The 53,534-nt window shown below is 72.7% G+C and carries 65 protein-coding genes, 1 tRNA gene and 1 pseudogene (2 of these 67 only partly in view); 37 read left to right on the top strand and 30 right to left on the bottom strand.

Going from position 1 to position 53,534, the window contains the following annotated elements:
* The 3 genes in view from cysD to PIR53_19735 are tightly spaced (at most 32 nt apart) and all read left to right on the top strand, a layout consistent with a single transcriptional unit that may run on beyond the window.
* Positions 1-92, top strand: the 3' end of a protein-coding gene (gene cysD, locus PIR53_19725) for a sulfate adenylyltransferase subunit CysD (protein ID WZH52230.1). 823 nt of this gene lie to the left of the window's left edge; the window shows 92 of its 915 coding nt (coding positions 824-915); its start codon lies beyond the left edge, outside the window; its stop codon occupies positions 90-92.
* Positions 92-1,336: a GTP-binding protein gene (locus PIR53_19730; GenBank protein ID WZH52231.1), complete on the top strand. Its 1,245-nt coding sequence runs from the start codon at positions 92-94 to the stop codon at positions 1,334-1,336. The genes cysD and PIR53_19730 overlap by 1 nt, the downstream gene beginning before the upstream one ends.
* A 32-nt stretch (positions 1,337-1,368) precedes the next feature.
* Positions 1,369-1,956: a hypothetical protein gene (locus PIR53_19735; protein ID WZH52232.1), complete on the top strand. Its 588-nt coding sequence runs from the start codon at positions 1,369-1,371 to the stop codon at positions 1,954-1,956.
* Here the strand turns inward: PIR53_19735 and PIR53_19740 are convergent.
* The 4 genes from PIR53_19740 to gmd are packed head-to-tail and all read right to left on the bottom strand — an operon-like array spanning position 1,902 to position 6,287.
* Positions 1,902-3,164, bottom strand: coding sequence for a glycosyltransferase (locus PIR53_19740; GenBank protein WZH52233.1), 1,263 nt, complete (start codon positions 3,162-3,164; stop codon positions 1,902-1,904). The two genes, PIR53_19735 and PIR53_19740, sit on opposite strands and share 55 nt — an antisense overlap.
* The gene (locus PIR53_19745; protein WZH52234.1) at positions 3,161-4,267 is read right to left on the bottom strand and encodes a glycosyltransferase; all 1,107 of its coding nucleotides are present in this window, start codon (positions 4,265-4,267) and stop codon (positions 3,161-3,163) included. Before PIR53_19745 ends, PIR53_19740 begins: the two co-directional genes overlap by 4 nt.
* A gap of 20 nt (positions 4,268-4,287) precedes the next feature.
* On the bottom strand, positions 4,288-5,262 hold the full coding sequence (locus PIR53_19750; protein WZH52235.1) for a GDP-L-fucose synthase: 975 nt from the start codon (positions 5,260-5,262) through the stop codon (positions 4,288-4,290).
* A complete protein-coding gene (gene gmd / locus PIR53_19755; GenBank protein ID WZH52236.1) occupies positions 5,259-6,287 on the bottom strand; it encodes a GDP-mannose 4,6-dehydratase in 1,029 nt (342 codons plus the stop codon). The genes PIR53_19750 and gmd overlap by 4 nt, the downstream gene beginning before the upstream one ends.
* A 181-nt stretch (positions 6,288-6,468) precedes the next feature.
* On the opposite strand from gmd, the gene PIR53_19760 reads away from it, so the two are divergent.
* Positions 6,469-7,506 (top strand): glycosyltransferase, encoded by a 1,038-nt coding sequence (locus PIR53_19760; protein ID WZH52237.1) that lies wholly within the window; start codon positions 6,469-6,471, stop codon positions 7,504-7,506.
* On the opposite strand, the gene PIR53_19765 is transcribed toward PIR53_19760, so the two are convergent.
* Genes PIR53_19765 through PIR53_19785 form a run of 5 tightly spaced genes read right to left on the bottom strand, consistent with a single transcriptional unit; the run spans position 7,443 to position 13,415 of the window.
* On the bottom strand, positions 7,443-8,537 hold the full coding sequence (locus PIR53_19765) for a hypothetical protein (protein ID WZH52238.1): 1,095 nt from the start codon (positions 8,535-8,537) through the stop codon (positions 7,443-7,445). The genes PIR53_19760 and PIR53_19765 overlap by 64 nt on opposite strands.
* On the bottom strand, positions 8,537-9,964 hold the full coding sequence (locus PIR53_19770) for a Coenzyme F420 hydrogenase/dehydrogenase, beta subunit C-terminal domain (protein WZH52239.1): 1,428 nt from the start codon (positions 9,962-9,964) through the stop codon (positions 8,537-8,539). The genes PIR53_19765 and PIR53_19770 overlap by 1 nt, the downstream gene beginning before the upstream one ends.
* Entirely contained in the window at positions 9,957-11,036 is a 1,080-nt protein-coding gene (locus PIR53_19775) for a hypothetical protein (protein ID WZH52240.1), read from the bottom strand. The genes PIR53_19770 and PIR53_19775 overlap by 8 nt, the downstream gene beginning before the upstream one ends.
* Positions 11,033-12,295 (bottom strand): lipopolysaccharide biosynthesis protein, encoded by a 1,263-nt coding sequence (locus PIR53_19780; protein ID WZH52241.1) that lies wholly within the window; start codon positions 12,293-12,295, stop codon positions 11,033-11,035. The genes PIR53_19775 and PIR53_19780 overlap by 4 nt, the downstream gene beginning before the upstream one ends.
* Entirely contained in the window at positions 12,279-13,415 is a 1,137-nt protein-coding gene (locus tag PIR53_19785; GenBank protein WZH52242.1) for a glycosyltransferase family 4 protein, read from the bottom strand. Before PIR53_19785 ends, PIR53_19780 begins: the two co-directional genes overlap by 17 nt.
* Positions 13,416-13,602: 187 nt before the next feature.
* On the opposite strand from PIR53_19785, the gene PIR53_19790 reads away from it, so the two are divergent.
* Positions 13,603-14,586, top strand: coding sequence for a GDP-mannose 4,6-dehydratase (locus PIR53_19790; protein WZH52243.1), 984 nt, complete (start codon positions 13,603-13,605; stop codon positions 14,584-14,586).
* Positions 14,587-14,639: 53 nt separating this feature from the next.
* Here the strand turns inward: PIR53_19790 and PIR53_19795 are convergent, their stop codons facing one another.
* Entirely contained in the window at positions 14,640-15,026 is a 387-nt protein-coding gene (locus PIR53_19795) for an MscL family protein (protein ID WZH52244.1), read from the bottom strand.
* Positions 15,027-15,077: 51 nt separating this feature from the next.
* Positions 15,078-15,731 (bottom strand): SAF domain-containing protein, encoded by a 654-nt coding sequence (locus PIR53_19800; GenBank protein WZH52245.1) that lies wholly within the window; start codon positions 15,729-15,731, stop codon positions 15,078-15,080.
* 87 nt (positions 15,732-15,818) lie between these two features.
* Here PIR53_19800 and PIR53_19805 point away from each other — a divergent pair, with 87 nt between their 5' ends.
* The 4 genes from PIR53_19805 (at position 15,819) to PIR53_19820 (ending at position 17,512) form a co-directional block, all read left to right on the top strand.
* On the top strand, positions 15,819-16,022 hold the full coding sequence (locus PIR53_19805) for a hypothetical protein (protein WZH52246.1): 204 nt from the start codon (positions 15,819-15,821) through the stop codon (positions 16,020-16,022).
* A 133-nt stretch (positions 16,023-16,155) separates the two neighbouring features.
* Complete coding sequence (locus tag PIR53_19810; GenBank protein ID WZH52247.1) at positions 16,156-17,094, top strand: hypothetical protein; 939 nt, start codon at positions 16,156-16,158, stop codon at positions 17,092-17,094.
* Positions 17,088-17,300, top strand: coding sequence for a hypothetical protein (locus PIR53_19815; protein ID WZH52248.1), 213 nt, complete (start codon positions 17,088-17,090; stop codon positions 17,298-17,300). Before PIR53_19810 ends, PIR53_19815 begins: the two co-directional genes overlap by 7 nt.
* A gap of 29 nt (positions 17,301-17,329) precedes the next feature.
* Complete coding sequence (locus PIR53_19820; protein WZH54487.1) at positions 17,330-17,512, top strand: hypothetical protein; 183 nt, start codon at positions 17,330-17,332, stop codon at positions 17,510-17,512.
* Between the two features lie 14 nt (positions 17,513-17,526).
* Here the strand turns inward: PIR53_19820 and PIR53_19825 are convergent.
* The 4 genes and pseudogenes from PIR53_19825 to PIR53_19840 all read right to left on the bottom strand — a co-directional run bounded on the left by PIR53_19825 (position 17,527) and on the right by PIR53_19840 (position 18,485).
* A pseudogene (locus PIR53_19825) lies at positions 17,527-17,823 on the bottom strand (zinc ribbon domain-containing protein).
* A complete protein-coding gene (locus tag PIR53_19830) occupies positions 17,757-17,903 on the bottom strand; it encodes a hypothetical protein (GenBank protein WZH52249.1) in 147 nt (48 codons plus the stop codon). Before PIR53_19830 ends, PIR53_19825 begins: the two are co-directional and overlap by 67 nt.
* Positions 17,904-17,988: 85 nt before the next feature.
* The gene (locus PIR53_19835) at positions 17,989-18,228 is read right to left on the bottom strand and encodes a superinfection immunity protein (GenBank protein WZH52250.1); all 240 of its coding nucleotides are present in this window, start codon (positions 18,226-18,228) and stop codon (positions 17,989-17,991) included.
* A gap of 32 nt (positions 18,229-18,260) precedes the next feature.
* On the bottom strand, positions 18,261-18,485 hold the full coding sequence (locus PIR53_19840) for a hypothetical protein (protein ID WZH52251.1): 225 nt from the start codon (positions 18,483-18,485) through the stop codon (positions 18,261-18,263).
* Between the two features lie 307 nt (positions 18,486-18,792).
* Here PIR53_19840 and PIR53_19845 point away from each other — a divergent pair, with 307 nt between their 5' ends.
* Entirely contained in the window at positions 18,793-19,347 is a 555-nt protein-coding gene (locus tag PIR53_19845; protein WZH52252.1) for a hypothetical protein, read from the top strand.
* Here the strand turns inward: PIR53_19845 and PIR53_19850 are convergent.
* Positions 19,344-19,961, bottom strand: a complete 618-nt coding sequence (locus PIR53_19850) for a 5-formyltetrahydrofolate cyclo-ligase (protein WZH52253.1) — start codon at positions 19,959-19,961, stop codon at positions 19,344-19,346. The two genes, PIR53_19845 and PIR53_19850, sit on opposite strands and share 4 nt — an antisense overlap.
* Before the next feature lie 23 nt (positions 19,962-19,984).
* Here PIR53_19850 and PIR53_19855 point away from each other — a divergent pair, with 23 nt between their 5' ends.
* The 7 genes from PIR53_19855 to PIR53_19885 all read left to right on the top strand — a co-directional run bounded on the left by PIR53_19855 (position 19,985) and on the right by PIR53_19885 (position 25,511).
* Positions 19,985-21,364 carry a UTP--glucose-1-phosphate uridylyltransferase gene (locus tag PIR53_19855; GenBank protein ID WZH52254.1) on the top strand — a complete coding sequence of 460 codons (1,380 nt, stop codon included), beginning with the start codon at positions 19,985-19,987 and terminating at the stop codon, positions 21,362-21,364.
* 45 nt (positions 21,365-21,409) lie between these two features.
* On the top strand, positions 21,410-22,678 hold the full coding sequence (locus PIR53_19860) for a molybdopterin molybdotransferase MoeA (protein ID WZH52255.1): 1,269 nt from the start codon (positions 21,410-21,412) through the stop codon (positions 22,676-22,678).
* Between the two features lie 7 nt (positions 22,679-22,685).
* The gene (gene moaC / locus PIR53_19865) at positions 22,686-23,171 is read left to right on the top strand and encodes a cyclic pyranopterin monophosphate synthase MoaC (protein WZH52256.1); all 486 of its coding nucleotides are present in this window, start codon (positions 22,686-22,688) and stop codon (positions 23,169-23,171) included.
* Complete coding sequence (locus PIR53_19870; protein ID WZH52257.1) at positions 23,168-23,671, top strand: MogA/MoaB family molybdenum cofactor biosynthesis protein; 504 nt, start codon at positions 23,168-23,170, stop codon at positions 23,669-23,671. Before moaC ends, PIR53_19870 begins: the two co-directional genes overlap by 4 nt.
* Position 23,672: 1 nt before the next feature.
* The gene (locus PIR53_19875) at positions 23,673-24,284 is read left to right on the top strand and encodes a GNAT family protein (protein WZH52258.1); all 612 of its coding nucleotides are present in this window, start codon (positions 23,673-23,675) and stop codon (positions 24,282-24,284) included.
* 180 nt (positions 24,285-24,464) lie between these two features.
* Positions 24,465-25,364, top strand: coding sequence for a hypothetical protein (locus tag PIR53_19880; GenBank protein ID WZH52259.1), 900 nt, complete (start codon positions 24,465-24,467; stop codon positions 25,362-25,364).
* 71 nt (positions 25,365-25,435) lie between these two features.
* A tRNA-Ala gene (locus PIR53_19885) sits at positions 25,436-25,511 on the top strand.
* Positions 25,512-25,552: 41 nt separating this feature from the next.
* On the opposite strand, the gene aac(3) is transcribed toward PIR53_19885, so the two are convergent.
* Together aac(3) and PIR53_19895 are read right to left on the bottom strand one after the other, a co-directional pair.
* Positions 25,553-26,359 carry an aminoglycoside 3-N-acetyltransferase gene (gene aac(3), locus PIR53_19890; GenBank protein ID WZH52260.1) on the bottom strand — a complete coding sequence of 269 codons (807 nt, stop codon included), beginning with the start codon at positions 26,357-26,359 and terminating at the stop codon, positions 25,553-25,555.
* A gap of 29 nt (positions 26,360-26,388) precedes the next feature.
* Positions 26,389-27,216, bottom strand: coding sequence for a LuxR C-terminal-related transcriptional regulator (locus PIR53_19895; protein WZH52261.1), 828 nt, complete (start codon positions 27,214-27,216; stop codon positions 26,389-26,391).
* Positions 27,217-27,418: 202 nt separating this feature from the next.
* On the opposite strand from PIR53_19895, the gene PIR53_19900 reads away from it, so the two are divergent.
* Positions 27,419-28,765: an MFS transporter gene (locus PIR53_19900; protein ID WZH52262.1), complete on the top strand. Its 1,347-nt coding sequence runs from the start codon at positions 27,419-27,421 to the stop codon at positions 28,763-28,765.
* 50 nt (positions 28,766-28,815) lie between these two features.
* On the opposite strand, the gene PIR53_19905 is transcribed toward PIR53_19900, so the two are convergent.
* Together PIR53_19905 and PIR53_19910 are read right to left on the bottom strand one after the other, a co-directional pair.
* Positions 28,816-30,465 (bottom strand): AMP-binding protein, encoded by a 1,650-nt coding sequence (locus PIR53_19905; GenBank protein ID WZH52263.1) that lies wholly within the window; start codon positions 30,463-30,465, stop codon positions 28,816-28,818.
* Between the two features lie 7 nt (positions 30,466-30,472).
* On the bottom strand, positions 30,473-31,432 hold the full coding sequence (locus tag PIR53_19910) for a cyclase family protein (GenBank protein ID WZH52264.1): 960 nt from the start codon (positions 31,430-31,432) through the stop codon (positions 30,473-30,475).
* 147 nt (positions 31,433-31,579) lie between these two features.
* Between PIR53_19910 and PIR53_19915 the strand changes: the two genes are divergently transcribed.
* Positions 31,580-32,482: a helix-turn-helix domain-containing protein gene (locus PIR53_19915; GenBank protein ID WZH52265.1), complete on the top strand. Its 903-nt coding sequence runs from the start codon at positions 31,580-31,582 to the stop codon at positions 32,480-32,482.
* Positions 32,483-32,528: 46 nt separating this feature from the next.
* Positions 32,529-33,548 carry an LLM class flavin-dependent oxidoreductase gene (locus PIR53_19920; protein WZH52266.1) on the top strand — a complete coding sequence of 340 codons (1,020 nt, stop codon included), beginning with the start codon at positions 32,529-32,531 and terminating at the stop codon, positions 33,546-33,548.
* A gap of 228 nt (positions 33,549-33,776) precedes the next feature.
* Here PIR53_19920 and PIR53_19925 read toward each other — a convergent pair whose 3' ends face one another.
* Positions 33,777-34,316 (bottom strand): hypothetical protein, encoded by a 540-nt coding sequence (locus PIR53_19925; protein ID WZH52267.1) that lies wholly within the window; start codon positions 34,314-34,316, stop codon positions 33,777-33,779.
* 85 nt (positions 34,317-34,401) lie between these two features.
* Here PIR53_19925 and PIR53_19930 point away from each other — a divergent pair, with 85 nt between their 5' ends.
* Positions 34,402-34,707: a GNAT family N-acetyltransferase gene (locus PIR53_19930; protein ID WZH52268.1), complete on the top strand. Its 306-nt coding sequence runs from the start codon at positions 34,402-34,404 to the stop codon at positions 34,705-34,707.
* A gap of 16 nt (positions 34,708-34,723) precedes the next feature.
* On the top strand, positions 34,724-35,170 hold the full coding sequence (locus PIR53_19935) for a carboxymuconolactone decarboxylase family protein (protein ID WZH52269.1): 447 nt from the start codon (positions 34,724-34,726) through the stop codon (positions 35,168-35,170).
* Positions 35,171-35,275: 105 nt separating this feature from the next.
* On the opposite strand, the gene PIR53_19940 is transcribed toward PIR53_19935, so the two are convergent.
* Together PIR53_19940 and PIR53_19945 are read right to left on the bottom strand one after the other, a co-directional pair.
* A complete protein-coding gene (locus PIR53_19940) occupies positions 35,276-35,923 on the bottom strand; it encodes a class F sortase (protein ID WZH52270.1) in 648 nt (215 codons plus the stop codon).
* Positions 35,924-35,944: 21 nt separating this feature from the next.
* Positions 35,945-37,153 (bottom strand): hypothetical protein, encoded by a 1,209-nt coding sequence (locus tag PIR53_19945; GenBank protein ID WZH52271.1) that lies wholly within the window; start codon positions 37,151-37,153, stop codon positions 35,945-35,947.
* Between the two features lie 308 nt (positions 37,154-37,461).
* Between PIR53_19945 and npdG the strand changes: the two genes are divergently transcribed.
* Entirely contained in the window at positions 37,462-38,154 is a 693-nt protein-coding gene (gene npdG, locus PIR53_19950) for an NADPH-dependent F420 reductase (protein WZH52272.1), read from the top strand.
* Between the two features lie 227 nt (positions 38,155-38,381).
* Here npdG and rpsN read toward each other — a convergent pair whose 3' ends face one another.
* The 3 genes from rpsN to rpmB are packed head-to-tail and all read right to left on the bottom strand — an operon-like array spanning position 38,382 to position 39,093.
* Positions 38,382-38,687 carry a 30S ribosomal protein S14 gene (gene rpsN, locus PIR53_19955; GenBank protein ID WZH52273.1) on the bottom strand — a complete coding sequence of 102 codons (306 nt, stop codon included), beginning with the start codon at positions 38,685-38,687 and terminating at the stop codon, positions 38,382-38,384.
* Positions 38,687-38,857, bottom strand: a complete 171-nt coding sequence (gene rpmG, locus PIR53_19960; protein WZH52274.1) for a 50S ribosomal protein L33 — start codon at positions 38,855-38,857, stop codon at positions 38,687-38,689. The genes rpsN and rpmG overlap by 1 nt, the downstream gene beginning before the upstream one ends.
* Entirely contained in the window at positions 38,857-39,093 is a 237-nt protein-coding gene (rpmB, locus tag PIR53_19965) for a 50S ribosomal protein L28 (GenBank protein WZH52275.1), read from the bottom strand. The genes rpmG and rpmB overlap by 1 nt, the downstream gene beginning before the upstream one ends.
* Positions 39,094-39,159: 66 nt before the next feature.
* On the opposite strand from rpmB, the gene PIR53_19970 reads away from it, so the two are divergent.
* The 6 genes from PIR53_19970 to PIR53_19995 all read left to right on the top strand — a co-directional run bounded on the left by PIR53_19970 (position 39,160) and on the right by PIR53_19995 (position 42,454).
* Entirely contained in the window at positions 39,160-39,438 is a 279-nt protein-coding gene (locus tag PIR53_19970) for a type B 50S ribosomal protein L31 (protein WZH52276.1), read from the top strand.
* Positions 39,435-40,532: a GTP-binding protein gene (locus PIR53_19975; protein ID WZH52277.1), complete on the top strand. Its 1,098-nt coding sequence runs from the start codon at positions 39,435-39,437 to the stop codon at positions 40,530-40,532. Before PIR53_19970 ends, PIR53_19975 begins: the two co-directional genes overlap by 4 nt.
* 39 nt (positions 40,533-40,571) lie before the next feature.
* Complete coding sequence (gene rpmF / locus PIR53_19980) at positions 40,572-40,763, top strand: 50S ribosomal protein L32 (GenBank protein WZH52278.1); 192 nt, start codon at positions 40,572-40,574, stop codon at positions 40,761-40,763.
* Between the two features lie 16 nt (positions 40,764-40,779).
* Positions 40,780-40,902 carry a type B 50S ribosomal protein L36 gene (gene ykgO, locus PIR53_19985; GenBank protein WZH52279.1) on the top strand — a complete coding sequence of 41 codons (123 nt, stop codon included), beginning with the start codon at positions 40,780-40,782 and terminating at the stop codon, positions 40,900-40,902.
* 96 nt (positions 40,903-40,998) lie between these two features.
* Positions 40,999-41,787 carry an enoyl-CoA hydratase-related protein gene (locus PIR53_19990; GenBank protein WZH52280.1) on the top strand — a complete coding sequence of 263 codons (789 nt, stop codon included), beginning with the start codon at positions 40,999-41,001 and terminating at the stop codon, positions 41,785-41,787.
* Positions 41,788-41,881: 94 nt separating this feature from the next.
* Positions 41,882-42,454, top strand: coding sequence for a hypothetical protein (locus PIR53_19995; protein WZH52281.1), 573 nt, complete (start codon positions 41,882-41,884; stop codon positions 42,452-42,454).
* A gap of 102 nt (positions 42,455-42,556) precedes the next feature.
* On the opposite strand, the gene PIR53_20000 is transcribed toward PIR53_19995, so the two are convergent.
* Together PIR53_20000 and PIR53_20005 are read right to left on the bottom strand one after the other, a co-directional pair.
* Positions 42,557-42,835: an HU family DNA-binding protein gene (locus PIR53_20000; GenBank protein WZH52282.1), complete on the bottom strand. Its 279-nt coding sequence runs from the start codon at positions 42,833-42,835 to the stop codon at positions 42,557-42,559.
* 63 nt (positions 42,836-42,898) lie between these two features.
* On the bottom strand, positions 42,899-44,185 hold the full coding sequence (locus PIR53_20005) for an MFS transporter (protein ID WZH52283.1): 1,287 nt from the start codon (positions 44,183-44,185) through the stop codon (positions 42,899-42,901).
* Positions 44,186-44,368: 183 nt separating this feature from the next.
* Between PIR53_20005 and PIR53_20010 the strand changes: the two genes are divergently transcribed.
* Entirely contained in the window at positions 44,369-44,968 is a 600-nt protein-coding gene (locus tag PIR53_20010; GenBank protein ID WZH52284.1) for a helix-turn-helix domain containing protein, read from the top strand.
* A gap of 99 nt (positions 44,969-45,067) precedes the next feature.
* Positions 45,068-45,604: a DNA starvation/stationary phase protection protein gene (locus PIR53_20015; GenBank protein ID WZH52285.1), complete on the top strand. Its 537-nt coding sequence runs from the start codon at positions 45,068-45,070 to the stop codon at positions 45,602-45,604.
* A 95-nt stretch (positions 45,605-45,699) separates the two neighbouring features.
* On the opposite strand, the gene PIR53_20020 is transcribed toward PIR53_20015, so the two are convergent.
* Positions 45,700-46,110, bottom strand: coding sequence for a TIGR03618 family F420-dependent PPOX class oxidoreductase (locus tag PIR53_20020; protein ID WZH52286.1), 411 nt, complete (start codon positions 46,108-46,110; stop codon positions 45,700-45,702).
* 117 nt (positions 46,111-46,227) lie between these two features.
* Here PIR53_20020 and PIR53_20025 point away from each other — a divergent pair, with 117 nt between their 5' ends.
* The gene (locus PIR53_20025) at positions 46,228-47,271 is read left to right on the top strand and encodes an SDR family NAD(P)-dependent oxidoreductase (GenBank protein ID WZH52287.1); all 1,044 of its coding nucleotides are present in this window, start codon (positions 46,228-46,230) and stop codon (positions 47,269-47,271) included.
* Here the strand turns inward: PIR53_20025 and PIR53_20030 are convergent.
* The gene (locus tag PIR53_20030; GenBank protein ID WZH52288.1) at positions 47,268-48,995 is read right to left on the bottom strand and encodes a phospholipid carrier-dependent glycosyltransferase; all 1,728 of its coding nucleotides are present in this window, start codon (positions 48,993-48,995) and stop codon (positions 47,268-47,270) included. The two genes, PIR53_20025 and PIR53_20030, sit on opposite strands and share 4 nt — an antisense overlap.
* Before the next feature lie 24 nt (positions 48,996-49,019).
* Between PIR53_20030 and rsmI the strand changes: the two genes are divergently transcribed.
* The 5 genes from rsmI to rsmA all read left to right on the top strand — a co-directional run.
* Entirely contained in the window at positions 49,020-49,865 is an 846-nt protein-coding gene (gene rsmI, locus PIR53_20035) for a 16S rRNA (cytidine(1402)-2'-O)-methyltransferase (GenBank protein ID WZH52289.1), read from the top strand.
* A gap of 118 nt (positions 49,866-49,983) precedes the next feature.
* Positions 49,984-50,838, top strand: a complete 855-nt coding sequence (locus tag PIR53_20040; protein WZH52290.1) for an alpha/beta fold hydrolase — start codon at positions 49,984-49,986, stop codon at positions 50,836-50,838.
* Positions 50,835-51,752 (top strand): TatD family hydrolase, encoded by a 918-nt coding sequence (locus PIR53_20045; protein ID WZH52291.1) that lies wholly within the window; start codon positions 50,835-50,837, stop codon positions 51,750-51,752. Before PIR53_20040 ends, PIR53_20045 begins: the two co-directional genes overlap by 4 nt.
* A gap of 308 nt (positions 51,753-52,060) precedes the next feature.
* Positions 52,061-53,254: a transglycosylase family protein gene (locus tag PIR53_20050; GenBank protein WZH52292.1), complete on the top strand. Its 1,194-nt coding sequence runs from the start codon at positions 52,061-52,063 to the stop codon at positions 53,252-53,254.
* A 125-nt stretch (positions 53,255-53,379) separates the two neighbouring features.
* Positions 53,380-53,534: the 5' portion of a 16S rRNA (adenine(1518)-N(6)/adenine(1519)-N(6))-dimethyltransferase RsmA gene (rsmA, locus tag PIR53_20055; protein ID WZH52293.1), read on the top strand. 775 nt of this gene lie beyond the right edge of the window; only the first 155 of its 930 coding nucleotides appear in the window; the start codon lies at positions 53,380-53,382; the stop codon falls past the right edge of the window.

The following is a 53,534-nucleotide window of genomic DNA, read 5'->3' on the forward strand; positions in this document are numbered from 1 at the left end:
TCGCCCGCCTCACCGAGCGTGGCGCGACCCGTGGCGACGACCGGTTCTCCGAGGCTGCCATGGAGGACCGCAAGAAAGAGGGCTACTTCTGATGGACCTGCTCCGCTTCGCCACCGCCGGCTCCGTCGACGACGGCAAGTCGACCCTCATCGGTCGCCTGCTGCTCGACTCCAAGGCCATCTTCGAGGACCAGCTCGCCGCCGTGGAGGCCACCAGCGCCTCCAAGGGCTACGACTACACCGACCTCGCGCTGCTCACCGACGGGCTTCGATCGGAGCGGGAGCAGGGCATCACGATCGACGTGGCCTACCGCTACTTCGCGACCCCGAGCCGCAAGTTCATCATCGCGGACACCCCGGGCCACGTGCAGTACACGCGGAACATGGTCACCGGTGCCTCCACCGCCGACCTCGGCTTGGTGCTGGTCGACGCACGTCACGGGCTCACGGAGCAGTCGCGCCGCCACGCGGTGCTGCTTTCACTGCTGCGCGTGCCCCACCTCGTGCTGGCCGTCAACAAGATGGACCTCGTCGACTACTCCGCGGAGCGGTTCGAGGAGATCAAGCGCGAGTTCAGCGCCTTCGCGACGAAGCTGACCATCCCCGACCTCACGATCATCCCGATCTCGGCCCTTAAGGGCGACAACGTGGTCACGCGGTCGGCCAACATGCCTTGGTACGACGGGTCCTCGCTCCTGCACCACCTCGAGAACGTCCACGTGGCCTCCGACCGCGACCTGCGCGACGCCCGGTTCCCGGTGCAGTACGTCGTGCGTCCCAAGTCGGACGAGCACCACGACTACCGCGGTTACGCGGGCCAGGTCGCCGGTGGCGTCTTCAAGCCCGGCGACGACGTCGTGGTGCTGCCGTCCGGCATGCCGGCGACGATCGCGGGGATCGACCTCTTCGACCGCGAGGTCGCCGAGGCCTACCCGCCCATGTCGGTGACGATCCGGCTGAACGAGGACGTCGACGTCTCCCGCGGCGACCTCATCGCACGGCCGAACAACCAGCCCGCGGTGACCCAGGACGTCGACGCGATGGTGGCGTGGATGAGCACGACGCCCCTGCGTCCGCGTCAGAAGCTGCTCGTCAAGCACACGACGCGCACGGTCAAGGCCCTCGTGAAGGAGCTGGACTACCGCCTCGACGTCAACACGCTCCACCGCGACCTCGAGTCGGGGGAGCTCGGCGTCAACGAGATTGGCCGCGTACGTCTCCGCACGCAGCAGCCGCTCCTGCTCGACCCCTACTCGCGCAACCGCACCACCGGTGCCTTCATCCTCATCGACGAGGCGACGGGTGTGACGGTCGGCGCGGGCATGGTGAACGACTGACCGGACGACGCCCGGCGTGGGAGGCTGTGGCCGTGCCTGAGGACCTGCCGCCGGTCATCGATCTCTCCCGAGCGCCCGGAGCCCGCGCTGCCTGGGGGCGCCCCGCGTGGATGGTGCTGCTCTGGGGGCTGGCGGAGCAGGTCTTCGTCACCAACGCCTTCCAGATCAGCTCGCGTCTGCGGGTGGCGGTGCTGCGCAAGTTCGGTGCCACCATCGGCGAGGGCGTGATCCTGCGTCCGGGCCTCCGCGTGCGCTTCCCGTGGAAGCTGACGATCGGCGATCGCTCGTGGATCGGGGAGGACGTCTGGCTCCACAACCAGGACGAGCTGACGATCGGCCACGACGCGGTCGTCAGCCAGGGCACCTTCATCACGACGGGTTCCCACGCCCATCGACGCGACATGGCGCTCATCACGAGGCCCGTCGTCATCGAGGCCGGGGCCTGGGTGACCGCGCGGTGCGTGGTCACGGGTGGCGTCACGATCGGGCGATCTGCGCTCGTCGGCCCCGGGACCACCGTGCAGTCGGACGTGCCGCCCAACACCATCGTGGGCAGCGGGGCCCCTCAGGTGCTGGGGGAGCGCTTCCCGGCCAAGAGGTCGGCCGCCCAGGAGCGGTAGGCCGCCACAGCCGCTGACTGGCTCAGTGTCTCCAAGGCGAAGATCGGGCCGCGCGCGCCCTTCTTCCGACCTTCGTCGCCCGCGAGGACCCGGACCCCGTCGAGCAACGCCTGGGGGTCTCCGGGCGTCACCACGAGGCCGGCACCGCTGGCCCTGACGTCGTGGGCCGCGGCGCTCTCCGCCTCCGTCGCGGCGACGACGGGTACACCGGTCGCAAAGTACGACGTCAGTTTCGAGGGCGCACACATCTCCTTTAGGCCCGGCCGCTCGTTGAGGCAGAGCACATCAGCCGCCGCCAGCACGTTCGTGAAGTCGTCGTTGCTGACCGGTGCCATGAACTCGACACGGTCCGCCCCCGCCGCCAGCTCGCCCAGCCGCTGCCGCTCGCTGCCGTCTCCCATGAGGATGACGCGCACGTCGTCCGACCGCGAGCTCGCGGCTCGTCCGGCGGCCACCACGTTCTCGAGGCCCTGCTTCGCTCCCATGTTGCCGGCGTGCAGCAGGACGGTCTGGCCGTGCCGCCACCCGAGCCGACGGCGCATCTCCTCCCGCCCGATCGTGGGCGCCGACACGTGAGTCCAGTTGCGGACCACGGTGACGTCGTCGACGGGAATGCCTGACAGCGCACTGACCGCGACGGCCATGCGGTCGTGGATGGTGGCGACCCCGTCCGCCTGTTGGAGGGTCCACGCTTCGAGCTGACGCACCCGGGCGGCCATGCGCCCTCCGAGACCGCCGATGGACTCCACGGCGAGGCTGTAGATGTCCTGCACCTGGATGCCGCACGGTACGCCCCAGCGCTTCGCCATCCGCACGGCGGCCGACGCCGAGAGCAGCGCCGGCGTCACGGCGATGACGAGGTCCGGACGCCGGACGCGCGCGCCGTACGCCCGCGCAGCGAAGCTCAGCTCCGAGACGATCCGCGAGGTACCCGCCGGCTCGGCCGGCACGTAGTGCCGCAGGCGGCTCACGTGCACGTCCGCGTCGCGGACGTCCGCGCGCCACCCTCCGAAGCCGTCATGAACCCGCCACTGCGGGTAGTGCGGGTGTGCCGTGAGCACCTGCACGTCGTGGTCCTCCGCGAGGGCACGGGCGATACCGGCGGTGTACGGCGCGATCCCGGTCGTCTCCGGCGCATAGTTGAGGCCGACGAGGAGTATCCGTTGGCGAGTGCGCGGAGCGGCGGAGCGATTTCTGCGGAGGTTCACGGGAGCAGCACTTCCTGGTAGATCCGCTCGAGCCGGTCGACCACGGATGCGGTGGAGAAGTGCGCGGCGATGTCGGCGCGCGATCGGCGGGAGGCCTCGGTCCACGTGGCCTCGTCACTCGTGACCCGGGTGACGGCGTTCGCCAGCTGTTCCGGCGTACCGTCCGTCACGGCAGCGGTTCCCCGCGCCCGCAGCTCGTCGCTGAGCCCGCAGTCGTCGGTGAGGATGCTGGGGACACCGGCAGCCATGGCTTCGAGGAGCGCCATCGGGAAGACCTCCCGCACGCTGGGGAGCACGTACGCCTGTGCAGACGCGAGGATCGCCGCCACGTCCCGCGGGTCGACGGCACCGTGGCAGGCAATCCGCTCCTCCAGGCCCGACGACGAGATGAGGTCGCGCACCCTGGTGGCCTCACCCTCGTCGGGCCCGTAGAGATCGAACCGTGCCGGCGACCCGGCGGCGATCATGCGGGCGGCCATCTCCACGAAGGCCAGAGGCCGCTTGCGCTCGTGCAGCCGGGCGAGGAACACGATCCGGGGACGGGGCGACCAGGTCGCTGCCGTCGAGGTGACCGGGACCCCGTTGCGGATGCGGGCCACCGTTCCGCCGACGGGTCCCAGATCCTGCAGTGCCGCTTCTTCGTCGGCGGTCAGGCAGAGGTGCGCGGAGGCACGTCGGTAGGCCGGTCGGACGAACGCCGCGTCGAGGAGCCGGGCGCTGGCGCGGGCGTCTGGTCGGACCATCCCGTGGACCTGCAGGACCGTGGGCGTGGAGCGAGGCACGGCCGCCGCGCTGGGCATCTGCACGAAGTCCCGTGCGTAGTGCAGGTGCACGACATCGGCGTCACGGCCGAGGCGCCGCACGTCGGCCCACGCCCCTGGTGCCATGAGCCCGGCGAAGCCCAGGCCCGGCAGCCGAGCTGCGCGGTGTGGCCGCACCCGCACGCCGGGCACGTCTGGGTCGGCCTGTCCGTCCCAGGCCGTCACCAGCTGCACCTCGTGCCCGCGTGCGGCCAGCTCGGCGCACTGTGCACGAGCGACCGCAACGGGCCCGCCGTACGCGCCGTCGGCGCTGACGTACGTGAGGACCTGGAGGATGCGCATCGGTCAGCGGCCTGCTGCCGTCACCCGCGGAGCTCGCCCTGGTGGGCGCGGTACCACTTGACGGTCGACTCGAGGCCCTCGCGGAGACCGACGCGAGCGGTCCAGCCGGCGTCGTTGATGAGGGAGACGTCCATCAGCTTCTGAGGCGTGCCGTCCGGCTTGCTCGTGTCCCAGCGCACCTCGCCCTCGTAGCCCACCACCTCGGCGATGGTCTCGGCGATCTCCCTGATGGTCACGTCGCTGCCGGTGCCGACGTTCACCTGGGAGGGTCCGTCGTAGTTCTCCAGCAGGAAGAGGCAGGCCTCCGCCATGTCGTCCACGTGGAGGAACTCACGACGCGGTGAGCCCGTGCCCCAGTTCTCGACGACGTCCGCGCCGCTGCGGGCGGCCTCGTCGTAGCGGCGGATGAGCGCCGGGAGGACGTGCGAGCCGGTGGGGGAGAAGTTGTCGCCAGGGCCGTAGAGGTTCGTCGGCATCGCCGAGATCCACGGCTTCCCGTACTGGCGCCGGGCAGCCTGCACGGCCAGGATGCCGGCGATCTTGGCGATCGCGTAGGCGTCGTTGGTGGGCTCCAGGGGCCCGGTCAGGAGGTACTCCTCCTTGAGGGGCTGGGGCGCCAGCTTGGGGTAGATGCACGACGAACCGAGGAAGAGGAGCCGGTCGACGCCGTGCTCCAGGGCCGCGTCCATCACGTTGGTCTGGATCTGCAGGTTCACCGAGAGGAACTCGACGGGGTAGGTGCTGTTGGCGAGGATGCCCCCCACCTTCGCCGCGGCGAGCGCGACGTAGATCGGCTTCTCGGTTGCGAAGAAGTCGAAGACCGCCCCGCGGTCGGTCAGGTCGAGCTCGGACGAGGTGCGCCCGACCAGGTTGGTGAAGCCGTTGCCGTCCAGCGTGCGCCAGAGGGCGCCGCCCACGAGCCCCCGGTGGCCGGCGACGTAGAACGGCGCGTCCCGGTCGAGGGGGCGCGGCGCGAACTCGACGCCGTCGCTCACGCGGTGCCCCACGACGGCAGCTTGACGTCGTCGATCCAGCTGCTGCCCGCGTGCTTCAGGGCCTCCATGTCGGCGTCCACCATCAGCTTGGCCAGTTCGCGTCCGTCGACGGTGGGCGTCCAGCCGAGCTTCTCCTTGGCCTTCGAGGGGTCGCCGATCAGCGCGTCCACCTCGGTCGGGCGCAGGTAGCGCTCGTCGAACTTCACGTGCTTCTCCCAGTCCAAGCCGGCCCGCTCGAAGCTGATCTCCAGGAACTCGCGCACCGTGATGCCGAGCCCGGTGGCGAGTACGAAGTCTTCGGGCTCATCGGCCTGCAGCATCCGCCACATCCCCTCGACGTACTCCGCTGCGTAACCCCAGTCACGCACCGAGTCGAGGTTGCCCATGTAGACGTAGTCCTGCTTGCCGGCTGCGATGGCGGCGACGGCGCGCGTGATCTTCCGGGTCACGAAGGTCTCGCCGCGACGGGGGGACTCGTGGTTGAAGAGGATCCCGTTGACCGCGAACATGTCGTAGGCCTCGCGGTAGTTCTTGGTGATCCAGTAGCTGTAGAGCTTCGCGGCGGCGTACGGCGAACGCGGGTAGAACGGCGTGTTCTCGTCCTGTGGAGGCGGCGTCGCGCCGTACAGCTCCGAGGAGGACGCCTGGTAGAACTTCGTGTCCACGCCCGAGAGACGCACGGCCTCGAGCAAACGGATCGAGCCCGTGCCCGTCGTGTCGGCCGTGTGCTCGGGCTCGTCGAAGGAAACGCGGACGTGCGACTGGGCCGCGAGGTTGTAGACCTCGTCCGGGTTGATCTCCGACATGAGCGTCACGAGGCGAGCGCCGTCGCTGAGGTCGCCGTAGTGGAGGAAGAGCTTGGCCTCGGGGTCGTGGGGGTCGACGTAGAGGTGGTCGATGCGCGACGTGTTGAAGGTCGAGGCGCGGCGGATGAGGCCGTGGACTTCGTACCCCTTGGCGAGCAGGAGCTCCGCGAGGTAGGAGCCGTCCTGTCCGGTGATGCCGGTGATGAGGGCGCGCTTCATTCGATCTCCTGATGCCTAACGCGGACTTGGCGTGACCCTCTCACAAAGTGCGCGCCTCAGAACGGGTGTTCCGTGAACCCCGGCGGTGAGGGCCGTCTCACCTGTCGCGCGGGCCTGGGGGATGGATACGCTCCCGCCGTCCCGGCAACGCGGGACGCCCGCCCAGGCAGAAGGGGGCCCCGTGCCCGAGGTGTCCGTCATCGTTCCCGTCAAGAACGCCGTGGCGCACCTCGCCAGCCTGCGCGAGCAGTGTGAGGGTCTGACCGGTGCGAGCGACTTGGAGGTCGTCGTGGTGGACGACGGCTCGGACGACGGTAGCTCCGAGGTCCTTCGTTCCTGGGCCGACGACAGCGCGCTCGACCTCCGCGTCATCCAGGGGAGCGGTCGCGGCGTCGCCGCCGCTCGCAACCTGGCGGTGGACGAGGCGCGCGGTGAGTACGTCTGGTTCACCGATGCCGACGACCAGTGGTCCCCGGACATCGTGTCGATCCTCCTGGCTGCGGCGCGGCGCACGGACGCGGACCTGGTGGTCGCCAACGCGCGCAAGGTCGGCGTGGATGGCGAGTACCTGGGAGAGATCTCCGACGCCCCCGAGACCGCGACCGCCACGGGCGCCGACGCCATGGATCGGCTCCTCGTCGGCACCCTCCAGGGGCACTTGTGGAACAAGTTGGTGCGCCACAGTGTGCTGGGCGCCGCTCCCTTTCCCCCCACCCGCGCTCACTCCGACCTCGGCGGGTTGCTCGGCGTGCTGTCCCGCTGCACCACCGTCGCCTTCGAGGCGCGGGAGGTCTACACCTACGTCATCCGCCCCGGCTCGATCCTGAACAGCCGGGGCTACCGCTGGCGCGACCTGCCCGACTGCCTGGACCTCGCGCGTCAGGCGGGGCGCGGGCGGGTGGCCGAGGCATCCCTCGAGGTGTTCGCGACGAACCAGGTCGCGCTGCCCCTGTTCCACGAGAGCGTGCGCCGCCAGGCCGTGCTGGACGGCTCCGACGTGCGGGCGATGCGCGCGTACGCTCGCTCGCTCATCACCGGCCGGTCGACTCTCCGCGCGCTCCGCGGGGGGCATCGCGGCGCGGCCGCCCGCGCTGTCGGGGTGAAGGTGGCGTCGGCGCCGTACGCGGCGCTCTACCGCCGTTACCGCGTACGGCGCTACGCCGCGCTCGACGCCGCGGCCAGCGAGCGCAGCACCCGACGTCGCGAGTCGTCCACGTAGGCGTTCAACCGGGCTTCTGCTGCGTCCACGAGACCCACGATCTCCGGACCGCGATCGGCGGCGGACTCGAGGAAGGACACGATGTCCGCCGTGGGCACGCCCGCGACGTCGAACGAGATGTCGTGGATGCCCGCCGTCGCGAAGTGGGTGCGGCACTTCGACTTGGGGCTGGGCACGACCTCGGTCGGGATGGCCCCGCACTTGGCAGCGATGAGGAGCACGTGGAGCCGGTCGCTGATGACGATCTTGCACTCCGTGTAGAGGTCGCGCAGCCGACGCTCGTGCTCGAGGTCGGAGGCGTCCGTCCACTCCATGTGGTCGACGGTCGCGCCGAGGCTGCGGAACCGGTCGGCCAGTTCGGCCGATCGCTGGCGGTCCTCGTCCACCTGGGTGGAGAGTGTGATGAGCAGGCCCGAGGTTCGCGAGAACTCGGCGACGGCCTCGAACCAGGCGTCGGGCGGGAGTGCCCGGGCCCCCCGCAGCGAGATCGCGAGGCGGTGCGGCTCGTCCGCCTGCTCGCGCCGCGGCTCACCGAAGGCCGTGTCGGGCGTCAGGTCGCCGCACCGCATGGTGCGGTGCGAGTCGGCGTCGCGCCACATGACGGTCTGCGAGAGCAGGCAGCCCATGCGGTGCAACCACGCCGTAGGACGGTCGACGTGGGCCACCGCTCGTGGTGGGCGCACGACCGCTGCTCCCCGCACGCGCAGCACGATGCCGATGAACAAGAAGATCAGCTCCGACTTCAGGTGCTCCCGGCCGAGCGGCACCTCACCCGGGTCGAAGACGAGCACGCGGCGACCGCGACCGAAGAGCAGCTTCTTCAGCCATGCGCGGCGCTCGCCCGCGCCGTACGTGACGTCCGCCGGCGGCAGCTCCAGCTGCTCGACCCAGCCCGGCGTGGTGCGGCCGACGTACACATGACGGGTGGTGCCGGTCTCGAACCAGCGCAGCACACGTCGCCGGATGACAGCGTCGCCCAGGTTGCCGCTAACGCCGGTCGAGACGATGAAGAGCTCAGGCGGGTTGCCCATCAGGACGAGGCCTTTCGGTTGGAACGCGCGGTGCGGAGCTTGGACAGGAGGCGCCACGTCTCACGCCGGAGCTTGTTGCGGAGACGGGTGCGGAAGGGCATCGAGGTGCGCGACTGGTAACGCTCGATGAGGGGTCGCATGCGGTCGAGGTAGACGCCGAGGTCTCCAGCGCGCCTGGCGCTCTCAAAGGCCACGTGGCTCTCGCGAGTGATCTCGCGACGATCACGGATGAGGGCGACCCGGTCGTCGGGGAGGTGCGTGGTGTCGGGCTGCACCCGCTTGCGTGGCGTCCAGCGACCCGCTGCCTGGTCGTCGGCGAGGCGGACCGCCAGCCCGTCACGCCGGTGGCGGAAGTTGCCGCCCTGCGTCTCGGCGACCTTGTCCACCGTCAGGTCGTCGAGCTCGATCGCGCCCGTCGAACGGGCCTCCGTGAGGATCGAGTCCAGGTAGCGGTCGCGCGTCAGGACCACGTTCGTGCCGCGCCAGTCGATCTCGTACTTCGACAGCCACGCGTCGCCGAACACGACATCGGCCGACTCGGCGAAGATGTCGTCGCAGAAGTCGCAGGCACCGAGCTGGAACACCGCGTGGCCCCAGCTCCCGCCGACGAGGGAAAGGGTCTTGCGCTCCGCGCGGTTTCCGTCGGAGTCGACCGCGGCGAACCCGTACTCGCGGGACGTGCGCTCGGGATCCTTGACGCGGAAGTCCACCTTCTCCAGCGCGTTCGGTGCGATGCCCAGCTGCCAGGCGAACGACTCCGCGTAGGCGATCGACTTGAGGTGTCCGCACACGATTCCCACGACGAAGCGCAGCTGCTCCTGCAGCACCGCGTCCTGCGCCATCAGGTGCCGCACGGCCGTGACCACGCAGGGGATCCCGACGAACGCATAGCGGCGCCCGTCGCCGCGCACCTCGCGGAGGACCTCGTTCATGCTCACCGGGTAGTACTGGCTCTTGCGGCGAGCCATGAGCTGGTCGACGTCGTTCGAGACCACGTAGGCAAAGATCGGGTCCCCGCTTCCGCCCGTCGCGCCGGTCTCGCCGACGTGGATGATCCCGTCGACGTCGCCGCGCTCGAGGAGGCTCCGCAGGAGGTACGACGTGAGGCCACCGGAGCTGCTGTCAGGAACGAGGGCAGCATCGGGATTCCGTCCGGCGTAGCCGGCGAGGTAGCGCCCTGTGCGCGGGTCCTCGGGCAGGTCCGGGTAGTGGCGGGCGCCGATCGCGGTCTCGTCGACCGTCTCGTCCGCGAAGGGGCACACGCTCGACGCGATGGCGCTGTCGGCAAGGGAGACGTCGGCGTCGGCTTGGTAGGTCCGGGTCGGGCCCAGCTGCACGGACACCGAGCCGCCCGTGGCGACCTCGCAGGCGCCGCAGCCGACGCAGCAGCCGGAGTCGACGACCTGCCGGAAGGTTGGCTCAGTCACGAGTTCCACCGATCTCTGGTTCTGGACTGACTGCGGTCCGCACTCGCGTCGACAACTCAAGGAGATCCCCACGCGCTCGGCCGGCCGCGGTGAGCGCTTCCTTGCGTCGGACGTCGTCGAACACCTCGGACAGGAGGGTAGGGCCAGTGCGACTCACCTGGGGAAGAGGGAGGAGCCGATCGAGGCACTTGACGACCTTGTCCTTGCCGGGGTCGCCGACGACCGCGACAGGTGCTGCTCCGCACTGGAGACCGAAGATGGCGGCGTGGAGGCGGTCGGTGACGACCCACGCGGCACGTGACAGGGCGGCGCGGACGCGCTCGAGCTGCACGTCGTGGTCGTTGCTTCCCCAGAGGATCGCGTCGGCGCCGGTCTGCTCGGCGAGTCGCGCATGCAGCTCGTCGTCCCGCATCACCTGGGTCACGAAGACGGGTGTAAACCCGGCTGCCCTGATCTGCTCGGCCAACGTCGCGGCAAGCTCGCCCGAGACCGCCTTGTCGCCCCGGAGCGAGATCACGACGTCCTCGCGAGGCCCGTCGTCCGGGGGGCGTCGGTCCACGGCCAGGGCGAGGTCGGGCATCAGCTCGAGGGCGGGTTCGCCGAACGCCAACGCGCTGCTGGCGTCGCGTACGACGAAGATGCGGGTCCGTCGCGCGACGAGACGCTCCGGCAGAGGAGCGGTGCGTCCGCCCGTGTGAACGGCCCGCCCGAGCGCGAGAACTGCTCCGCCGCGGGCGCGCACCAGGAGCACCAGTGCGAGCAGCAGCCAGGACTTGGCCACGGATGCCCCCCGGGGCACGACGTACGGTCCCGGCGAGAGCACGAAGTTGACCGGACGCCGCGCCGCGTTGCGGAGCAGCGCAGTCGCGAACGTGAGCCGACGTCGGTGGGTCAGTACACCGGCGGGCAGTTCGAGGCACCGGAGGTAGCCGCCCGGCATCCCGCCGGTGTAGACGTGCAGGTCCGTTCCAGGCGCATCCAGCATGGCTACCGCGACCGCTCGCAGCTCTGCGTCGCCGAGGTTGTCCGCCTGTGCGGCGACGCTGGCGAAGGTGGCCGTTCGGCTTGTCATGGAAGGGTCCTCAGGGTGCGACGGGCGCGGAGCCCGAGGGCTGCCACTTGGATCACGTACGACATCGAGAGCATGAGGGCTGCCCCGGCGGCGCCCAGGAACGGGGCAGCCGCCGCCACCCCGGCGATGCAGAACACGGTGCTGGCCGTCGAGGACGAGGCCACGCCGCGGGCGTCCCCGACGCCCTGGAGGACGCTGCCGACGAGGGAGGCGGCGGCCGCGAAGGGGAGGCCGAGCACAACGATGACCATCACCGGGATGGCCTCGTCGTAGGCGGCTCCAAGCAGGGGGACGACGACGAAGGGCACGGTGGCGGCGATGACGAGGTAGAGCACGCTCGCGGCCAACGAGGCCAGTCCGGCGATGCGGAGGGAACGCCGTGCCCCGGCGCGGGTCGCCTGCGATCGCGCCGCGTGGGGGATCAGGATGCTCGCGAGCGACGTGGGCAGGATCCGGAGCGGGGTCGTGATGCGGCTGCCGCTTGCGTAGAGGCCGGACTGGTGAGCACCGGCGAGCCCGGCGACCAGGGCCGCGTCGACGTTGCGCGCCTGCGTGGCGACGGAGTTCACCCAGTAGGGACGGGCCGCGCGGAGCACCTCAAGGGTGCTGACGGTCGCCTCGCCCAGGGCACGGTCGCGCGTCGCCCATCGAGCAGCGGCGTTGGCCACGAAGGCGGCGATGGCGGAGGCCATCGAGAAAGCGAGGACCGGTGAGTCGGTGAATGGTGCCCACGCGGCGAAGATCGCGATGGACAGGGCTCGCCGCCCGACGATGTTCTGCACGTTGACCTTCGCGTCACCGTCCGCGAAGGCGAGGGACAACCGCACGTCGGCGTTGCGCTCGAGAGCGGCCCAGAGCGCGAGCGGCAGCATCTGGAAGTACACGGGGTCCAGCAGCCAACCGGCGACGAGCAGGCCGGCCGCTAGCAGGCCGAGGATGCCGGCCGCCGTCTGCGTCGTCAGCCGGAGTGCCGACGAGACGAGCGGCGAGCCCGGTTCGCGCGCCCGTTCGCGGGTGACGAGCGTGGAGAGGCCGAGGTCGACGCCGACCTGTGCGAGGGTCACCAGTCCGAGGAACGCCCCGACGTGCCCGAAGTCGGACGGCCCGAGCTGGCGCGCCAGGAGCACGAAGAGCGCCGCTTGCAGCACCGCCGAGAGGGCCCGGCCGCCCGCCACCCAGATGAACTGGGTGCGGAGCCGTGGGGGCCGTCGACGCGCCCCGTCCGGCATCACGCCCTTGCCGTCATCGGTCGAGAGCACGGTCGATACCTCGGGCGAAACGCTGTGCCGCCGCCTCGACGGAGATGTCTCGCACCGCGGCGCGCGCTGCCTCTCGAACGGTCTCCTGGCGGCGTCCGTCGCCCAGGTAGTCGGAGACCAACGACGCGTAGGCCTGCGGCTCGGCGTCCGACCAGAGCGAGGTGCTCTCGTCGAGGTACTCCACCTCCGGGGCATGGAAGTCGTGACGGGTGGTGGCGATCGGCACGCCCATCGCCAGGGCGTCCGCGGCCACCAGCCCTACGCGGCCCGGCATGAGGACGACATCGACGAGGTGGGAGATCGCTCCGAGGTCGTCGGGCGAGAGACGCGGCAGGAGCCGACACCACCGGCTGCGCTGCTCGACCTGCGCCGCGACGTACGAACGCTCGGGTCCGTCCCCGGCCACCCACAACCGGAACCCAGGATCCCCGGCGTGGATCAGGTCCGCCGACTCGAAGAGGAAGGGGAGACGCTTCGATACGTCGTAGGCGCCGACGAAGAGCCCGACCCTCTCGCCGTCCGCTGGCCAGGTGACGACCGACCGACGAGCACTCTCCGGGGACGACGACCCTCGGGCGTCGACGACGGCCTTGGTGTCGGTGCTGTTGCGGACGACAGACAGCTTGTCGGGGTCGACTCCGCTCTGCTCGAGGTGGGCAGCGCCGGCCGCGGTGTAGACGAAGACATGCCGCGAGCGCTTGATCAGCCATCCCTCGAGAGCCGCATCAACCGGGTTGTTGGCGGCAGTGAAGTTGCGCCCGTGTCCCCAGAGCGCGAGCCGGACCCGACGGTCCGCAGCGAGTGCATAGGTCTCCACGTTGCCGCTGGCGAGGCCCGCGACGACCAAGGCCGCCTTACGCGCATCTCGCACCACCGGGCGGTAGGTCACGTTCCGTCCGCGCACGGACAACCGCCGTTGCTTGATCGGCACGGACCAGGGGCCGCTGGTGGCGTTCCCCCGCGCCGCGACGCGGCCCCGGGGCTGGTCGTGCCAGACCTCGAGGGTGAGTCCGCGCTGGCGCATCTCATCGGCCAACGCGTCGAAGAGCGGTGCGCGGTACGTCGGGACGAACGGCTGGACGATGGCGACGGTGCTGGACGCTCGTCCATCGGGGGCCATGGGCCGAAGCGTAGGCGACGTCCAACCTGGCGGTTGTCGCTTCCGGGCATCTCTCGGTCGTGGCCTGCGTCTCGTCCAGGAGGGTGCCCCGGAAGTGGGTCCACTGTCGGCACTCGTGGCCTGTCGGAAGGGCGGGCAGGCGACGGAGGTGCGCGGATCGTGACACCGATGCTGTCACAATCGGCGCATGAGCAAGGGGCGGGCACTCGTGACGGGCGCGGGCGGTCAGGACGGCCACTACCTCGTGCGGTGGCTGCTGGCCAGGGGATACGAGGTCCACGGCTTGGTGCGCGGCGTGGGGGGTGCTGCGACGCGCAGCGACGCCGACGCCGCCCTTCCCGGCCTGCACCACGTGCCCGGTGACCTCACCGACCTCCCCAGCCTCGTGCGCGCACTGCGCGCCGCTCAGCCCGACGAGGTCTACAACCTCGCGTCCATGTCGCACGTCTCCAACTCCTGGGCGACGGCCCAGCTGACGACGGACGTCAACGCCAAGGGCGTCGTCAACATCCTCGAGGCGATCCGTCTCTACGAGGGCGACGACGTCGGCAAGGTCCGCTTCTTCCAGGCGTCGAGCTCGGAGATGTTCGGCAAGGTCCAGGAGGTGCCGCAGCGCGAGACGACGCTGCCGTGGCCGCGCTCGCCGTACGGCGTCGCGAAGACCTTCGGGCACCACGTGACGGTCAACTACCGGGAGTCGTACGGCATGCACGCGTCGTCGGGCATCCTCTTCAACCACGAGTCCCCGCGGCGTCCCCTGGATTTCGTCACCCGGAAGATCTCTCGGGCGGTTGCACGCATCAGCCTCGGCCTCCAGGACGAGCTCGTGCTCGGCAACCTCGACATCGAGCGTGACTGGGGCTTCGCCGGCGACTACGTCGAGGCGATGTGGCTGATGCTCCAGCAGGACGAGCCCGACGACTACGTGATCGCCACGGGGGAGACGCACTCGCTCCGGGAGCTCCTGGACACGGCCTTCCGGGTCGTCGGCATCGACGACTGGAGCCGTTATGTGCGACAGGACCCGGCGTTCATGCGTCCCGCCGATGCCGGGCTCACCGTCGGTGACGCGAGCAAGGCCCGCGAGGTGCTGGGCTGGAAGCCACGCGTGACGTTCGCTGAACTCGTCGCGATGATGGTCGAGCACGACCTGGCCGAGAACCGGCCCTGAGACCACGAACGCCCACCCCCGTGGCGGGGGTGGGCGTTCGGCGTGGGCGGCGCTCAGAGCTGCTTGTGCTGCCCCACCTCTCCCTGGTTCGCGAGCAGGTCGCGGATCTCGGTGAGCAGCGCGATGTCCTCCGGCGTGCCGGGCTCCTCCTTGGGGTCCGGGAAGAAGCGCTCCTTGGCCCGCGTGTACGGCATCACGATCGCGAAGTAGACCACCGCCGCGAGGATGACGAAGGCAATGAGGGCCGTCAGCCAGGGGCCGACGGAGACACCGCCCGGGTTGTAGGTCGAGAAGTCCGGCTGCCCGCCCACCTTGCCGACGATGTCCATGATGAGCGCGACCGTGGCCGTCACCACCGTCGCGAAAGCGCCGCCCATGATGAACGCGACGGCGAGCTCGATGAGGTTGCCGCGCAGCAGGAAGTTCTTGAATCCGGTCATCGCCAGCTCCTTGTCCCGAGGCCCCGGTGCCGGGGCGGTCGGCCCACGACCCTAGTTCGTGAACGCGATGGTGAGGAAGTGCTGGACGGCGGCCCCGGCGAGCGTCACAGCCGTCTCGCGCGGCGCCGCCACCACGACCAATCGACCCCCGAGGCCGGCGGCGCCGACGTCACCGTCACCGGGTGGGAGCGCGACCACGCGGACGTCGCGGGCCGCGGTGCGCGTCGTACCGCTCTCCGCGTCCGTCGCCAGCACGTCCACGACGTCGCCGACACCGAGGAGCGAAGCGACGCCGGCGTCGGGCAGGCGGATCGGCACCGTGACCTCGCCCTCCGCCGGCGCGAGCGCACTGGCGCCCACGATGCGGCGGGTGGTGAGGGGCTCGCGTGCGTCGACGGGGGCGGCGACGACCGTTCCCACGAGCTCGTCGACGCCGAGCCGGCCCGGGGGAGCGGCCTCCGGCGGCACGGCGACCGTCACGAGGTCGGACGCCTCCAGGACCGTTCCGGCCGGCAGGGCCGACGCGGCAACGACCACCGACGTGCTCGGCGGGGGAGCGGGCCGCAGCGCCGCCACGGTCGCGGCGACGGCGACGAGGGCGCACGCCGCGGCCAGCCACCGACGGCGACGGACGAGCGCATGACGCGCGGCGCGCACCCGTTGGGCGGCCGAGGGCCGCGACGCGGCAGAGGGATCCGAGACCATGCGACGACGCTAGGCGGAGAGCGCGATGTGCGCGGTGCCTCATCCACAGGTCGTGGCCGGCCGCGGCGGGTTCCCTAGGATCGGGGGATGACCTGGGTACGCCGCTGCTGCGCTGTCGCGCTGCTCGTCGGCGCCACGGCCTGGGTGGCCTTCGCCGTCACGGCGGCGCACTCGGCCGAGACCAAGATCCTGCTGGAGGTGGGCGGCGGTCACGGTGTCGTCGCCAGCGACCTGCCCCGCGCCCTCGTCTGGCTGCTCGTCGCGGGGCTCAGCGTGCGCGCGCTGCGCTGATCAGCTCGTGCCGAGTTGGCGCCAGCAAAAGTGAAAAAGATTGGCACTCGTGCATGACCATCTAAATATGTTCTCCTGGATGCGGTGCCGCTCGTCATCGGGTGTCGAGTGGGCCACTCGAGATGGGGGAGCGATGAAGACTGCAGGTGGTCGTCGTCGGAGGGCGCTCGTTGCGAGCGCCCTCGTGGTGGGAGTCGCATCGACGCTGGCGGTGCCGACCCTGGCGGCAGCCGAGGAAGGATCGGTCGAACCGCCCGTGGGTGCTGCGGCCCGTGGTGTGCCGCAAGCCGTGGTCGAGCTGGGCGTGCTGGAGGAGGCCGTGCCGCTCGACAGCTCGCCGGTCGGGTCGCTCGACATCGCGGGCGGCGAGGTCTCGCTCGACCTCGGCGAGGGTGCCCCGGTGTCGGTGCAGCTGCCCACCGCTGGTCGGCTCGATGCGGCAACGCAGGTGCGAGGCGACGCGGGGGAGGGGTTCGGTGTCGCAGTCGTGCCCACCGCGGAGGGAGTGCAGCTCGTCGTGGCGATCGACGCGGCGTCGAGTCCTGAATCCTTCGACTTCGAGCTCGACCTGCCCGAAGGCTTCGCCCCCGAGGTGACGTCGGACGGGGCGGTCGCGCTCCGTGACGCCGACGGTGCCGAGGTGGGATACGTCGAGCAGCCGTGGGCCTTCGACGCCACCGGTGCGCCGGTGGAGACCCGGTTCGTCGTCCAGGGCGACACGCTGACGCAGGTCGTGGAGCACGCGGAGGCCGACGTCACGTACCCGATCACCGCTGTTCCCACGATCAAGGGCTGCAACTGGCAGACGGCGACGTGTGTGACCTTCTCCAAGAGCGAGACCCGGAGGATCGCCGACCAGTCCACCAATGCGGCGGGTGTCGGTGCCCTCTGCGGACTTCTGCCGCACGCCCTCATCCGGGTGGGATGCGGTGTCGCGTTCGTGCCCATCTGGAACTCCGTGAAGGGCACCTTTAAGAAGGCGAAGCGGGAAGGCAAGTGCGTCGAGGTGAAGCTCAACCGCATCCCGCCGGCCTACAACACGCCGATCGGGTGGAAGGTGGTCGGATGTTGACCCGAGCCCTGGCGGAAGACGTGCTGACCGTCGTGGCGGCGGCCGTCGTCACGGCAGTGATCGCCGCGCTCTTCTTCAACACGGCCGACTACTGGCGCTTCGCCGCCGCGAGCGTCGCTGCCTTTGCGGCCGGGGTGCTGCTGCGGCGCCTGTACCTCGTCGCCCAGAGCCGCCGGTCGTCGTCCGGCGGGGGCGGAGCCAGTTGAGGCGCGTCGCGCCCGCGTCCGTCCCTCAGGTGGACGCGGGCGTCGACGTGCTGCTGGAGGTGCTGCTCGACGAGCTCGACGTCTCGGACTTCGTGGACGTGCTCGACGACGAGCTGTCGCTGCTGGAGCTGCCCGAGCTGCCCGACGAGCTCGAGCTCGACGACGTACCGGCGCTCGAGGACGTGTCGGTGCCACGGCTGTCGTTGCGGTAGAAGCCCGAGCCCTTGAACACCACGCCGACCGCGTTGAAGAGCTTGCGCAGCTTGCCGTGGCACACGGGGCACTCGGTGAGCGCGTCGTCCGAGAACTTCTGGACCTGCTCGAAGGCGTGACCGCACTCGGTGCAGGCGTACTGGTAGGTGGGCACGTGAGACCTCCGGAGAACGTGACGTCGAGCGAGAGATTGGCACTCTCGAGCCTCGACTGCCAAGTCTAGGCGCTCGCCGGAGGCGGCGGTCACCAGTCCAGGAGGTCGGCGTCCGCTAGCTCGCTGAACGCCGTGCAGCCGCACGCCTCGGTGCATCCGTGGGGTGCGCGCGCCTCGTGGAGGAAGGCGAGGTGGTCGCAGGAGCAGCGCTGCTCGTGCGGCAGGTTGACGGCCATGCGGGTGACTATGGCCACTCCGCGCGCGTTTCTAACCTGCTGGAGGGAAGTCCGCGCGGATCTTGCGCAACCTCTCAGGACTTGTTCAGGACCTGCGGAAACCCACGACGCGGTGGGGCATGCAGGCCAGCACAAGAGCGGCGATCCAGCCCAGCGCGGTCCAGCCCAGCAGCAGGTTGATCCAGAAGACGCCCCAGGCGTTCTGCTTGCCGCGGAGCGCGGCGATCATCCACGGCAGCATGTAGCCGAGGGTCAGCACCGCCACGACGATGCTGACGATCGAGCTGGCCGGGCGGCCCTTCTTGTCGGTGACGACGGCGTCCATGCCGTTCATCCTCCCCGACGGGTGGTGGCGGCTCAGACGGTGATGGTGCCCGTGACCGCGCCGGTGCGGCTGTCGACGACCTCGAGCACGAGGCCGTCGCCCGAGAGCGGCAGGTTGACGACGGTCGTCCCCGGTACGACGTCGCAGTTGAGGAAGGCGCCGTCCCCGGAGGGCATCGACGCCAGGACCAGGGCCTCGAAGGCCCGGTTGGACGAGATGGTGAGCGTGCTGCCCTCGGCAGCGAGGTCGACGTGCATGGTGAGCTCCCGTGAATCCGACGACGGACCCCAGATCCGTCGTTCCCTCTCCCTGAGAGGAGTCTGAGCCCTACTCGGGGGTACGCGTGCATCGTGCACGTAAACACTGCGTGACGCCGTCGTTGGGCGGTGCCAAAAACGAATACCGCGGCAGGGTATCAATTATCCGGCGGCGCGGACGCGAGGTCCTCGCCCCCCAGTTCCGGCCACCTGTCCGGTCCGGCGGGCTCGGTGACGGTGTTCGGCCAAGACGAGGGCTCCGGATCGGTAGAGTCCTTGCGACCCCGTCGTCGACTCGAGGAGCCCCATGCGCGACGCCCAGCGCCCGAGCACGACCCGACGCGCCGTGCTGCGGACTGCCGCATGGACCGCTCCGGCCATCGCCGCCGTCGCGGCGGCGCCGGCCCACGCGGCGAGCACGCCGGGGTCGCTCCTCGCCATCTTCGGTGCGACCGGCATCACGGACGCGCCCATTCCGGGCTACGTCTTCATCGGGGCCTCGGGCATGTCGGTCACGTCGTCCACGGCGCTGGCTGCCGGCGACCTCACGCTCGTCGCCCGTCTCGTCCCGCAGAGCGCCAGCTTGTCGGCCAGTCGCTTCGTCCCCGGATGGCAGCTCGTCTCGAACGACGGGCTGACCGCGACCTACCAGTACCCGAGCGCGGTGACGGCCGGCGCCGTCGTGCCGTTCCCCGACGGCGCCTTCCTCGCCGTCCAGGAGGGCGTGGCGGTCGCCGTCCACCTCGTCTTCAGCGCCACCGGAGCAGGCAGCTCGCAGGAGCTCGTCATCGAGACGGGGAGCACGCAACCCGCGGCTCGTCAGGCGCCGGCCTCCTCGTCGTCCGCGCTGCCCTGGGACTAGGCCGACCAGACCCCGTCGACGGTCAGCGCGCCGTCGACCGCCCGGTCGTGGGCCTCGGCCGGCACGGGCAGCCCGACCTCCTCCGGGTGCAGCACGACGAGCAGCGGCGCGTGCGGCGCCGCGTCGCCGAGGGCCCGGTCGTAGGCGCCCCCGCCCCGCCCCAGCCGCATCCCGTCCGGCCCCATCGCGAGACCCGGCAGCAGCACGAGGTCGGCGCGCCCGAGCCCGTGGGGCGCCGCGGCGGGCTCGAGCAGCCCGCGCTCGGCGGCGACGAGGGCGTCGCGCGCGACGTACCGACCCCACGTCATCGACCAGTCCGGTCGCAAGGCGGGGAGCAGGACCTCGACCCCGCGCGCGACCAGGGCGTCGAGGAGGGGGAGGGTGCGCGGCTCGCTGCCCACCCCGACGTACGCCGCGACGCACCCCCCGGCGGCGACCACGGCCGCCAGCGGCTCGGTGCGGAGGGCGGCCTCGGCCAGGGCGGTCCCGTAGGCCTCGCGGGCGGTGTCGTCCCGGCGTTCCCGCAGGTCGAGGACGGTGCGTCGGAGGGCGCGCTTGGCCTCGCGTGCCCCACCCGTCGGGACGGGTTGTGCAGGAGGATGTGTGGACGGCACCGATCAAGCCTACGATCGCGCTCATGGGTAGCCCTGGCCTGAAGAAGGCGGCCGCGAAGATGCGGGACGCCGGCGTCGACGACACCGCGGTGGAGGTGTTCGCGCACTACTACCGGCTGCTCGAGCACGGCGAGACCGGCATGATCGCGGAGGACACGATCGAGCCGCTCGACATGCCGGCGCTGACCGACGTCGAGGTCGACGAGCAGGTCGGAGCGGAGGCGCTCGCCGCCACGGTCGTCATCAAGCTCAACGGCGGCCTCGGCACGTCGATGGGCATGGACCGCGCGAAGTCGCTGCTCTGCGTGCGCAAGGGCCTGTCCTTCCTCGACATCATCGCGCGGCAGACGCTGCGGCTGCGGGAGAAGTACGACGCGCGCATCCCGCTCGTGCTCATGAACTCGTTCCGCACGTCGGCGGACACGCTGGCGGCCCTGGAGCGGTACGACGCGCTCCCCGTCGACGGCCTGCCGCTGGAGTTCCTGCAGAACAAGGAGCCCAAGCTCCGGGTCAGCGACCTCGAGCCCGTCGAGTTCCCCAACGACCCCGACCTCGAGTGGTGCCCGCCCGGCCACGGCGACATCTACACGGCGCTGCTGGGCACGGGCCTGCTCGACGCGATGATCGCGCAGGGCTACCGCTACGCGTTCGTCTCCAACTCCGACAACCTCGGCGCCGTCGCCGACCCGAAGGTGGCCGGCTGGTTCGCCTCCTCGGGCGCGCCGTTCGCGATCGAGGCCGTGCGCCGCACGGCGTCGGACCGCAAGGGCGGCCACTTCGCCCGCCGCAGCTCCGACGGCCGCATCATCCTGCGTGAGACCGCGCAGACCCGCGACGAGGACAAGGACGCGCTGGCCGACCTCGACCGGCACCGCTACATGTCGACCAACAACCTCTGGTTCGACCTCCACGCGATGAAGAAGACGCTGACCGAGCGCCAGGGCGTGCTCGGACTCCCGCTCATCAAGAACGTGAAGAACGTCGACCCGGCCGACTCCTCCACCGAGAAGGTCGTGCAGATCGAGACCGCGATGGGTGCCGCCATCGAGGTGTTCGAGGGAGCGCAGACGATCGAGGTCGGTCGCGAGCGGTTCATCCCGGTGAAGACGACCAACGACCTGCTCGTGCTGCGCAGCGACATCTACGCGATCGGCGACGACTTCGTGCTCGACCAGGTGGCGACCGACGTGCCCTTCATCGACCTCGACGGCGACGTCTACAAGCTGGTCGGCGACTTCGACCGCCGCTTCCCCGAGGGTGCCCCGTCGCTCAAGGAGGCCACCGCGCTCCGCGTCCGCGGCGACTGGACCTTCGGCAAGGGCGTCACCGTCAAGGGCGAGGTCGAGCTCGACGAGGCTCCTTCGGCGCAGCGCCTCGACCCGGGTACCGTGCTCGGAGGCTGACCTCGTCCGAGGGCAGCCCGCCCGACCGCCGAACCGAGGAGCCTGATGCCTGACGCGACCTCCCTGATCGGCGTACCGGAGTTCTTCGAGCGCGTGATGGACGTCGTCCACCCGCTCGCGCCGATGTCGCACTCGCTGCAGGAGGCCTCCGGGCTGGCGTGTGCGGAGGACGTGGCAGCGCCGGTGGCGCTGCCGTCCTTCGACAACGCCGCCATGGACGGCTATGCCGTGGTCGCCTCCGACGTCGTCACCGCGAGCGAGGACCACCCCGTCCACCTGCCCGTCGTGGGCGAGATCGGCGCCGGCCAGGCGCGGATCATGGCGCTCAGCCCCGGCACCGCCGCGAAGATCATGACCGGCGCCCCCGTGCCCGCCGGGTGCGACACCGTCGTGCCCTACGAGTGGACCGACCGCGGCGTCGCCCAGGTGCGGATCGAGCGCGCCCCCGCCGTCGGCCAGCACATCCGCAACCGCGGTGAGGACGTGGCGGCCGGCGAGGTCGTCGTCTCCGCCGGCACCGTGCTCGGCCCGCGCCAGATCGGCCTGCTCGCCGCCGTCGGCCGCTCCCACGTGCTCGCCCGCCCCCGCCCGCGCGTCGTGGTCGTCTCCACCGGCTCCGAGCTGCGCGACCCCGGCGACGAGGTCGGCCACGACTCGATCTACGACGGCAACTCCTACATGCTCGCCGCCGCGGCTCGGGCCGCCGGCGCGGTCTCCTACCGCGTCGGCATCGTGCCCGACGACCCGGGCGCGTTCCTCGAGGCCGTGCACGACCAGCTCGTGCGGGCCGACCTCGTCATCACCTCCGGAGGGGTCAGCGCGGGCGACTACGACGTCGTGAAGGCGGCGCTCGGCTCGGCCAGCTCCGGCGCGGACGTCTGGTTCGGCGGCGTCGCCATGCAGCCCGGCAAGCCGCAGGGCGTCGGCGTCATCGGCGACGACCGGACGCCGATCGTCACGCTGCCGGGCAATCCCGTCTCGGCGTACGTCTCCTTCGAGGTGTTCGTGCTCCCCGCGATCCGCAAGCTCATGGGGCTGGCGCCCTACGCGCGGCCGCTGCGCCGCGCCGCGCTCACCCACCCGGTCTCCTCGATCGCCGGTCGGCGGCAGTTCCTGCGCGGGGAGTACTCCGTGCCCACCGGCGTCGGCGGCAACGTCGCGCGCAGCGCGAGCGTCACGCCCGTCGGCGGCCCCGGCTCCCACCTGCTGGGCGACCTCGCGGCCTCCAACGCCCTCATCGTCATCCCGGAGAGCGTCACGCACGTCGAGGCGGGCCAACCCGTGCACGTGCTCGCCCTCGACGAGCAGTTCTGAGGCCGTGGTGACGACACCCCCCGAGGGCTCCCGCCTCACCCACGTCGACGAGCGCGGCGCCGCCCGCATGGTCGACGTCTCCGCGAAGACCGTCACGACGCGCACCGCGACGGCCACCGGCCGCGTGCTCGTGTCGCCGACCGTCGTCGCTCTCCTGCGGGGGGAGGGCGTGCCCAAGGGGGACGCGCTCGCCGTGGCCCGCATCGCCGGGATCATGGGCGCCAAGCAGACCCCCGCCCTCGTGCCGCTGTGCCACCCGCTCTCGCTCTCCGGCGTCACCGTCGACCTCGAGGTCGCCGACGACGCCGTGGAGATCAGCGCCACCGTGCGCACCGCCGACCGCACCGGCGTCGAGATGGAGGCCCTCACCGCCGTCTCCGTCGCCGCGCTCACCGTCGTCGACATGGTCAAGGCGGTCGACAAGCTCGCCGTCATCAGCGACGTGCGCGTCGAGGCGAAGTCCGGGGGCAAGTCGGGGGACTGGACGCGATGAGCGCGGTCCCGGGACTCCCCGCCGCGGTGGTCGTCGCCTCCAACCGCGCCGCCGCCGGCGTGTACGACGACACCACCGGCCCGCTGCTCGTCGAGGCCCTGCGGGCCTGGGGCTTCGCGACGGCCGATCCTGTCGTCGTACCGGACGGGGCGCCCGTGGGGGAGGCCATCGACAGCGCCGTACGGGCGGGGGCGCGGGTCGTGCTCACCACCGGCGGCACCGGCCTGACGCCCACCGACCGCACGCCCGAGGTCACCCGCCCCCTGCTCGACCGCGAGGTGCCCGGCATCGCCGAGGCCATCCGGGCCGCCGGCGTGGCCAAGGGCGTGCCCACCGCGGTGCTGTCCCGGGGGCTCGCCGGCGTCGCGGGCCGCTGCCTCGTCGTCAACCTCCCCGGCTCCCGGGGCGGGGTGAAGGACGCCCTCGGCGTGCTCGCCGACGTCGTGCCCCACGCCGTCGACCAGATCGGCGGCGGCGACCACCCGCGCACGGACGCCTGACGTGCCCTGGAGCCACGCGGCCGCCTGGCCCGCGCGCATCGTCGATCCCGACCCCGCGACCGGCCTCGTGCTGCGCTCCATGACGATGCGCGACGCCCAGGCCTGGCGCGACGCGCGCCAGCGCAACCGCGACTGGCTGGCCCGCTGGGACGCGACCGCGCCCCCCGGTGCCGAGACCGACACGCCCCTCACCCTGCGGCGCGGGCTCCGGCAGCTGCTGCGGCTCGCCGACCGCGGCGAGGCGATGCCGCTCGTGCTCGAGGTGGACGGGGCGTTCGGCGGCCAGGTGACCGTCAACAGCGTGCTGCGCGGCTCGGCGCAGTCCGCGTCGATCGGCTACTGGATCGACCAGCGCTTCGCCGGCCGGGGGCTCATGCCGCGCGCCGTCGCGCTCGCCGTCGACCACTGCTTCGGCCCCGGGCGCCTGCACCGCGTGGAGATCGCGATCCGGCCCGAGAACTCGAGCTCGCTGCGCGTGGTGGAGAAGCTGGAGCTGCGGGAGTTCGGGTACGCGCCGCGCTACCTCCACATCGACGGCGACTGGCGCGACCACCGGCTCTACGCCGTCACGCCCGAGGAGTGCCCCGGAGGGCTGCGCGCGCGGTTGGGGTGAGGGGGGGTGGTTGGTTCCCCGGCTAGCCGGGGAACCAACCACTTAGACCATCAAATTTGATGGTCAAAGCGGCGTGTTCCCCGGCTAGCCGGGGAACCGACCGGGGGGTCACACCAGTTGTCAAGCGACACACCAGTCCACCTCCCGAGCTCGCGTGCCCCGCGCTCGTAGCCTCGGCTCGTGGATCTGAGCGGTGTCATCTTCGTGGCGGTCGCCCTCGCGTGGGCGGTGTACCTCCTGCCCCAAGCCATCAAGCACCACGACGAGGCCGTCCAGACCCGCTCCGTGGAGCGCTTCTCGGCGACGATGCGGGTGCTCGTGCGCCGTGGCGGCGCCGGCGCCGAGAGCACCGGCTCCTCCGGCCAGGCGGTCGAGGAGGTCGTCGAGCCCGTAGCTGCGCCCACCCCTGCGCAGCTCCGGGCCCGTCGCGCCGCCGCCCGCCGCGCCATGCAGCGGCGCCGTCGCGTGCTCGGCGTGCTCGTCACGCTCCTCGTGATCGGCGTCGTGCTCGCGCTGACCGGCGTGATCGCGCGGGGGTACGTCGCCGCCCCGGTCGTGCTGCTCGGCGCCTGGCTCGTGACCTGCCGGGTCATGGTCAAGGGCGAGCTCGCCGCGTGGCACCAGGCCCGGGGTGTCGTGCCCGTCGTGGTGCCCCGCTCCACCGAGGCGCCCAACGCGGCCAGCAGCGAGGCCGACCTCGTCGCCGGTCTCGAGGGGTACGACGACGGGGGCGCCCACCTGCTCGAGGCGAACGCCGAGACGGGCCTCATCTCCGCGGTCTCCGCCGAGGGAGCCACCGAGCTGTCGCGGGCGCACACGCCGGGCGACCCCGCCGAGACGCGCGACCCGCGGACCCTCTGGGACCCGGTGGCGGTGCCGTTGCCGACGTACGTCAGCAAGGACCACGCCGCCGCCCGCGAGCTGCCCGCCTTCGACTTCGACGACACCGGCGTCTTCTCGTCGGGCCGCGACCAGGCCGACTCCGAGCTGGTCCGCCGCGAGCGCGCGGAGGCCGAGGAGCGGCGTACCGCCGCCCACCAGGCCGAGCTGGACGGCCACCGCCGCGCGGTCGGTCACTGACACCCCACCCGATTCGGACCGCGGCCGCGGTGGTGCTAACGTTTCGCCTCGCGTCACCGCGGTGACGCACTGGGGCTGTGGCGCAGTTGGTAGCGCGTCTCGTTCGCATCGAGAAGGTCAGGGGTTCGAATCCCCTCAGCTCCACCACCACGAAGGCTCCGCCGGTCACGGCGGGGCCTTCGGTGCGTTCAGGGCTCCCGTGCCTCGAGCCACGCGACCGCGAAGGCGCAGATCGCGGCGGCGTCCACGACGAGGGTGCGCGCGGCGCCCACCCGTCCCAGCCGGTGCGGGTGCGCCGCGACGAAGGCCCGCACGACGTCGGCGAAGTAGTCCTCCGCGAGGCCGTCGACCACAGGCTCGCTCGTGTCGAACTCCTCGACCATTCGCCACGTGACCTCGCCGTCGACGAGCAACGGCACCTCGTACCGGATGACGCGCTTGCCCGGGATGTCGGCGAGGGCCTCGGCGTGGTGCAGGAGCGTCATCGTGTCCCAGGGAGCGCCGAGCATGACCACCTTCCCGCCGGCGGCGACGAGGCGGGCGAGGGGCGAGCCGGCGCCGTACCCGTGGTCGAGGGGGTGGTCGCGCGTGAAGTCGTCGGCCTCCGCGCCGATCGCGGCGACGGAGGCGCCGGGACTGCCGCTGCGGCGCGCGCCGGGCCAGGTGCGCAGGAACTCCGGCAGCACGCCGTTGTCGCGGTTGGCCCGCGACGTGGCGGCGTCGAAGGGCGGCACGTGGGGACGCCACGCGTCGGGCACGCGCCCGGTGTCGTCGAGGAGCACGTCGTAGCGGGCGTCCCAGTCGGCGTAGGCCAGCACGGTGCCGCCGGGGGACACGGCGTCGAGGAGGCCGCCGACGACCGCGTCGGGCCCGTTGAGCAGGGGGCCGATGCGGGCGAGGGCCCCGTGCGCCATGACGACGTCGCCGGGGGAGAGGCCGAGGTCGCGGAGCTGGGCGGCGATCGCCGCGCGGGTCACGAAGGCGGGCGCGCGCATGGACGCATTGTCCCCCGGCGGAGGCGCTCTCAGAGCAGCCCGTGGCGGCGCGCGGCGTTCGCGGCCTGCACGCGGTTGGCGACGCCGAGCTTCGCCATCGCACCCTTCATGTAGGACTTCACCGTCTGCTCGGTGAGCCCGAGCCGGTGCGCGACGTCGGCGTTCGACAGGCCCTCCCCGGCGCCGCGCACGACGTCGCGCTCCCGCGGCGTCAGCCGCACGCCGGGCTCCGCCGCGTCGTGGTCGGTCCGGGCGCCCGCCCCGCCGAGGAGGGCGGCGAGGCGCTCCCGGGCACGCGGATCGGTCGTGGTGCCCATGACGTCGACGAGCTCGGCGTACAGCTCCGGGTCCATGGCCGTCGCGGCGACCGGGGCGGCGGCCGGGGCGGCGCGCCGGGCGACCTCCCGCTCGATGTGGATCTCCCGGGCGAGCTCCGCGACGACCGGACGCAGGCGGTCGGCCAGCACGGTGCCGAAGTCCGTGCGGCGCCGCTCGGCCAGGTAGAGCACCGCGCTGACCGACGACCCCGGCAGGGCGATCGGGATGCTGATGACGGAGACGAGCCCCTCCGGGCTGACCTCGCGGTGGTAGCGCCGGGTGATGCCGCGGGCGCTCGCGTAGTCGGAGACGGCCGCCGGCCGCGACGAGGCCAGCGTCTGGCCGCCGAGCCCCTCCCCGGACCGCACGGTCAGGTTCACCAGGGACGACGTCTGCAGACCGCGGGACGCAGAGATGACGAAGCTGCGGCGGTCGGGGTTGACGAGGCCCGCGAAGCCGACGGGCAGGCCGGTCCGGCGCAGCGCCTCGCCCAGCCCGCGGTTGAGGACGGCGGTGACGTCGGGGGTCGGACGCTGCACGGGGGGCCTCCTCGCCGGGGGTCGGGGCCCCAGGATGGCGCAGCGTGACCTGGGTCACCACCCTCCGAAGGGGGTGGTGCGGGCCGTCGAGCGCGGGGAAGCGGCGTACCCCCGTTGGGGGGTGGTGGGCGATCGGTGTGACGGCCGACACCCCGGCCGCCGGACGACACCAGGTCGCCGCCCAACCGACCACGGAGGTCGCATGAGCACCACCTCGACGACGCCACCGGGGCACGCCGCCCGCCGCGAGGCCCGCCCCGCCGAGATGCGCAAGGTGGCCGTCGCCAGCTGCGTCGGCACCACGATCGAGTACTACGACTTCTTCATCTACGGCACGGCCGCAGCGCTGGTCTTCCCGACCGTCTTCTTCCCGGCGCTGGGCTCCACGGCCGGGACGGTCGCGTCGTTCGCCACCTTCGCCGTCGCCTTCGTGGCGCGCCCGCTCGGCGCCGTGCTCTTCGGTCACTTCGGGGACCGGCTCGGTCGCAAGCGCACCCTCGTCACCACGCTCCTGCTCATGGGTGCCGCGACGGTCGCCATCGGCCTGCTGCCGACGGCGGCGGCCATCGGGGTGCTCGCGCCCATCGCCCTCGTCGTCCTCCGCTTCCTCCAGGGTCTCGCGGTCGGCGGGGAGTGGGCGGGGGCGAACCTGCTGACGGCGGAGTACGCGCCCGTCGGGAAGCGCGGCTTCTACGCCGTCTTCCCGCAGCTCGGTCCGGCCTTCGCCTTCGCGCTGTCGAGCGCGACCTTCCTGCTCAGCGACGCCGTGCTCGGCACCACCGACGGGGCCTTCCTCAGCTATGGCTGGCGCATCCCGTTCATCGCCAGTGCGCTCATGGTCGTCGTGGGGCTCTACATCCGGATCAGCATCGAGGAGACGCCCGCCTTCCGGGCCGAGTCCGCGCGGGCGGAGCAGGTCGTCGGCACGAAGCGACCGCTCCCGTTCGTCGAGGTGGTGCGCCACCAGCCGCGCGAGATCCTCCTGTCGGCCGGCCTCATGAGCGTCCTCTTCGGGTTCTTCTACATGGGCACGGCCTACCTCACGGCGTACGGCACCGCGCCCGACGGTGCGGCGCTCGACCGGCAGTTCGTGCTCACCACGGGCATCGTGGCGGCCCTGGCCCTCGGGGCGGCCACGTTGGCCGGCGGCGTCTGGTCGGACCGCGTGGGACGGCGCACGGTGATCATCACGTCGGGCGTGCTGGCGCTCGCCTGGGCACTGGTGCTCTTCCCGCTCCTCGACACCGGCACCCCGCTCGCCTTCGCGACCGGCGTGGTCGTCACGTTGGCGATCTTCGGCCTCGCCTTCGGGCCGGTCGGCGCCTACCTGCCCGAGCTGTTCGAGACCCGGTTCCGCTACACGGGCGCCGGCGCGGGCTACAACCTCGGTGGCGTGCTCGGCGGAGCCGTCCCGCCGCTGCTGGCGCCGGGCCTCACCGCGTCGTACGGCAGCATCGCCGTCGGGGTGATGCTGGCCCTGCTCGCCGTGCTGAGCATCGCGTGCACCGCCGCGCTCGGTGGTCGGACCCGGATGTCCGCCGCTGCCTGAGGCGTCGGGTGGGGGCCGTCGCACCGACCGGTGCGACGGCCCCCCTGCCGTCAGGTGCCCCGCAGCTCCCGCCGCAGGATCTTGCCGGTCACGGTCTTGGGGAGCTCGTCGAGCACGACGACCTGGCGGGGGTACTTGTACGCCGCCATCCGCTCCCTGCAGTGCGCGACCAGCTCCTCGGCCGTGGCCTCCTGGCCCGCGTGGAGGCTGACGAACGCCTTCACCGTCTCGCCCCGCTTCTCGTCGGGCACGCCGACGACCGCGGACTCCCGCACCGCCGGGTGCTCGGCCAGGACGTCCTCGACCTCGCGCGGCCACACCTTGTAGCCCGACGCGTTGATCATGTCCTTCTTGCGGTCGACGATGAAGATCCAGCCGTCGTCGTTCATGAACCCGACGTCGCCCGACCGCAGGGAGCGCCCGGGCAGGCTCGCCTCCGTCTCCTTCGGCTTGCCCCAGTAGCCCGCCACGACCTGCGGGCCCTCGGCCACGATCTCGCCGACCTCCCCGAGCGGTACGTCGCGCCCGTCGTCCCCGAGGACGCGCACCGTCGTGGACGGCACCGGTACGCCGACGGACAGCGCACCCGAGACGGGGTCGACCGGCGACGGCGTGCCGAACGGCGTCAGCGTCATCGGGCTCGTCGTCTCGGTCAGGCCGTAGGCGTTGTGGACCTGCAGCCCGGTGGCCTCGAGGAACCGCTTCTCCGCCGTCGGCGAGATCGCCGCGCCACCCGAGTAGACGGACGTGAACGAGGAGAAGTGGTCGGTGGTGAAGTCCGGGTGGTTGAGCAGCGCGTTGAACGCGGTGATCGCGCCGATCGTGCACGTCGGGCGGTGCTCGCGGAATGCGTCGAGCACGACCGCCGGCTCGAACCGGTAGGCCAGCACCAGCGGCATCGGGGCCAGGAAGCTGACCGCGATGTGCCCGATCAGTCCCGTGATGTGGAAGAGCGGCGCGATGCCGAAGACCGAGCCGCCGGGCCGGAAGCGCGCCCAGTCGCGGTAGACGGTCGCCGTGAACACCACGTTGCCGTGGGTGTTCATCGCGCCCTTCGGCACGCCGGTGGTGCCCGACGTGTAGGTCAGGAACGCGACGTCCTCCGGCCCGAGCGTGACGGGTGGCGGCACCTGGCCGCGGTGCTCGTCGATGAACGCCGCGAGGTCGGTCGTGCCCTCGTGGCGGCGCCGCTCCACCCCGGCGAACAGACGGGGGTCGTGCCGCGTCTGGTGCTCCAGCTCGCTGGTGGTGAGCACGAGCTCGACGGCGCTGCCGGGGACGACGTCGCGCGCCACCTCGTCGTACAACGACTCCAGGGACACGAGCACGCGCGCCCCCGAGTCCTCGAGGAGGTAGGTGAGCTCCCGCGCGCGGCTCATCGGGTTGACCGAGACCATGACGGCGCCCGCCTTCCACGCCGCGAGGAGCACGACGAGGAACTGCGGCACGTTCTGCAGGTACGCCGCGACGCGGTCGCCCGGCGCCACGCCGTGCGCGAGGAGACCGGAGGCCAGGGCGTCGCTCTGGGCGTCGAGCTCGGCGCGCGTGAGGACCCCGTCGAAGTAGCGCACCGCGACGCCGTCGGGCTCCTGGGCGAGGCCGGCCCGGAACATGTCGAGGGCGTTGCGGTGGCCGGGTTCGATCTCGGGCGGCTGCTGGCCGTAGAGGCCCAGCCAGGGCCGCTCGTCGTAGACGCTCACGCCTCGCTCACTTCACGACGAGCGGGTTGACCGGCGAGCCGCTGCCCTTCGCGACCTTGAGCGGCGCGGCGGCGTAGAAGAACTCGTAGCGGCCGTCCTCGGCGCAGTCGGCCGCGAGCGCCTCGAGGTCGCAGATCTCCGTGAACGCGATGCCGAGGTTGCGCATGAGCGCGTTGTGGAGCACCAGGGCGACACCGTTGTTGGGGTCGGTCGTGACCTCGTTGGCGATGGTGTCGGTGACGAGGTTGGGGATCTCCATGTCGGCGAACCACTGCACGAGCTCGGGGCTGTAGACGAGGCCCGGCTCGCAGAAGCCCTCGTAGAACTTGTCACCGAGCTCGAAGAAGAGCTGCAGGTAGTTGGTGCGGATGAGGAGGATGTCGCGCTTGCGGAGCTCGACGCCCTGGGACTCGGCACACGCCACGAGGTCCTCGTGGGTGTAGGTCTCGGCGGACTCGAGGGTGTCCTTGCCGCGGAAGCGGGCCATGTCGAGCAGGACGGCGCGGCCGACCACGCCGCGCTGGGCGATGGGCTCGACGGAGGCCTTGTCCATGCCGCCCACCGTCGTGCGGGCGTCGTAGCCGTTCCACAGCTGCCCGCCGTACCAGACGTGGCCGAGCGCGTCGTACTGCGTCGAGCCCTGCAGGAACGCGTCGATCTTGTCGTCCGCGTAGTGCAGGCCGCCCGGGAAGGCGGGCGCGTCCTCGCCGTCCCAGCTCGACTCGTCGAGGATCTGGGTGCGGGTCGCCGGGGTGCGGCCGGGCCAGACCGGGTCGCCCTTCGGGTCGCCGATGAGGCGCTGCAGCGTGAAGACCTTGCCCGAGCTGATGAGGCCGGCCGCGGCCACGACCTGCTCCGGCCCCAGGTAGTTGAGGCTGCCGACCTCGTCCTCGGGCCCCCACTTGCCCCAGTTCGACGGGGAGTCGGCGAGCAGCTCGGTCAGGTCGGGGGCGGTGCCGTCAGACATGGGTCCTCCTGGGAGTGGTGGCCGGACGGGCGCGAACGCTCGTTCGGCGACGTGCATGACCCAGGTCACACTTCGGGGTCGGCGAGCGGTCGTCAAGGGATGCGTCGGGTAGTTCTCGGAGCATCGTGTTCAGCTATCCTGAACTCCATGCCGGAGGCCTCGTTGCACCGCGAGCTGCTCGGCGCGGCCGTCCGCGACCTCCGCCGCCACCGCGGCCTGACGCTCCGCGACCTGGCGCGCGCCCTGGGGGTCAGCCCGGCCACCCTCAGTGCGATCGAGAACGGTCGCACGGGCACCTCCAGCGAGCGTGTCGTCCAGCTCGCCGACGCCCTGGGGGTGCGGGTCGAGCGCCTGGTCGGCACGATGGCGGAGCCGGTGAGCGACGAGCGGTGGGCACTGCGGGCCTCGGCGGGCTCCCGGGCTGCGGGCGTTGCGGGCGACTGGCGTGCGTATGCGCCCCTGGTGCTCGACCCCGCCCTGCGGGGAGCGCTGGCGACCTTCCTCGAGCTCGGCTACCACGGCGCGACGATGCGGGCCGTGGCCGAGCGTGCGGGTCTGTCGGTGGCGGGGCTCTACCACTACTACGCGAGCAAGCAGCAGATGCTCGTCACCATCCTGGACCGCACCATGAGCGACCTCGCGGCGCGCACCGACGCGGCGGCCGCCGACGGCGCGGACCCGCCCGAGCGCTTCGCGAACCTCGTCGAGTGCCTCGCGCTGTTCCACACCCACCGCCGCGAGCTGGGCTTCATCGGCGCGGCCGAGATGCGCAGCCTCCTCCCGGCGGCCCGCCACCGCATCGCGGCCGTACGGCGCGGGGAGCAGGCCAAGGTCGACCGCGAGGTGGTCGCGGGCCGGGCCGCCGGGGTGTTCGACGTGGAAGAACCGCTGGAGGCCTCGCGCGCCGTGGTCACGATGTGCACGGCGCTCGCGCAGTGGTACCGACCGACCGGGCCGGCGACGCCCGAGCAGGTGGCGGCGGGGTACGTCGAGCTCGCGCTCGACGCCGTACGGTGCCGACCGGCGGCCCGACCGCTGCCGCGGCGGTGAAGGACGGGCGAGGAACATCCGCGGAGAGGTAGTTGTTCGTTCAACCATGAAGAAGATCGGGTTCCTGTCGTTCGGGCACTGGACGCCGTCGCCGCACTCGCAGACGCGGTCGGCGGCCGACGTGCTGCTGCAGTCGATCGAGCTCGCCGAGGCGGCCGAGGAGCTCGGCGCCGACGGCGCCTACTTCCGCGTGCACCACTTCGCGCGGCAGCTCGCCTCCCCGTTCCCGCTGCTCGCCGCCGCCGGTGCGCGCACGTCGCGGATCGAGCTCGGCACGGGCGTGATCGACATGCGCTACGAGAACCCGCTCTACATGGCCGAGGACGCCGGCGCCGCCGACCTCATCTCCGGCGGGCGCCTGCAGCTCGGCATCAGCCGGGGATCACCGGAGCAGGTCGTCGACGGCTACCGCTACTTCGGCTACGGCCCCGCCGAGGGCGAGGACCACGCCGACATGGCGCGCCGCCACACCTCGGTGTTCCTCGACGTGCTCAGCGGACGGGGGTTCGCCGAGCCCCACCCGCGGCCGATGTTCCCCAACCCGCCCGGGCTGCTGCGCATCGAGCCGCACTCCGAGGGGCTGCGGGACCGCATCTGGTGGGGTGCAGGATCCCGCTCCACCGCCGAGTGGGCCGCCCGGCAGGGCATGAACCTCATGAGCTCCACCCTGCTCACGGAGGACACCGGCGTCCCGTTCCACGAGCTGCAGGCCGAGCAGATCCGCCTCTTCCGCGACGCGTGGAAGGAGGCGGGGCACGAGCGCGAGCCCCGCGTCTCGGTGAGCCGCAGCATCTTCCCGCTCGTCGACGACCGCGACCGGGCATACTTCGGCCACGACCGGGCCAGCAGCGACCAGGTGGGCTTCATCGACGGCGGTACGGCGCGGTTCGGCAAGACGTACGCCGCCGAGCCCGACCAGCTCGTCGACGAGCTGGCGAAGGACGAGGCCATCGCGGCGGCCGACACGCTGCTCATCACGGTGCCGAACCAGCTCGGGGTGGAGTACAACGCGCACGTCATCGAGTCCCTGCTGACCCACGTCGCGCCGGGGCTCGGCTGGCGCTGAGCCTCGGGCGGCTCGGGCTGGGCCCGAGCTCGGGTGCAGGAAAACGCGGACGGGCCCGACCAGTGGGACGAAAGTGCGCGGGCCGGTGGGGCCCGGGAAAGAAAACGCGGACCCTCAGGGCCGGGCGCTCGGCGTGTCGCGGTCCGGGGTCCGCGTTTTCTTTGCCCGCTTCGGACCGCCCCGGTCCCCGTCCGCGTTTCCTCCTCCGAGGCGAGAGCCGACCTGGGCTCAGCGCAGGGCCGGGGCCGCGGCCAGCGCCGTACGCACGGCGGCGATGCGCTCGTCGTAGCGGCCCGGTTGCGCGCCGTATGCCCGCTCCTCCCACGGGCCGACGACGGTCTCGAGCGCCGCGCACGCCCGTTCGGCCCACGCACGGAGCTGCGGGTGGACCCCACCGGCGATCTTGAAGTGCGCCAGGGCGGCGGCCACGTAGGCGTCGATCTCGCCGTGGAGGAAGCGCACGTGCGGCTCGTCGGCGTCCAGCCACGCGACGAGCGCGTCGGTCGGTCCGTCCCACAGCTCCTCCGGCACGAGCGCCCAGTCGTCGAGCAGCGCGACGAGGGCTGCCAGCGCGTCCTCGTCCGCACCTCCGTCGAAGAAGAGCTCCTCGAGGTGGCGCAGCGTGTCGTGCCCGTCGTCGGAGCCGAACGGGGCGCGGGGGTCGCCGGCGTCCCAGAACCAGTCGGGCACGGCCGCGACGTACGCAGGGTGGCTCGTGGCGCGCGCCAGTCCGTCGAGGCCGTCGAGGAAGCGGGACGGGGTCGCCATGCGGCGCACGGTAGCGGGGCCGCGGCGACCCGATAGCGTCACCCCGTGGCCGCCGACGGGCGGCGGCCCGGAACGAGGAGTCGCCATGGCGGTCGAGGTCGTCGAGAACGAGCAGGAGAAGCGGTACGAGGCGCGCATCGACGGCGCGCTCGCCGGCTTCGCGGTCTACATCCCCGCCGACGGCATGCGCGTCATCACCCACACCGAGGTGGACCCGGCCCACGAGGGCAAAGGCGTCGGCTCCGCGCTGGCCCGCTTCGCCCTCGACGACATCCGTGCACGCGGCACGAAGGTCATGCCGCTGTGCCCGTTCGTGCTGGGCTGGATGCAGCGCCACCCCGACTACGCCGACCTCGCCTTCAACGCCCCGGCCAGCCGGGTCGTCGACTGAGCCGCACGGCCGCACCGTGAGCGACTGCTACCTCGACAAGGCCGAGCCCGCGGCGTACTCCGCCCTCGGTGCCACGGCCGCCGCCGTCACGGACGCCGCGAAGCGGGTCGGTCTCGACCGGCGGCTGGTCGAGCTCGTCAACCTCCGCGTCTCGCAGATCAACGGCTGCGCCTTCTGCCTCGACCTGCACCACCGGCGCGCCCTCGCGGCGGGGGAGGAGCCGCGGCGGATCGCGGTGCTCGGGGCCTGGCGCGAGACCTCGCTGTTCTCGGAGGCGGAGCAGGCGGCGCTCGTGCTCGCCGAGTCGATCACGCGCCTGCCGTCCCACGACGAGCGCTGCCGCGCCGAGGCGCGGGCCCGCCGGGTGCTGGGGGACGAGGCGTACTCCGTCGTCGCCTGGGTCGCCGTCACGATCAACGCGTTCAACCGGCTGTCGATGACGAGCCACCACCCGGTGGGCTGACGCTGTCGACGGCTGCGGAACGCCGACCGGGTCGTGGTGGGAGACCGACGGAGTCCGTGGGTCTCCCACCACGACCCGGTCGTGGGGGAGGGGGTACGCCGCGGGTCAGCCCGCGGCGACGTCGATCGGCTGGCCGTCCTTGGGGCGGCCGAGCGGCTTGCCGACGACGATGACGTTGTTCTCGTAGTACTCGCCGTTCCAGTCCGCGCAGGTGATGAGCACCAGCGCGCCGTCCCCGTGGTCCTGGCCGAAGAGCTCCTCGGCCTTCTCGGCGACGTCCTCTCGGCTGTAGTAGCGCGGGGACGTGGTGAGCTCGTAGCGCATCCGGCCCTGGTCGCTCACCACGTCGACCAGGTCGCCCTGCTCGAGCTGCCCGACGCTGTTCATGGCGCCGCCCCCGGTGTGGACCGTGTGGCCGGTGATGACCGTCTGGCCCTGGGTGGCGCCCGGCTTCGCGCTCAGGTTCCACCACCCGACCAGCTCGGCGTCACGGGGCGGGTCGAGCTCCCCGTCCGCCACGCTGATCGGGATGATCGGCGCCGAGACGTCGATCCGCGGCACCTCCAGCCGGATGGGCGCGGCCGGGTCGAGCGAGACGAACTCCGACGACGTCGTGCCGTCGTCCGCCTCGCCACCCGGCCACGCCACACCCCAGCCGATCATGCCGACGCTCATGACGAGGAGCACCGTGGTCAGGGCCGAGAGGAGCGCGTCCCCCAGTCCGGGCCGCTTCTTCGTGGTGCTCTCGTTCATCGCGTCAGTAGACCACGAGGGTCAGATCGAGCGGCGCGAACGGACGAGCTGCGCCACACCGGCACCGCCCGCGAGGACAGCCATGCCACCCAGGGCGACCGGGCCCCACGGGACCTCGGTCTCACCGGCGGAGCCAGCCGGCACCGACACGGGGACGGCCGGGGTCGGGTCGCTCGGCGGCGTCGGGTTCGGCGTCGTCGTCGGCGGGGTCGGGGTGTCGACGTCGGCCACGCCGCCCTTGCAGAACGCCTTGCCGAGCTCGAGGCTCGCGAAGCTGGTGCCGATGAACTGCGAGGCCGCGGGCAGCACCTGCAGGTCGAGGGCGGTGACCTCGATCGAGTTGGCCGACGGCTGCGACTGCTTGTTGAGCGTGAGGCTCAGGATGTTGTCGCGGACCGGGGCGAGCTGGCTCGAGAGCTGCGCGATGACCAGGTCGTTGATCTGGCCGACGTAGGGCAGCAGCGCGGTGAGGGGCTGCAGCGCGCCGTTGAGGCCGTTGGTCAGCTGCTGGTCCACGCCCACGAGCACGGCGTCGACGACGTCGTCGAGGTTGGTGACGACCTCGGTGTTCGGCGCGATGTCGCCGACGGGCAGGTCGAGGATCTCGATCTCCTGGCCGGCGACCGTCACGTAGCCGCGCAGGTCGGCGATGTTGGAGTCGGCCGAGGCGGACGTCGAGGTCGCCTGGCAGGTGCTCTGGATCGCGCCGGCGGACTCGATGACGATGCCCAGGTTGCCGAGACCGCCCAGCACCTGGTTGACCACGTCGCTCAGCGGCGTCGTCAGCTGGGAGACCAGCGGGCCGAGCGCGTCGTTGAGCGGCTGCGTCAGCGGGTTGAGGATGTTGGACTGGATCAGCTGGGCGTCACCCAGGTTGACCGTGCCCGGGAGGAGCGTGACCGCGTCGCCGCCGGTGAGGCAGGAGCCGTCACCGACCTCGGCGACGACCGCTCCGGTGCCGGCGACACCCGAGCAGGCGCGGGACGTGCCGCGGCCGTCGGCGACGGCGGTGGTCGCGTCCTGGTAGAGCACGCCCACCGAGACGTTGCTCTGGTTGGACAGGACGTCGGCGACTTCGGGGGAGTTCGTGCCGGTGGCCGTCTGCTCCTTGCCGTCGTTGACGACCGTGAACTGGCCCGAGTCGACCGGGCTGCCGGCGATCGTGAGGATCGCGGCCGTGGCACTGGCCTCGGCCGCGGGCTCGGCGGCCATGGCGGGCGCGGTGGTCACGCCGATGATGGCGACGGTCGAGAGCGCTGCGAACAGGCGCGTGGTTGAGCGTGGCAAAGGAATCCCTCCCCGGATGGATCACGACGAGCGATGCCTTCTGTGCCCCGCTCGAGGTGGTCAACGACACATGCTGACGCAGGCTACTCTCAAGATTTCCTCAAGGCCATCTCAAGCGGTCATCGTCTCACTACTGATCGGTACTCGGTCCGCCTGCAGCGGGCCGTGGTGCCGCACTAGGCTGACCGGCGTCGCCCGCCGAGCGGTTGCTCGGCGGCGGCCCGACGACCCCGATGAACGGAGCGACCCGCATGACCTCCATCCCCGAGAGCCTCCAGGGCAAGACCGTCGCGGTGCTGGGCGGCACCGGCCCCCAGGGCCGTGGCCTCGCCCGCCGCTTCGCCGCCGCCGGCGTCCCCGTCGTGCTGGGCTCGCGCACGGAGGAGAAGGGGAAGGCGGCCGCGGCCGAGCTGGCCGAGGCGCTCGCCGGCACGGAGGGCCTGGGGGACGTGACGGGCACCGACAACGCCGGCGCGGCCGCCGCGGGCGACGTCGTGCTCGTCGTCGTGCCGTGGGACGGCCACAAGGAGCTGCTCGAGAGCCTGCGCGAGCAGCTCGCCGGGAAGGTCGTCGTCGACTGCGTGAACCCCCTCGGCTTCGACAAGCAGGGCCCCTACGCGCTCAAGGTCGAGGAGGGCTCCGCCACCGAGCAGGCCCAGGCCGTGCTGCCCGAGTCGACCGTCGTCGGTGCCTTCCACAACGTCTCCGCCGTCCTGCTGGAGGACCCCGAGGTCACCACGATCGACACCGACGTGCTCGTCCTCGGCGACGAGCGCGAGGCCACCGACCTCGTCCAGGACCTGGCCGGGGTCATCCCCGGCGTGCGCGGCGTCTACGGCGGGCGTCGCCGCAACGCCCACCAGGTCGAGGCCCTGACGGCGAACCTCATCGCCGCGAACCGTCGGTACAAGTCCCACGCCGGCGTGCGCATCACCGACGTCTGATCCCTCGCGGGCTCGTGGCCCCAGCGCATCGGAGAGCGATGTGCTGGGGCCACGACTCATTGGTGGGTGGCTGGCGGCGTGGTGGGGCCCCGGAATGTGCAGCTGGGGTAGGCCGGATCGCGGGGGCATCGCCCCAGGTGCACATTTCGCAGCCAGTTCGGCCCCGAGGTGAACCGCCCGGGCCCCCGGCGACGCGAGGCCGCGTGGCCCGGGGTCGGCGCCCGCCCCTACCAGCTCGACTTCACGATGCCCGGCAGCTCGCCGCGGTGGGCCATCGCCCGGAACCGCACGCGTGAGACGCCCGCCTTGCGCAGGTAGCCCCGCGGCCGTCCGTCGACCTGGTCCCGGTTGCGCAGGCGCACGGGGGAGGAGTCGCGCGGCATCCGGGCGAGGGCCTGGACCGCCGCGGTCAGCTCCGCGGAGCCGGCGGGGGCGCGGCGTACCCGCTCCTTCGCCTCCGCCCGCCGCTCGGCCCAGCGGGCCACGACCTCCTGGCGCCGCTTCTCGGCGGCGATCTTCGACTGCTTGGCCATCAGCGCTCCTCCCGGAACTGGACGTGGCGGCGGATGCGGGGGTCGTACTTCATCAGCACCATCCGGTCGGGGTCGTTCCGCCGGTTCTTCTTCGTGACGTAGGTGTAGCCCGTGCCGGCCGTCGACCGGAGCTTGATGATCGGGCGGACGTCGCTGCCGCGCTTCGCCATCAGAGCCGCACCCCCGCCCGCTGCAGCTCGGCCACGACCGACTCGATGCCGCGGGCGTCGATCACCTTGATGCCGCGCGCGCTGACGCGCAGCTTCACGGTGCGGCCGAGGGTCGGCACGTAGTAGCGCTTCGTCTGGACGTTGACGTCGAACCGCCGCTTGGTGCGGCGGTGGGAGTGCGAGACGTGGTGGCCGAATCCCGGCTCCCGTCCCGTCACCTGGCACACGCGTGACATGGGGTTTCCTCTCGTGGCAGACTTGAGAACGGTTCTCATTCTAGACACACGAAAGCGAGCATCCCGATGAAGCAGGGCATCCACCCCGACTACGGGCCGGTGGTCTTCCGCGACCGCTCGGCCGGTTGGACGCTGCTGACGCGCTCGACGCTGGCGCGCACCACCGGCGAGACGACCGAGGTGGACGGCGTGACCTACCCCGTCGTCGACGTCGACGTCTCCTCCGCCAGCCACCCGTGGTGGACCGGCAAGGGGCGCGTCCTCGACACGGAGGGCCGGGTGGAGGCCTTCAAGCGTCGGTACGGCGCGGGGGCCGCCCCCCGCGGCGCGGGGTCCGCGTCGTGAGGGCCGCCGTGCTGCTCGTGACCGGTGTCGACCCGGACGCGATGGCCGCCGCGCAGCTCGCGCTCCTCTGGGACGCGCCGCAGGCGGTCGCGGTGCGCCACCGCATCGACGCGGGACGGGGGGTGCTCGAGCGGGTCGTGTCCGACCTCACCGGGGTGGTGGAGCACGAGGAGACCGAGCTCGAGCACGCCTGCGTCAGCTGCGCGCTGCGCGAGGACGTGCTGCCCACCCTCGATCGGCTCGCCCGCGACGGCCGGTGGCGCTCGATCGTCGTGCAGCTCCCGGTCGGCGCCGAGGCCGACCAGGTCTGCACCGTGCTGGCCCGCGACCCGCGCCTCGCCCGCCGGCTCCGCGTCGCGGCCGTCGTCACCGCCCTCGACCACGCCGCCGTCGTCGGGGACCTGCTCGGCGACGACACCCTGGCCGACCGGGGCCGCGGCACGTCCGCGGACGACGACCGCGGTGTCGGTGACGTCGCCTGCGCGATGGTCGAGCACGCCGACGTCGTGGTGCTGACGGGTGCACCGGCCGCCGGCGAGGCGGGCGACGCCGACGTGGCCGCCACCCTGCTGCGCACGCTCGCGCGCCCCGACGTACCGGTGGTGCAGGACGCCGCCCGCCTCGAGGCGGCGTCCCTCGTGGCGCAACCGCCGCACCGGCACGGCCGGACCGTCGCCTGGGGGTCGCACGTGCGCGAGGTGCCGTTCGTCGCAGCGCCCGGCCCCGGTGTCTGGTCGCTGGAGCTACGCGCCGACCTGCCGTTCCACCCCGACCGGCTCGTGGAGGACCTCGAGTCGCTCGCGGCGGGTCCCTGGCGCACGCGGGGCTGCTTCTGGCTCCCGACCCGTCCCGACCGGGCCCTGCTCTGGGAGGGCGCCGGTGGGCACCTCTCCATCGGCGACGGGGAGGCGTGGGGGACGCGGCCGCGGCGTACGCACCTCACCTTCGTCGGCGTCGGCGAGCGCCCCGTCCACCTGCCCGCGACGTTCGAGTCCCTGCTCGTGCCGGCGGCCGCCGTCGGCCCGGGCATCCGCTGGACCACCGCGGAGGACGGGTTCGAGCCGTGGCTCGGTCCGATCCGACGCGTGGCCTGAGCTCCCCCGACCGGAGAGAACAGAGAAGAAGGAGTCCCCGTGGCCGTCCCCAAGCGACGCCTGTCGCGCAGCAACACCCGGCACCGCCGCTCGCAGTGGAAGGCGACGCCCGCCGACCTCGTGCCCGTCGTCGTCGGCGGCGAGGTGCACGCCGTGCCCCGGTCGCTGGTCCGCGCCGTGCAGCGCGGTCTCGTCGATCCCACCACCGGCCGACCGACCCGGAACCGATGAGGAGAGGAGGAACGCGATGAAGGTCCGCAACTCGCTGCGGTCGCTCAAGAACCAGCCCGGCTCGCAGGTCGTGCGGCGCCGTGGCCGCACGTACGTCATCAACAAGCAGAACCCGCGGCTCAAGGCCCGCCAGGGCTGACGCCGCCCCTCGCACCACGCCGTGCACCGCGGTAGAGGGAGCGTTCGGTCGGCCCGGTGGTCGGCCGGACGCTCCCGTGCGGGAGACTCCGGTGCCATGAGCGCTGAGCAGACCCACGTGGCCTACGCGTACGACGCCGAGTCCGGCATCGCGCGCATCACCCTCGAGAACGCCGAGGCCGGCAACCCGATCCACACCGCCTCGCTCGAGCAGCTGCTCGCCGCCGCCCGCCGCGTGAACGTGGACGGTGCGCGGGTCGTCGTGCTCGCCGCCCGCGGCCGCTTCTTCAGCGTGGGCGGCGACCTCGCCCAGTTCGGCGGCGCGGACGACATGGCGGGCTACATCGACGACCTCGCCGACGGCCTGCACCGCGCCATCAGCGAGCTCATGCGCTCCGACGCGATCGTCGTCGCCGCCGTGCAGGGCGCCGCTGCCGGCGCCGGGTTCCCCCTCGTCGCCGCGGCCGACATCGTGCTCGCCGCCCGCTCCGCGAGCTTCACCCTCGCCTACACGCGCGCGGGCCTCAGCCCCGACGGCGGCTCGTCCATGCTCGTGCACACGCTCGGCCTCCACCGCGCGCTGCGCCTCGCCCTCCTCAACGACCGGCTCGGCGCCGAGGAGGCACAGGCCGCCGGTCTCGTGGCTCGCGTCGTCGAGGACGCCGAGCTCGAGGCCGCCACCGAGGAGATGGCGGCCCGGCTCGCGGCCGGTGCGGCGGGAGCGCAGGCGACGACGAAGCGCCTCCTGCGCCAGGCCGCGGAGCCGGCGCCGGAGAGCCGGCTGCGGGCCGAGACGCTCGGCATCCGTGCCCAGGCCGGTGGCCCCGAGGGGCGGGAGGGTGTCTCCGCGTTCCTCGCGAAGCGCACGCCGGTGTTCGGGGGCTGATCGGTCCTTCGGGGAACGCGCGCCTCCCGCTCGACTACCCTCGGTGCTGGCCCGGTCGGGTCGCTCACCCAGCTCTCGTGGAGGTACGACGCGGATGCGCGCCAGCAGAGGCACCAGGATCGCAGCGCTCGTGGGCGCGGTGGCGCTCGCGATGGGCGCCTGCAGCAGCGACGACGGCGACAACGAGGACGCCGCTCCCGACCTCCCGGAGAACCTCGCCGAGGCGTGCCCCGCCGTCGGCGAGATCGTGAGCCCGGCCGAGGACCCGGGCGAGACGGACTACACCCGGCTCGCGGCCGACCTGCGGGACTTCGTCGACAACGCCGACGCGGAGACCGGCGACGCGCTCACCCCGCTCGCGGACGCCGCAGAGGCGCGGGCCGAGGCGGCGGCGAACGTCGACGACTCCGCGGCGGAGGAGTTCGAGGAGGACCCCAGCAACTTCCCGACGGACATGGAGCCGGGGGTGGAGTACACGATCGAGGCGCCGCCCGTCGAGGGTGATACCGCCGCGCTGCAGGCGGCCGACGAGGAGTGGATCAACGCGCTCGAGACCGTCAGCGCCACCTGCGACGCCGAGGGCACGCCGCTCTACTCCGTCGAGCCGACCCCCGGCCTGACCGAGGAGCCGGCGCAGCCCACCGAGACGGAGACCACCGAGGGCTGAGAGCCCCCACACGCAGCGAGGGCGTCCGATCCAGTGGATCGGACGCCCTCGTCGCGTTCCTGGGCCGGTCCCCGGTGGGGAGCCGACGTCAGGTCTCCGTGATCAGGAGCCGGAGACCTGCTTCTTCAGCGCCGCGGCGGCCTTGAACGCCGGCGACGTGCTCGCGGCGATCTGGATCTCCTCGCCCGTCTGCGGGTTGCGGCCCGTGCGGGCCGCGCGCTCACGGGTCTCGAAGGTGCCGAAGCCGGCGACGGCGACCTTGTCGCCCGCGGCGAGCGCCTTGGCGATCGCGTCGAACACGGCGTTCGCAGCCGACTCAGCGTCGCCCTTGCTCTGGCCGGTGGCCGCGGCGACCTGGTCGACGAGCTCCTTCTTGTTCATGTGTGACTCCTTGTCGAGAACGTGCGGTCAGAGCGACCGTAGCGGGGAAAACCCCGCATCACGCTACCGAACCGCCGTGATTGCTGGCGTGTCGGGCGCGGACGCGGGCTCCGGGGCCCCGTCGGGGACCTCCGCCACGAGCGTACGACGCCAGGCCGCCACCCCCGCGAGCAGGAGGGCGGCGAGACCGGACCCGACGGTGACGGCGTACGCCGCCGTGTGCGCCCCGAGGTCGATCGACCCCGCCCGGGCCAGGTCGGCCAGGCGGCCCGCGAGGGCGGCGCCCGCGGCGTACCCGAGGCCCGTGGCGCCGGCCAGCAGCGTCATCGCCGTCGCGACCCGCGCCACCGGCACGACCCGCTCGGCGAGCGTGAAGGTGGTGATCATGTAGGGCGCCACGGCGAAGCCGAGCACCAGCGTCACGGCGGCGACGGCCGGCAGCGTGTCGGCGAGCAGCAGCGGCGAGCTGAGCACCGCGAGCGCGGCGGCGGCCACGAGCAGGCGTCGGCCGAGGGTGAAGCGGTCGGGCAGGTACGCGTAGGTCAGCGCGGCGGTGACGCTGCCGATGCCGAGCAGCGCGTGCACGAGGCCGGCGGCGCCGGGCATCCCGGCGTCGGTCGCGACCGCGGTCGAGCCGGTCTGGATCGAGCCGAACACCATGCCGAGCAGGGTCTGCGCACCAAGCAGCACGAGGACGGTGGCGGTGAGGAGCGGGGCGGAGGCGCCGCCGGTGCGACGGCCCGTGCCCCGCGGGGCGGAGCCGTGCAGGCCGAAGGCGGTGCCGAACACGGCGAGCGTCACCGCGGCGACGAGGAGCGCGCCGGCCGGGTCGACGAGGGCGGCGAGCAGGCCGACGACGGCCGGGCCGAGCACGAAAGAGGCCTCGTCGGCGGCGCCCTCGTAGGAGAAGGCCGTGGCGACGAGACGGCCCTGCTGGGCCTCGCCGGCGGTCAGGGGGCGCCAGCGCACGCGGGCGAGCGGACCGACCTGGGGGAGCGCCGCGCCGGCGAGCGCGGCGACGACGAGGAGGGTCGCGAGCGGGGCGCCGCCGGTGGCGCACAGCACGAGGGCGACGAGCCCGGCCGCTCCGAGGAGGGACTGGACGAGCACCACGGGGCGCTGGCCCCAACGGTCGGCCAGGCTGCCGGCGACCGGGGCGCCGACCGCGTTGGCGACGGCGAGTGCACCGGCGGTCGCGCCGCCCGCGCCGTAGCTGCCGGTCTCGGCGGCCACGAGCAGCAGGGTGCCGATCTGCGCCATGGCGAGGGGTACGCGCGCGACGAAGGCGACGAGGACGTAGGTGGGACTGGTCAGGCTGACCAGCCGCCGGTAGGAGTGCATCGGTGACATGGGGGCTCCGGGCGTGACGAGGCTGCGCGCCGTACCCACCTCCAAGACGCGCCCGAACCCTGAGCTGCTCGCCATGTTACGGGGATGTTGCACGCCGGCGTCAGTCCGCGCGCTGGAGGCGTCCGCCACGCGGGTGACGTGTTCTGCGCCACCGCGTCCTCCGGCGCCCCTAGACTCCGCGCCGTGCCCGACCAGACCCCGCCGCTGCCGCCGGAGCCCGCGCCGCGCCGGCCCCGCGCCGACGCCACCCGCAACCGTGCGCGGGTCGCGGACGCCGCGGTGGAGGTCTTCGCGGAGAAGGGTCTCGATGCCACCGTCGCCGACGTCGCGCGGCGCGCCGAGGTCGGGAACGCGACGGTGTTCCGCCACTTCCCGACGAAGGCCGACCTGCTGAGCGAGGTCGTGACGCGCTGGATGGAGGCGTGGTCGGCGGAGGTGGCGAGCTATCTCGAGGGGGACGCCGACGACACGCTGCGGGTGCTGCTGCTCGAGGTGCTCGAGCGCTTCCGCCGCGACCGCTTCGCGCTGGACCTCCTCCGGGGCAAGGACCTCGACGAGCGCATGCGGCAGGCCCACGACGAGCTCGAGCGGCGGTTCACCGTGGCGCTCGTGCGCGCGATCGACGCCGGGCTGGTCGCGCCCGACGTCACCTACGCCGACCTGTCCCTCCTCGTGCTCGGCATGGCGTCCCGCCTCTCCGAGAAGGGCGACGGCGACCGCGCGTCGTGGCAACGGGCCGGACGGTTCGCCTGGACCGCGATCGCCCGTCACGACAGCGTTTAGGCGAGGCTTTCCTGTCTGGAACGGTTCCAGAAAAGGTGGTTATGTGGTGGATGTAGCCGGCTGCAGCCGGCACCACGACCCCCAGGAGAGGAGATCGCCATGAGCGACACGATCCAGACCACGACGCCCGCCGCGACCCACAAGGCCAGCCCGCGGTTCACGGCCTCGCAGCAGCTCGCCGACCACCTGCAGGCGCTCAGCGCCGACCTCATCGACCTCCACCTCGTGGGCAAGCAGGCCCACTGGAACGTCGTCGGGAAGAACTTCCGCGACCTCCACCTGCAGCTCGACGAGGTCGTCGACGCCGCCCGCGAGTTCTCCGACACCGTGGCCGAGCGCATGCGCGCGATCTACGTGACCGTGGACGGCCGCGCCGCCCGCGTCGCCACCCAGTCGAGCCTGCCGGAGTTCCCGGCGACCGAGGTCGACACCGCGGAGTGCGTGGACCTCATCACCGCCTCGCTCTACGCGGTGTCGGGCACGGCCCGTCGGATCCACGACGACGTCGACGCCGAGGACCCCACCACGGCCGACATCCTCCACACCATCATCGAGCGCCTCGAGCAGCTCGCGTGGATGATCGACGCCGAGAACCGCACCGCCAACGCGAGCGAGCCGGCCAGCATCAACGAGTGACGCCGCGCGCGACCAGCGCGTGGACCCCGACGGGCGGCCCCCTGTCCTCTGTGGCGGAGCAGGGGGCCGGCCCGTGTCGTGTCCCGGCCGTGGAGTCAGAGCCGCGCCGAGTGCAGCACGCGCGTGACGTCGATGCGCAGCGCGACCCGGTCGGGGCGCTCCTTCGGCTGGCGGTAGCGCGCGGCGTACCGCTCGACGGCGCGGGCCACCTCGTCGGGCTCGGTCGTCGCGGTGGCCGTGCCCTCGAGCGTGACCCAGCGGGCGCCGTCGACGTGGCACACGGCGACCGGCCCGCCGGGGCTCGCCTGCACGTTGCGCGCCTTGCGCGCGCCGTCGAACGTGATCACCCACGCGCAGCCGCGCTCGGCGTCGATGCCGACCCCGACCGGCACCACGTGCGGACGGCCGTCGGGACGCAGCGTGGTGAGCGTCGCGAGGTGGCGCTCCGCGAAGAAGGCGGCGAGGCCGTCGGGGACGGCGGTCCAGTCGGGGGTCCAGGACGGCACGGGCGGCTCCGTTCGCGTGGGGTCACAGCGGGGGTACGGCGGTGGGTCGCCGCCGCGTCGACCCTAGCGATCCGCTGCTCGCCCGCTCGGGTGGGACCGCCTGCCTAGGCTCGGGTCATGGCACACCGGACCGGCCAGGCCCCCCTCGCGACGACCCTCGCCCGGGGTCTCGACACCGTCCTCGACCGCACGATCGCGCCGGGCTACACCAAGCTCGGCCTGAGCCTGCGGCGCCGCCTCCCCACGTGGCCCGCCGACCCGGCGCCCGACGCCCTCCGTGGGCGTGTCGCCGCGGTCACCGGCGCCACCTCCGGGCTCGGGCTCGCCACCGCCGAGGGTCTCGCACGCCTCGGCGCCTCGGTGCGGCTCGTGGTGCGCAACGTCGAGAAGGGCGAGCAGGTGCGCGCCGAGCTGCTGGAGCGGGTGCCGGGCGCCGACCTCGTGGTCGACCGCTGCGACGTCGGCGACCTCGACGACGTACGCCGCGCGGCCGCCGCCATCGACGCGGCCCTCGACGGCCGCACGCTCGACGTCCTCGTGCACAACGCCGGGGTGATGCCGCCGGAGCGCACCCTGTCGCCGCAGGGCCACGAGCTGTCCATGGCCGTCCACGTGCTGGGTCCGGTGCTGCTCACCGACCTGCTCCGCGACCGCCTCGCGGCGTCGTCCGACGCCGCCGACCCCGCCGACCCGGCACCGAGCGGCGCGCGGGTCGTGTTCGTGACGTCGGGCGGCATGTACGCGCAGGCGCTGCGGGTCGACGACCTGGAGTACGACGCGTCGCCCGAGGACTACTCGGGCACCACGGCCTACGCGCGGTCGAAGCGCGCCCAGGTCGAGCTGCTGCCGTCGCTCACCGCGCGCTGGGCCCCGGAGCACGTCAGCGTCGCGGCGATGCACCCCGGCTGGGCCGACACGCCGGGCGTCGTGGACTCGCTGCCGGGCTTCCACAAGCTGACGGGCCCCGTGCTGCGCGACGCCGCCGGGGGTGCCGACACCGCCGTGTGGCTGGGGGCCGTCGAGCCCGCGCCGCCGTCGGGCGCCCTCTGGCACGACCGTCGGGTGCGGCCGACGTCGCTCCTGCGGCGTACCCGGCCGTCGGCCGCCGACCGCCGCGCGCTGTGGGACTGGGTGCAGGAGAACGCGGGCCTCACCCGCTAGATCCAGCGGTCGAACCAGATGCGGTCGAGCCACTCGCCGCGGGTGAGCAGCTCGGCGGTGTAGATCGGGTAGAACCACGCGAAGTTCACGATCACCAGCACGACGACGGCGCCCGCGACCACGACGCCGACCGTGCGGCGCGGTGTCGGCACGCGGGACCGGCCGACCAGCTGGCCCAGCGCGAGCGTGAGCGCGATGACGGTGAACGGCAGGATCGCCATCGCGTAGAAGATGAAGATGGGGCGGTCGTCGTTGAAGAACCACGGCACCCACGTCGAGAGGGCGCCCACGACGGCGACGCCGTAGCGCCAGTCCCGGGCGCCCAGCCACATCAGCGCCGCGAAGGCGAGCGCGACCGCGCCGGACCACCACAGCACCGGGGTGCCGAGGATGAGCACCTGGCGCAGGCAGGACGAGTCCGGGGCCGCGTCGCAGCCCTGCGCCCCCGGCGCGATGTCGTTCTCGGCGTGGACGCCGACGGGGCGGTTGAGCAGCAGCCACCCGCGCGGATCGGACTGGTAGGGGTGGGTGGAGCAGTTCAGGTACTGCGTGTGGAACGTGTAGACGTCCTGGTGGTAGTACCAGAGCGATCGGAGCGACTGCACCACCTCGCCCAGGCCCGACGCGTCCGGCTCCGTGGCCGTCGGCCAGCGCTTCGACGGGTCGGTCTCCGCCTGGCCGTCGCAGTCCGCGGCGGGCGCCACGAACTGCGTGTACTGCGTCGAGGAGAACGCCGCCTCCTCTTGGTCGGCGTGGATCAGCCAGCCGGTCCAGCTGAGCACGTACGTCGCGAACGCGACCAGCACGAGGTAGCCGAACGCCGGCAGCCCGTCGGTGAGGGCGGCGCGGAGGAGGGAACGCCGTACGCCGAACATCCGGCGCGCACCGGCGCTCCAGACCCACACGAGGATGCCGAAGGCGGCCAGCGGGTAGAGCGCCGTCCACTTCGTGCCCACCGCGAGGCCCCACATGACGCCCCCCGTGAGGAGCCAGGGGCGCCAGAGCAGGCGTCGTACCGGACCCCAGGCGGCCCAGCGGGCCGTCCCGTCGAGCGGGTCGAGCCGGGCGTCGGGGTCGTCGGGGCGCTCCGGCACGAGGTGCGCCAGCCGCGCGCGCAGCCAGAAGCGGTCGTTGACGACGCAGGCGACGCCGCAGGTGATGAAGAGCGCGAGGAAGATGTCGAGCAGGGCGAGGCGCGACAGCACGAAGTGCATGCCGTCGAAGGCCATGAGGATCCCGGCGACGAGGCCGAGCATCGTCGAGCCGGTCATGCGGCGCACGAGGCGGCACAGCACCAGCACGAGCAGGGCGCCGGCGACGGCCGCGGCGAAGCGCCAGCCGAAGGGGTCCATGCCGAAGAGGCGGATGCCGAGCGCGATCGCCCACTTGCCGACCTCCGGGTGCACGACCAGCTCGGGGTCGTCGGACCACGCGTCGAGGTCGCCGCCGAGGATCCGGTCGTTGGCGTCGTCGGGGTAGTCCCGCACGTAGCCCAGGTTGAGCAGCGACCAGGCGTGCTTCGCGTAGTAGGTCTCGTCGAAGGAGAACTCCCGCGGCGTGCCGAGGTGCCACAGCCGCATGCCGAGCGCCAGGGCGAAGACGCCCAGCGCGGGGAGCCAGCCGCCCCAGCGCGTCGACCAGCCGGCGAGCGCGCGGGTCACTGCGGGCGGAGCCACGGCGCGTCCCGCCCGCTCCCTGGCGCGGGCGAGGATCGGCGAGGTCACGGGGGTGAACTCTACGATCGGGGCGTGAGCGGAGACGGGAGCGGCGTGCTGGTGCTGGCGGGCACCCCGATCGGGCGTCCGGACGACGCGCCCCCGCGGCTGGTCGCGGAGCTCGCCCGGGCCGACGTGGTCGCCGCCGAGGACACGCGCCGGCTGCGGCGCCTCACCAGCGACCTCGGGGTGGAGCTGACCGGGCGCGTGGTGTCGTACTTCGAGGGCAACGAGACCGCCCGGACCCCCGTGCTCCTCGAGGCGCTGCTCGCCGGCGAGCGCGTGCTGCTGGTGACGGACGCGGGGATGCCCAGCGTGTCCGACCCCGGCTACCGGCTCGTGGCGGCCTGCGTCGAGGCCGACGTGCCGGTGACGGCCGTCCCCGGCCCGTCCGCTGTGCTCACCGCCCTCGCCGTCTCCGGGCTGCCCGTCGACCGCTTCTGCTTCGAGGGCTTCCTGCCCCGCAAGGCGGGGGAGCGCGGGCGCCGCCTCGCCGCCCTCGCCCGCGAGGAGCGCACGATGGTCTTCTTCGAGGCGCCCCACCGCACCCACGCCGCGCTCGCCGCGCTCGCGGAGGCGTTCGGCGACGACCGGCCCGCCGCCGTCTGCCGGGAGCTGACGAAGACCCACGAGGAGGTACGCCGCGGCGACCTCGCCTCGCTGGTCGCCTGGGCCGCCGACGGGGTGCGCGGCGAGGTGACGCTCGTGGTGCAGGGGACGACGCCCGGCGCGTCGGTGGCGTCGGACCCGGAGAGCCTGCGGGCCGCCGTCGCCGAGGCCGAGGCGGCGGGCGCGACGCGCAAGGACGCCATCCGCGACGTCGCCGACGCCGCCGGCGTGCCCAAGCGCGTGGTGTACGACGTGGTGCACAAGGGGTGACCGGTCGGTTCCCCGGCTAGCCGGGGAACCAACCACTTAGACCATCAAATTTGATGGTCTAAGTGGCGTGTTCCCCGGCTAGCCGGGGAAAGTGTCGGCCCCCGCTACCCTCGGCCGCATGCCTCCCGCACGCGTCACGTCGTTCGTCCACGAGGGCCTGACCTTCGACGTCGAGGACTCGGGTCCGATCGACGGGGACGTCGTCGTGCTCCTCCACGGCTTCCCGCAGCGGGCCTCGTCGTGGCGCCGCGTGGCGCCGCTGCTGCACGCCCACGGCTACCGCACCGTCGCCCCCGACCAGCGCGGCTACTCGCCGGGTGCGCGTCCGACCCGGCGCCGCGACTACACCGTGCAGCACCTGGCCGGCGACGTCCGGGCGCTGCTCGACGCGCTCGGCTCGGCCGGCGAGCGCGTCCACCTCGTCGGTCACGACTGGGGCGCCGTCATCGGGTGGGGCGTCGCCGCGGCGTACCCCGACCGCCTGCGCACCTTCACCGCCGTCTCGGTGCCGCCCACGGGCGCCTTCGTGCGCGGCGGCCTGCGGGGGCCGCAGCTGCTGAAGTCGTGGTATGTCGGTGCCTTCCAGCTCCCCCGCCTCCCCGAGCTGCTCGCCGGCCGCAAGCCGGAGGCGCTCGAGCGGGTGCTGCGCTCGACCGGCATGACCAAGGAGGACGTGGCGCGGTTCCGCACCGAGATCCTCGAGCACGGCGCGTTCCCCGGCGCCATCGCCTACTACCGTGCGCTGCCCCTTGCCGCGCGCGGCTCCTTCTCGGCGCGCGTCCGGGTGCCCACGACCCTCGTGTGGAGCGACGGCGACACCGCCGTCGACCGCGCGGGCGTGGAGCTGGCGGCGGACTACGTGGACGCGCCGTACGAGCTCGTCGTGCTGCAGGGCGTCAGCCACTGGGTGCCCGAGCACGCGCCGGAGGCGCTGGCCGAGGCGGTGCTGGAGCGCGTGGGGAGCGTCGGGTGACCGACCCCGACCGTCCCACCCGGTCGCGGGCCGCGGCCACGGAGCAGGGTTCCCGGCGCGACCGCTCGCGGCCGCCTGCGCCCGAGCCGCTGCCGCACCCCGTCGTCGACAACCACTGCCACCTCGACATCGCCGACGGCCCCGACGGGGCGTGGGTGGAGGTCGACGCGGCGCTCGCGGCCAGCGCGGCCGTCAACGTGCCGCGCATCGTGCAGATCGGCTGCGACCTCGAGGGGGCGCGGTGGGCGGTCGCCGCGGCGGAGCGGTACGACGCGCTCGTCGCCGGCGTGGCCCTGCACCCCAACGAGGCGCCACGCCTGGCCGCGGTCGGCCGCCTCGACGAGGCGCTGGACGAGATCGAGCGGCTCGCGGGGGCGCACGCCGACGTGCGGGCCGTGGGGGAGACGGGGCTCGACTTCTTCCGCACCGGGCCCGAGGGCGTCGACGCGCAGCGCGAGAGCTTCGCCCGCCACATCGCGATCGCGAAGCGGCTCGACAAGACGCTCGTCATCCACGACCGCGACGCGCACGCGGCCGTGCTCGACGTGCTCGACGCCGAGGGCGCGCCCGACCGCTGGGTCATGCACTGCTTCTCCGGCGACGCCGACTTCGCGCGCGCCTGCCTCGACCGGGGCGCGCACCTCTCCTTCGCGGGCACGGTCACCTTCAAGAACGCCGCACCGCTGCGCGAGGCCCTCGCCGTGACGCCCCAGGACCGGGTGCTGGTGGAGACGGACGCGCCGTACCTGACGCCCGTGCCCTACCGCGGGCGGCCCAACGCGTCGTACCTGGTGCCGCTGACGATGCGCGTGATGGCCGACGTGCGGGGCGAGGACCTCGGCGAGCTGTGCGCCGCGGTGGACGCCTCGACCGAGCGTGCGTTCGGGGGTTCCTGGGGCCGCACGAGCGGGTGAGCCCGGGCGGGGGAGGCACGTGACCCTGTGCACGGGGGATTGGAGGCTCCTCCGATCCCCGCTATGGTCGGGGTCTTGTCAGCCGGGATCGGGCACCACACCGACCGGCGCAGGGTGCGGCTCGCGGGCCGGGCGCGGACAGACAACCGCGTTCCGATCCCCGCTACTTCCTCAGTCGACCCGACTGGATCCCGATGGTCCCGACGAGGCGCGGCAGGAGACCCCTGCGGCCTGCTCGCCGGCGGTACGTCGCGGCCCCAGCGGTGCGCCGACGTCCGTGAACCGGGAACCACGTCGTTCGGAGAAGCGTGCAGCTCAACAGTGTCCTGGGCAGCCGAGGCGATCTCGCCCGGCTCGTCCGCAGTCGGGGGTTCGTCATCGCGCTGGTCGCGGTCGTGGTGCTGGCGGTGGCCGGCACCACCGCCGGCTACGCCGCGCTCGGCAAGTCCGTCACCCTCTCGGTGGACGGGCAGGAGCGCACGGTCACCGTCTTCGGAGGCACGGTGGGCGACGTCCTCGAGTCGGAGTCGATCGACGTGGGGGAGCGCGATCGCGTCGTCCCCAGCGTCGACGAGGCCGTCGAGGACGGCACGAAGGTCGACGTCCGCTACGCGCGGCCGCTGGAGCTGACCGTCGACGGTGAGTCCCAGACCCGCTGGGTGCTCGCGACCAACGTCGACGCCGCCCTGACGGAGCTCGGCGTCGACGACGCCGCCACCGTCTCGGTGAGCCGCAGCGCCTCGATCGACCGCGAGGGCCTCGCCCTCGAGCTGGTCACCCCGAAGACGCTCACCGTCGTCGTCGGCCTCGACGACCCGGTGCAGGAGCGGGTCGCCGCGACGACCGTCGCCGACGTGCTCGAGCAGATGGGTGTCGAGGTCTCGGAGACCGACGCCGTCGACCCCGCGCTCGACAGCACCGTCACCGACGGCCAGACCATCACCGTGGTCCGCTGGACCGCGGAGGAGGCGACCGTCGAGGGCCAGCGCGTGCCCCACGACACCGTCGAGGTCAACGACCCGAGCCTGGAGAAGGGCGAGCGCGAGGTCGAGCAGGAGGGCCGCGACGGCGCCGCCGACGTGACCTACCGCGTCGTCTTCCGCAACGGCAGCACCGTCGAGCGCACCGAGCTCTCCCGCGAGGTCACCACGGCGCCCGTCACCGAGCGCATCCGCGTCGGCACCAAGGAGCCCGAGCCGGAGCCCTCCAGGTCCTCGGGTTCGTCGGCCCCCGCGGGTGGCAGCAACTACGAGTCCGGCTCGACCGACTGGGACCGCCTCGCGCAGTGCGAGTCGGGCGGCAACTGGGCCATCAACACCGGCAACGGCTACTACGGCGGCCTCCAGTTCAACCTGCAGACCTGGCGCGCCTACGGCGGCTCGGGCTACCCGCACGAGAACAGCCGCGCCGAGCAGATCCGCATCGCCACCAAGGTGCGCGACGACCGCGGTGGGTACGGCGCGTGGCCCGGCTGCGCGAGCAAGCTCGGCCTGCCGCGCTGATCACCTGCTCCACCGCACGACACGCAGGACCCAGCAGGACCCAGCACCAGCGACGAGCCGTCGTGGACGCCCGACCGGGCGACCACGGCGGCTTGTCCGCATCCGGCGTCAGTAGGGTGAGCCCCGTGACCGACCCCGGCGAGCCCCGCCTCCTCAGCGCCGCCGACGTCCGTCGGCTCGCCGCGGAGCTCGACCTGCGGCCCACGAAGCAGCGCGGGCAGAACTTCGTCATCGACCCCAACACGGTGCGGCGCATCGTGCGCGAGTCCGGCGTGGGGGC

Origin of the sequence: Nocardioides alkalitolerans (assembly GCA_038184435.1) — a bacterium.
GTDB lineage: Bacteria > Actinomycetota > Actinomycetes > Propionibacteriales > Nocardioidaceae > Nocardioides > Nocardioides alkalitolerans_A.

Coding starts and splice junctions, on each gene's coding strand:
- PIR53_19730 (WZH52231.1), top strand. CDS start 92: ATGGACCTGCTCCGCTTCGCCACCGCCGGCTCCGTCGACGACGGCAAG.
- PIR53_19745 (WZH52234.1), bottom strand. CDS start 4,267: ATGCGCATCCTCCAGGTCCTCACGTACGTCAGCGCCGACGGCGCGTAC.
- gmd (WZH52236.1), bottom strand. CDS start 6,287: ATGAAGCGCGCCCTCATCACCGGCATCACCGGACAGGACGGCTCCTAC.
- PIR53_19765 (WZH52238.1), bottom strand. CDS start 8,537: ATGGGCAACCCGCCTGAGCTCTTCATCGTCTCGACCGGCGTTAGCGGC.
- PIR53_19775 (WZH52240.1), bottom strand. CDS start 11,036: ATGACAAGCCGAACGGCCACCTTCGCCAGCGTCGCCGCACAGGCGGAC.
- PIR53_19785 (WZH52242.1), bottom strand. CDS start 13,415: ATGGCCCCCGATGGACGAGCGTCCAGCACCGTCGCCATCGTCCAGCCG.
- PIR53_19790 (WZH52243.1), top strand. CDS start 13,603: ATGAGCAAGGGGCGGGCACTCGTGACGGGCGCGGGCGGTCAGGACGGC.
- PIR53_19795 (WZH52244.1), bottom strand. CDS start 15,026: ATGACCGGATTCAAGAACTTCCTGCTGCGCGGCAACCTCATCGAGCTC.
- PIR53_19800 (WZH52245.1), bottom strand. CDS start 15,731: ATGGTCTCGGATCCCTCTGCCGCGTCGCGGCCCTCGGCCGCCCAACGG.
- PIR53_19805 (WZH52246.1), top strand. CDS start 15,819: ATGACCTGGGTACGCCGCTGCTGCGCTGTCGCGCTGCTCGTCGGCGCC.
- PIR53_19810 (WZH52247.1), top strand. CDS start 16,156: ATGAAGACTGCAGGTGGTCGTCGTCGGAGGGCGCTCGTTGCGAGCGCC.
- PIR53_19815 (WZH52248.1), top strand. CDS start 17,088: ATGTTGACCCGAGCCCTGGCGGAAGACGTGCTGACCGTCGTGGCGGCG.
- PIR53_19830 (WZH52249.1), bottom strand. CDS start 17,903: ATGGCCGTCAACCTGCCGCACGAGCAGCGCTGCTCCTGCGACCACCTC.
- PIR53_19835 (WZH52250.1), bottom strand. CDS start 18,228: ATGGACGCCGTCGTCACCGACAAGAAGGGCCGCCCGGCCAGCTCGATC.
- PIR53_19840 (WZH52251.1), bottom strand. CDS start 18,485: ATGCACGTCGACCTCGCTGCCGAGGGCAGCACGCTCACCATCTCGTCC.
- PIR53_19845 (WZH52252.1), top strand. CDS start 18,793: ATGCGCGACGCCCAGCGCCCGAGCACGACCCGACGCGCCGTGCTGCGG.
- PIR53_19855 (WZH52254.1), top strand. CDS start 19,985: ATGGGTAGCCCTGGCCTGAAGAAGGCGGCCGCGAAGATGCGGGACGCC.
- PIR53_19860 (WZH52255.1), top strand. CDS start 21,410: ATGCCTGACGCGACCTCCCTGATCGGCGTACCGGAGTTCTTCGAGCGC.
- PIR53_19870 (WZH52257.1), top strand. CDS start 23,168: ATGAGCGCGGTCCCGGGACTCCCCGCCGCGGTGGTCGTCGCCTCCAAC.
- PIR53_19900 (WZH52262.1), top strand. CDS start 27,419: ATGAGCACCACCTCGACGACGCCACCGGGGCACGCCGCCCGCCGCGAG.
- PIR53_19910 (WZH52264.1), bottom strand. CDS start 31,432: ATGTCTGACGGCACCGCCCCCGACCTGACCGAGCTGCTCGCCGACTCC.
- PIR53_19915 (WZH52265.1), top strand. CDS start 31,580: ATGCCGGAGGCCTCGTTGCACCGCGAGCTGCTCGGCGCGGCCGTCCGC.
- PIR53_19920 (WZH52266.1), top strand. CDS start 32,529: ATGAAGAAGATCGGGTTCCTGTCGTTCGGGCACTGGACGCCGTCGCCG.
- PIR53_19925 (WZH52267.1), bottom strand. CDS start 34,316: ATGGCGACCCCGTCCCGCTTCCTCGACGGCCTCGACGGACTGGCGCGC.
- PIR53_19930 (WZH52268.1), top strand. CDS start 34,402: ATGGCGGTCGAGGTCGTCGAGAACGAGCAGGAGAAGCGGTACGAGGCG.
- PIR53_19940 (WZH52270.1), bottom strand. CDS start 35,923: ATGAACGAGAGCACCACGAAGAAGCGGCCCGGACTGGGGGACGCGCTC.
- npdG (WZH52272.1), top strand. CDS start 37,462: ATGACCTCCATCCCCGAGAGCCTCCAGGGCAAGACCGTCGCGGTGCTG.
- rpsN (WZH52273.1), bottom strand. CDS start 38,687: ATGGCCAAGCAGTCGAAGATCGCCGCCGAGAAGCGGCGCCAGGAGGTC.
- rpmG (WZH52274.1), bottom strand. CDS start 38,857: ATGGCGAAGCGCGGCAGCGACGTCCGCCCGATCATCAAGCTCCGGTCG.
- rpmB (WZH52275.1), bottom strand. CDS start 39,093: ATGTCACGCGTGTGCCAGGTGACGGGACGGGAGCCGGGATTCGGCCAC.
- PIR53_19970 (WZH52276.1), top strand. CDS start 39,160: ATGAAGCAGGGCATCCACCCCGACTACGGGCCGGTGGTCTTCCGCGAC.
- ykgO (WZH52279.1), top strand. CDS start 40,780: ATGAAGGTCCGCAACTCGCTGCGGTCGCTCAAGAACCAGCCCGGCTCG.
- PIR53_19990 (WZH52280.1), top strand. CDS start 40,999: ATGAGCGCTGAGCAGACCCACGTGGCCTACGCGTACGACGCCGAGTCC.
- PIR53_19995 (WZH52281.1), top strand. CDS start 41,882: ATGCGCGCCAGCAGAGGCACCAGGATCGCAGCGCTCGTGGGCGCGGTG.
- PIR53_20000 (WZH52282.1), bottom strand. CDS start 42,835: ATGAACAAGAAGGAGCTCGTCGACCAGGTCGCCGCGGCCACCGGCCAG.
- PIR53_20005 (WZH52283.1), bottom strand. CDS start 44,185: ATGTCACCGATGCACTCCTACCGGCGGCTGGTCAGCCTGACCAGTCCC.
- PIR53_20015 (WZH52285.1), top strand. CDS start 45,068: ATGAGCGACACGATCCAGACCACGACGCCCGCCGCGACCCACAAGGCC.
- PIR53_20025 (WZH52287.1), top strand. CDS start 46,228: ATGGCACACCGGACCGGCCAGGCCCCCCTCGCGACGACCCTCGCCCGG.
- PIR53_20040 (WZH52290.1), top strand. CDS start 49,984: ATGCCTCCCGCACGCGTCACGTCGTTCGTCCACGAGGGCCTGACCTTC.